Source organism: uncultured Oceanicoccus sp., from assembly GCF_963968385.1.
Classification (GTDB): domain Bacteria; phylum Pseudomonadota; class Gammaproteobacteria; order Pseudomonadales; family Dasaniaceae; genus Oceanicoccus.
In genome coordinates this window covers 1-56,687 of the sequence record NZ_CAXAHB010000002.1, presented here as the reverse complement: position 1 = coordinate 56,687, position 56,687 = coordinate 1, and the positions used below count along the sequence as shown (strand labels likewise).

The 56,687-nt window shown below is 47.8% G+C and carries 60 protein-coding genes; 35 read left to right on the top strand and 25 right to left on the bottom strand.

The features are described 5' to 3' along the window. Positions 1 to 1,131, top strand: a 1,131-nt coding sequence (locus AACP44_RS00590) for a penicillin-binding transpeptidase domain-containing protein (RefSeq protein WP_339337952.1), incomplete at its 5' end; no start/stop codon positions are given. Between the two features lie 38 nt (positions 1,132 to 1,169). Here AACP44_RS00590 and radA read toward each other — a convergent pair. Then, on the bottom strand, positions 1,170 to 2,540 hold the full coding sequence (gene radA / locus AACP44_RS00585; protein ID WP_339337950.1) for a DNA repair protein RadA: 1,371 nt from the start codon (positions 2,538 to 2,540) through the stop codon (positions 1,170 to 1,172). Positions 2,541 to 2,742: 202 nt separating this feature from the next. On the opposite strand from radA, the gene AACP44_RS00580 reads away from it, so the two are divergent. From AACP44_RS00580 to tatC, 10 genes are all read left to right on the top strand, one after another. Next, positions 2,743 to 3,885 (top strand): DnaT-like ssDNA-binding domain-containing protein, encoded by a 1,143-nt coding sequence (locus AACP44_RS00580; RefSeq protein WP_339337948.1) that lies wholly within the window; start codon positions 2,743 to 2,745, stop codon positions 3,883 to 3,885. 1 nt (position 3,886) lies between these two features. Continuing rightward, complete coding sequence (locus AACP44_RS00575) at positions 3,887 to 4,483, top strand: replication protein P (protein ID WP_339337946.1); 597 nt, start codon at positions 3,887 to 3,889, stop codon at positions 4,481 to 4,483. A 180-nt stretch (positions 4,484 to 4,663) separates the two neighbouring features. Continuing rightward, the gene (gene ubiE, locus AACP44_RS00570; RefSeq protein ID WP_339337944.1) at positions 4,664 to 5,419 is read left to right on the top strand and encodes a bifunctional demethylmenaquinone methyltransferase/2-methoxy-6-polyprenyl-1,4-benzoquinol methylase UbiE; all 756 of its coding nucleotides are present in this window, start codon (positions 4,664 to 4,666) and stop codon (positions 5,417 to 5,419) included. After that, a complete protein-coding gene (locus tag AACP44_RS00565; protein ID WP_339337943.1) occupies positions 5,416 to 6,057 on the top strand; it encodes an SCP2 sterol-binding domain-containing protein in 642 nt (213 codons plus the stop codon). The genes ubiE and AACP44_RS00565 overlap by 4 nt, the downstream gene beginning before the upstream one ends. Beyond that, entirely contained in the window at positions 6,057 to 7,697 is a 1,641-nt protein-coding gene (gene ubiB, locus AACP44_RS00560; RefSeq protein ID WP_339337942.1) for a ubiquinone biosynthesis regulatory protein kinase UbiB, read from the top strand. Before AACP44_RS00565 ends, ubiB begins: the two co-directional genes overlap by 1 nt. A gap of 52 nt (positions 7,698 to 7,749) precedes the next feature. Continuing rightward, positions 7,750 to 8,163: a phosphoribosyl-AMP cyclohydrolase gene (gene hisI / locus AACP44_RS00555; protein ID WP_339337940.1), complete on the top strand. Its 414-nt coding sequence runs from the start codon at positions 7,750 to 7,752 to the stop codon at positions 8,161 to 8,163. A 30-nt stretch (positions 8,164 to 8,193) separates the two neighbouring features. Next, positions 8,194 to 8,526: a phosphoribosyl-ATP diphosphatase gene (locus AACP44_RS00550; protein ID WP_339337938.1), complete on the top strand. Its 333-nt coding sequence runs from the start codon at positions 8,194 to 8,196 to the stop codon at positions 8,524 to 8,526. Between the two features lie 30 nt (positions 8,527 to 8,556). After that, positions 8,557 to 8,796 carry a twin-arginine translocase TatA/TatE family subunit gene (gene tatA, locus AACP44_RS00545; protein WP_339337936.1) on the top strand — a complete coding sequence of 80 codons (240 nt, stop codon included), beginning with the start codon at positions 8,557 to 8,559 and terminating at the stop codon, positions 8,794 to 8,796. 30 nt (positions 8,797 to 8,826) lie between these two features. Further along, positions 8,827 to 9,189 (top strand): Sec-independent protein translocase protein TatB, encoded by a 363-nt coding sequence (gene tatB / locus AACP44_RS00540; protein WP_339337934.1) that lies wholly within the window; start codon positions 8,827 to 8,829, stop codon positions 9,187 to 9,189. After that, positions 9,186 to 9,947, top strand: a complete 762-nt coding sequence (tatC, locus tag AACP44_RS00535; RefSeq protein WP_339337932.1) for a twin-arginine translocase subunit TatC — start codon at positions 9,186 to 9,188, stop codon at positions 9,945 to 9,947. Before tatB ends, tatC begins: the two co-directional genes overlap by 4 nt. A gap of 48 nt (positions 9,948 to 9,995) precedes the next feature. On the opposite strand, the gene AACP44_RS00530 is transcribed toward tatC, so the two are convergent. Continuing rightward, positions 9,996 to 11,381: a PhoH family protein gene (locus AACP44_RS00530; RefSeq protein WP_339337930.1), complete on the bottom strand. Its 1,386-nt coding sequence runs from the start codon at positions 11,379 to 11,381 to the stop codon at positions 9,996 to 9,998. A gap of 437 nt (positions 11,382 to 11,818) precedes the next feature. Here AACP44_RS00530 and AACP44_RS00525 point away from each other — a divergent pair, with 437 nt between their 5' ends. Further along, a complete protein-coding gene (locus AACP44_RS00525) occupies positions 11,819 to 13,792 on the top strand; it encodes a VacB/RNase II family 3'-5' exoribonuclease (protein ID WP_339337928.1) in 1,974 nt (657 codons plus the stop codon). A gap of 78 nt (positions 13,793 to 13,870) precedes the next feature. Here AACP44_RS00525 and AACP44_RS00520 read toward each other — a convergent pair whose 3' ends face one another. The 9 genes from AACP44_RS00520 to ftsY all read right to left on the bottom strand — a co-directional run bounded on the left by AACP44_RS00520 (position 13,871) and on the right by ftsY (position 22,062). Then, on the bottom strand, positions 13,871 to 14,200 hold the full coding sequence (locus tag AACP44_RS00520; RefSeq protein WP_339337926.1) for a hypothetical protein: 330 nt from the start codon (positions 14,198 to 14,200) through the stop codon (positions 13,871 to 13,873). Positions 14,201 to 14,355: 155 nt separating this feature from the next. Continuing rightward, positions 14,356 to 15,585, bottom strand: coding sequence for a nucleoside recognition domain-containing protein (locus AACP44_RS00515; protein WP_339337924.1), 1,230 nt, complete (start codon positions 15,583 to 15,585; stop codon positions 14,356 to 14,358). Between the two features lie 40 nt (positions 15,586 to 15,625). Further along, on the bottom strand, positions 15,626 to 17,023 hold the full coding sequence (gene asnS, locus AACP44_RS00510; RefSeq protein WP_339337922.1) for an asparagine--tRNA ligase: 1,398 nt from the start codon (positions 17,021 to 17,023) through the stop codon (positions 15,626 to 15,628). A 44-nt stretch (positions 17,024 to 17,067) separates the two neighbouring features. Beyond that, positions 17,068 to 17,787, bottom strand: a complete 720-nt coding sequence (gene trmB / locus AACP44_RS00505) for a tRNA (guanosine(46)-N7)-methyltransferase TrmB (RefSeq protein ID WP_339337920.1) — start codon at positions 17,785 to 17,787, stop codon at positions 17,068 to 17,070. A gap of 23 nt (positions 17,788 to 17,810) precedes the next feature. Next, entirely contained in the window at positions 17,811 to 18,191 is a 381-nt protein-coding gene (locus AACP44_RS00500; protein WP_339337918.1) for a DUF423 domain-containing protein, read from the bottom strand. 101 nt (positions 18,192 to 18,292) lie between these two features. Beyond that, a complete protein-coding gene (gene rpoH, locus AACP44_RS00495; RefSeq protein WP_339337917.1) occupies positions 18,293 to 19,141 on the bottom strand; it encodes an RNA polymerase sigma factor RpoH in 849 nt (282 codons plus the stop codon). A 155-nt stretch (positions 19,142 to 19,296) separates the two neighbouring features. Beyond that, positions 19,297 to 20,289: a permease-like cell division protein FtsX gene (ftsX, locus tag AACP44_RS00490; RefSeq protein ID WP_339337915.1), complete on the bottom strand. Its 993-nt coding sequence runs from the start codon at positions 20,287 to 20,289 to the stop codon at positions 19,297 to 19,299. Further along, positions 20,286 to 20,957: a cell division ATP-binding protein FtsE gene (gene ftsE / locus AACP44_RS00485; protein ID WP_339337913.1), complete on the bottom strand. Its 672-nt coding sequence runs from the start codon at positions 20,955 to 20,957 to the stop codon at positions 20,286 to 20,288. The genes ftsX and ftsE overlap by 4 nt, the downstream gene beginning before the upstream one ends. A gap of 34 nt (positions 20,958 to 20,991) precedes the next feature. Further along, a complete protein-coding gene (gene ftsY / locus AACP44_RS00480) occupies positions 20,992 to 22,062 on the bottom strand; it encodes a signal recognition particle-docking protein FtsY (RefSeq protein ID WP_339337911.1) in 1,071 nt (356 codons plus the stop codon). Positions 22,063 to 22,174: 112 nt separating this feature from the next. Here ftsY and rsmD point away from each other — a divergent pair, with 112 nt between their 5' ends. The 3 genes from rsmD to AACP44_RS00465 are packed head-to-tail and all read left to right on the top strand — an operon-like array spanning position 22,175 to position 23,550. Next, on the top strand, positions 22,175 to 22,774 hold the full coding sequence (gene rsmD / locus AACP44_RS00475) for a 16S rRNA (guanine(966)-N(2))-methyltransferase RsmD (protein ID WP_339337909.1): 600 nt from the start codon (positions 22,175 to 22,177) through the stop codon (positions 22,772 to 22,774). A 35-nt stretch (positions 22,775 to 22,809) separates the two neighbouring features. Continuing rightward, positions 22,810 to 23,289: a pantetheine-phosphate adenylyltransferase gene (gene coaD, locus AACP44_RS00470; protein ID WP_339337907.1), complete on the top strand. Its 480-nt coding sequence runs from the start codon at positions 22,810 to 22,812 to the stop codon at positions 23,287 to 23,289. A 9-nt stretch (positions 23,290 to 23,298) separates the two neighbouring features. Further along, positions 23,299 to 23,550: a YfhL family 4Fe-4S dicluster ferredoxin gene (locus tag AACP44_RS00465; protein ID WP_339337905.1), complete on the top strand. Its 252-nt coding sequence runs from the start codon at positions 23,299 to 23,301 to the stop codon at positions 23,548 to 23,550. Here the strand turns inward: AACP44_RS00465 and mutM are convergent. From mutM to radC, 4 genes are all read right to left on the bottom strand, one after another. Continuing rightward, the gene (mutM, locus tag AACP44_RS00460) at positions 23,547 to 24,362 is read right to left on the bottom strand and encodes a bifunctional DNA-formamidopyrimidine glycosylase/DNA-(apurinic or apyrimidinic site) lyase (RefSeq protein WP_339337903.1); all 816 of its coding nucleotides are present in this window, start codon (positions 24,360 to 24,362) and stop codon (positions 23,547 to 23,549) included. The genes AACP44_RS00465 and mutM overlap by 4 nt on opposite strands. 82 nt (positions 24,363 to 24,444) lie before the next feature. Then, positions 24,445 to 24,612: a 50S ribosomal protein L33 gene (gene rpmG, locus AACP44_RS00455; protein WP_339337901.1), complete on the bottom strand. Its 168-nt coding sequence runs from the start codon at positions 24,610 to 24,612 to the stop codon at positions 24,445 to 24,447. Between the two features lie 10 nt (positions 24,613 to 24,622). Next, positions 24,623 to 24,859, bottom strand: a complete 237-nt coding sequence (gene rpmB / locus AACP44_RS00450; protein ID WP_339337899.1) for a 50S ribosomal protein L28 — start codon at positions 24,857 to 24,859, stop codon at positions 24,623 to 24,625. A 192-nt stretch (positions 24,860 to 25,051) separates the two neighbouring features. Beyond that, entirely contained in the window at positions 25,052 to 25,726 is a 675-nt protein-coding gene (gene radC / locus AACP44_RS00445) for a DNA repair protein RadC (RefSeq protein ID WP_339337897.1), read from the bottom strand. 105 nt (positions 25,727 to 25,831) lie between these two features. Between radC and coaBC the strand changes: the two genes are divergently transcribed. The 4 genes from coaBC to slmA all read left to right on the top strand — a co-directional run bounded on the left by coaBC (position 25,832) and on the right by slmA (position 30,376). Further along, positions 25,832 to 27,040 (top strand): bifunctional phosphopantothenoylcysteine decarboxylase/phosphopantothenate--cysteine ligase CoaBC, encoded by a 1,209-nt coding sequence (gene coaBC / locus AACP44_RS00440; protein WP_339337895.1) that lies wholly within the window; start codon positions 25,832 to 25,834, stop codon positions 27,038 to 27,040. A 67-nt stretch (positions 27,041 to 27,107) separates the two neighbouring features. Beyond that, positions 27,108 to 28,523: a phosphomannomutase/phosphoglucomutase gene (locus AACP44_RS00435; RefSeq protein WP_339337893.1), complete on the top strand. Its 1,416-nt coding sequence runs from the start codon at positions 27,108 to 27,110 to the stop codon at positions 28,521 to 28,523. A 31-nt stretch (positions 28,524 to 28,554) separates the two neighbouring features. Next, positions 28,555 to 29,457, top strand: a complete 903-nt coding sequence (gene argB / locus AACP44_RS00430; protein WP_339337891.1) for an acetylglutamate kinase — start codon at positions 28,555 to 28,557, stop codon at positions 29,455 to 29,457. A gap of 280 nt (positions 29,458 to 29,737) precedes the next feature. Continuing rightward, positions 29,738 to 30,376 carry a nucleoid occlusion factor SlmA gene (slmA, locus tag AACP44_RS00425; protein WP_339337889.1) on the top strand — a complete coding sequence of 213 codons (639 nt, stop codon included), beginning with the start codon at positions 29,738 to 29,740 and terminating at the stop codon, positions 30,374 to 30,376. Positions 30,377 to 30,420: 44 nt separating this feature from the next. On the opposite strand, the gene pyrE is transcribed toward slmA, so the two are convergent. Further along, positions 30,421 to 31,062 (bottom strand): orotate phosphoribosyltransferase, encoded by a 642-nt coding sequence (gene pyrE, locus AACP44_RS00420; protein WP_339337887.1) that lies wholly within the window; start codon positions 31,060 to 31,062, stop codon positions 30,421 to 30,423. Positions 31,063 to 31,355: 293 nt separating this feature from the next. On the opposite strand from pyrE, the gene AACP44_RS00415 reads away from it, so the two are divergent. Next, a complete protein-coding gene (locus AACP44_RS00415) occupies positions 31,356 to 32,129 on the top strand; it encodes an exodeoxyribonuclease III (protein WP_339337885.1) in 774 nt (257 codons plus the stop codon). Between the two features lie 46 nt (positions 32,130 to 32,175). On the opposite strand, the gene rph is transcribed toward AACP44_RS00415, so the two are convergent. Then, positions 32,176 to 32,895: a ribonuclease PH gene (gene rph / locus AACP44_RS00410; protein WP_339337883.1), complete on the bottom strand. Its 720-nt coding sequence runs from the start codon at positions 32,893 to 32,895 to the stop codon at positions 32,176 to 32,178. 144 nt (positions 32,896 to 33,039) lie between these two features. Between rph and AACP44_RS00405 the strand changes: the two genes are divergently transcribed. From AACP44_RS00405 to AACP44_RS00385, 5 genes are all read left to right on the top strand, one after another. After that, entirely contained in the window at positions 33,040 to 33,909 is an 870-nt protein-coding gene (locus AACP44_RS00405; RefSeq protein ID WP_339337956.1) for a YicC/YloC family endoribonuclease, read from the top strand. Between the two features lie 44 nt (positions 33,910 to 33,953). Then, positions 33,954 to 34,589 carry a guanylate kinase gene (gene gmk, locus AACP44_RS00400; RefSeq protein WP_339337881.1) on the top strand — a complete coding sequence of 212 codons (636 nt, stop codon included), beginning with the start codon at positions 33,954 to 33,956 and terminating at the stop codon, positions 34,587 to 34,589. 138 nt (positions 34,590 to 34,727) lie between these two features. Continuing rightward, positions 34,728 to 35,015 (top strand): DNA-directed RNA polymerase subunit omega, encoded by a 288-nt coding sequence (rpoZ, locus tag AACP44_RS00395; RefSeq protein ID WP_339337880.1) that lies wholly within the window; start codon positions 34,728 to 34,730, stop codon positions 35,013 to 35,015. A gap of 183 nt (positions 35,016 to 35,198) precedes the next feature. Then, complete coding sequence (gene spoT, locus AACP44_RS00390; RefSeq protein WP_339337878.1) at positions 35,199 to 37,370, top strand: bifunctional GTP diphosphokinase/guanosine-3',5'-bis pyrophosphate 3'-pyrophosphohydrolase; 2,172 nt, start codon at positions 35,199 to 35,201, stop codon at positions 37,368 to 37,370. A gap of 23 nt (positions 37,371 to 37,393) precedes the next feature. Next, positions 37,394 to 37,777 carry a RidA family protein gene (locus AACP44_RS00385; protein WP_339337876.1) on the top strand — a complete coding sequence of 128 codons (384 nt, stop codon included), beginning with the start codon at positions 37,394 to 37,396 and terminating at the stop codon, positions 37,775 to 37,777. Positions 37,778 to 37,893: 116 nt separating this feature from the next. Here AACP44_RS00385 and AACP44_RS00380 read toward each other — a convergent pair whose 3' ends face one another. Then, positions 37,894 to 38,748: an SDR family oxidoreductase gene (locus tag AACP44_RS00380; protein ID WP_339337874.1), complete on the bottom strand. Its 855-nt coding sequence runs from the start codon at positions 38,746 to 38,748 to the stop codon at positions 37,894 to 37,896. A gap of 137 nt (positions 38,749 to 38,885) precedes the next feature. Between AACP44_RS00380 and AACP44_RS00375 the strand changes: the two genes are divergently transcribed. The 3 genes from AACP44_RS00375 (at position 38,886) to AACP44_RS00365 (ending at position 43,414) form a co-directional block, all read left to right on the top strand. Then, positions 38,886 to 39,812: a hydrogen peroxide-inducible genes activator gene (locus AACP44_RS00375; protein WP_339337872.1), complete on the top strand. Its 927-nt coding sequence runs from the start codon at positions 38,886 to 38,888 to the stop codon at positions 39,810 to 39,812. Positions 39,813 to 39,834: 22 nt separating this feature from the next. After that, complete coding sequence (gene recG, locus AACP44_RS00370) at positions 39,835 to 41,904, top strand: ATP-dependent DNA helicase RecG (protein WP_339337954.1); 2,070 nt, start codon at positions 39,835 to 39,837, stop codon at positions 41,902 to 41,904. Positions 41,905 to 42,046: 142 nt separating this feature from the next. Beyond that, the gene (locus tag AACP44_RS00365) at positions 42,047 to 43,414 is read left to right on the top strand and encodes an HDOD domain-containing protein (protein WP_339337870.1); all 1,368 of its coding nucleotides are present in this window, start codon (positions 42,047 to 42,049) and stop codon (positions 43,412 to 43,414) included. A gap of 25 nt (positions 43,415 to 43,439) precedes the next feature. Here the strand turns inward: AACP44_RS00365 and AACP44_RS00360 are convergent, their stop codons facing one another. Genes AACP44_RS00360 through hemC form a run of 4 tightly spaced genes read right to left on the bottom strand, consistent with a single transcriptional unit; the run spans position 43,440 to position 47,591 of the window. After that, positions 43,440 to 44,672 carry a heme biosynthesis protein HemY gene (locus AACP44_RS00360; RefSeq protein WP_339337868.1) on the bottom strand — a complete coding sequence of 411 codons (1,233 nt, stop codon included), beginning with the start codon at positions 44,670 to 44,672 and terminating at the stop codon, positions 43,440 to 43,442. After that, positions 44,669 to 45,847 (bottom strand): uroporphyrinogen-III C-methyltransferase, encoded by a 1,179-nt coding sequence (locus AACP44_RS00355; protein ID WP_339337866.1) that lies wholly within the window; start codon positions 45,845 to 45,847, stop codon positions 44,669 to 44,671. The genes AACP44_RS00360 and AACP44_RS00355 overlap by 4 nt, the downstream gene beginning before the upstream one ends. Before the next feature lie 41 nt (positions 45,848 to 45,888). After that, positions 45,889 to 46,650 (bottom strand): uroporphyrinogen-III synthase, encoded by a 762-nt coding sequence (locus tag AACP44_RS00350; protein WP_339337864.1) that lies wholly within the window; start codon positions 46,648 to 46,650, stop codon positions 45,889 to 45,891. Between the two features lie 2 nt (positions 46,651 to 46,652). Next, on the bottom strand, positions 46,653 to 47,591 hold the full coding sequence (gene hemC / locus AACP44_RS00345) for a hydroxymethylbilane synthase (protein ID WP_339337862.1): 939 nt from the start codon (positions 47,589 to 47,591) through the stop codon (positions 46,653 to 46,655). A gap of 228 nt (positions 47,592 to 47,819) precedes the next feature. Here hemC and argH point away from each other — a divergent pair, with 228 nt between their 5' ends. The 7 genes from argH (at position 47,820) to AACP44_RS00310 (ending at position 54,285) form a co-directional block, all read left to right on the top strand. After that, entirely contained in the window at positions 47,820 to 49,217 is a 1,398-nt protein-coding gene (argH, locus tag AACP44_RS00340; RefSeq protein WP_339337860.1) for an argininosuccinate lyase, read from the top strand. 235 nt (positions 49,218 to 49,452) lie between these two features. Next, positions 49,453 to 49,662, top strand: a complete 210-nt coding sequence (locus AACP44_RS00335; RefSeq protein ID WP_339337858.1) for a lipoprotein — start codon at positions 49,453 to 49,455, stop codon at positions 49,660 to 49,662. 35 nt (positions 49,663 to 49,697) lie between these two features. Continuing rightward, positions 49,698 to 50,951 (top strand): diaminopimelate decarboxylase, encoded by a 1,254-nt coding sequence (gene lysA / locus AACP44_RS00330; protein ID WP_339337856.1) that lies wholly within the window; start codon positions 49,698 to 49,700, stop codon positions 50,949 to 50,951. Positions 50,952 to 50,979: 28 nt separating this feature from the next. Beyond that, positions 50,980 to 51,813 (top strand): diaminopimelate epimerase, encoded by an 834-nt coding sequence (gene dapF / locus AACP44_RS00325; protein ID WP_339337854.1) that lies wholly within the window; start codon positions 50,980 to 50,982, stop codon positions 51,811 to 51,813. Positions 51,814 to 51,858: 45 nt separating this feature from the next. Then, a complete protein-coding gene (locus AACP44_RS00320) occupies positions 51,859 to 52,557 on the top strand; it encodes a DUF484 family protein (RefSeq protein ID WP_339337852.1) in 699 nt (232 codons plus the stop codon). A 35-nt stretch (positions 52,558 to 52,592) separates the two neighbouring features. Beyond that, entirely contained in the window at positions 52,593 to 53,510 is a 918-nt protein-coding gene (gene xerC, locus AACP44_RS00315) for a tyrosine recombinase XerC (RefSeq protein WP_339337850.1), read from the top strand. A gap of 91 nt (positions 53,511 to 53,601) precedes the next feature. Continuing rightward, entirely contained in the window at positions 53,602 to 54,285 is a 684-nt protein-coding gene (locus tag AACP44_RS00310; protein WP_339337848.1) for a DUF523 domain-containing protein, read from the top strand. Between the two features lie 18 nt (positions 54,286 to 54,303). Here the strand turns inward: AACP44_RS00310 and glnK (AACP44_RS00305) are convergent, their stop codons facing one another. The 3 genes from glnK (AACP44_RS00305) to glnK (AACP44_RS00295) all read right to left on the bottom strand — a co-directional run bounded on the left by glnK (AACP44_RS00305) (position 54,304) and on the right by glnK (AACP44_RS00295) (position 56,467). Beyond that, a complete protein-coding gene (gene glnK / locus AACP44_RS00305; protein WP_339337846.1) occupies positions 54,304 to 54,642 on the bottom strand; it encodes a P-II family nitrogen regulator in 339 nt (112 codons plus the stop codon). A gap of 217 nt (positions 54,643 to 54,859) precedes the next feature. Beyond that, complete coding sequence (locus AACP44_RS00300) at positions 54,860 to 56,092, bottom strand: ammonium transporter (RefSeq protein ID WP_339337844.1); 1,233 nt, start codon at positions 56,090 to 56,092, stop codon at positions 54,860 to 54,862. Positions 56,093 to 56,128: 36 nt separating this feature from the next. Next, positions 56,129 to 56,467, bottom strand: coding sequence for a P-II family nitrogen regulator (gene glnK / locus AACP44_RS00295; RefSeq protein WP_339337842.1), 339 nt, complete (start codon positions 56,465 to 56,467; stop codon positions 56,129 to 56,131). Between the last annotated feature and the right edge of the window lie 220 nt (positions 56,468 to 56,687).

Below are 56,687 nucleotides of genomic sequence, written 5' to 3'. Positions count from 1 at the left end.
ATCCTCAGTCTGGTCGGCGGCTTTGACTATGGTCAAAGCAAATTTAATCGCATCACTCAGGCCACCCGGCAGCCCGGCTCGAACTTTAAACCCTTTGTCTATACCGCTGCCCTTGCCAATGGCTACACCCCCGCCAGCACCATCAATGATGCGCCGATTGTGTTTGAAGATGCCGGTCTAGAAAGCACTTGGCGACCCACCAATGATGGCGGTAAATTTTATGGCCCCACACGACTGCGCCATGCGCTATTCAAGTCTCGTAATTTGGTGTCAATTCGCCTATTAAGAAGCCTGGGAATTGCCAAAGCGATCAATTATGTCGAGAAGTTTGGCTTTGATGCCAGCCAGCTACCTAGAGATCTTTCTCTAGCCTTAGGTAGTCATTCTTTAACCCCTCTGGAGATAGTAAGTGGTTACTCTGTGCTGGCGAATGGCGGCTATAAAGTCGAGCCTTTTCTGATTCAGCGCATTGATGATATCCATGGCGAGCCAGTCTATAAGGCAACACCGGCAACGGTTTGTCGCGACTGCGAGGACGCCCCAGCGCCACCCACTGAAACCACTGAAGAACTAGCCACACTAGAGGATATTTTGGAACAGGCAGATTTGGCCGAGCAGGCAAAACTGCCAACAGCGGAACGCGTTATTGAACCCAGAGTGGCCTATATTATCGATAGCATGTTGCGCGATGTGGTAACAAAAGGCACTGGCCGCAAGGCCCGCAGGCTAGGCCGCAATGATCTGGCGGGCAAAACCGGCACCACCAACGGCCCTACCGATGCCTGGTTTTCCGGTTATGGTGGCGGTATTGTCACCACGGCATGGTTTGGCTTTGATAAGAACGGTGTACTTGGCAATAGAGAATACGGCGGCTCGGCGGCTCTGCCCATTTGGATCGACTATATGCGAGTCGCTCTTAAAGGACGACCAGAAGTGACTCCCAAGCAGCCGGAGGGTATTGTTACGGTTAAAATTGACCCAGCTACCGGCATGCTCGCCAAGCCCGGCCAGACCAATGCTATGTTTGAAATCTTTCGGCAAGAATTAGCGCCGACCAAGCAAGCTGACAGTGATGATACCTCCGGAGCAAACAGCAATATTGAAGAAGTGATGACAGAAGATATTTTTTAAGCTAATTCACTATGTCGTAACAACAGAAATAGTGACTATCAAAGCGCCTCAAGCGCATCAATTAATTGACTAACAGCAATCACTTCCATACCCGGCACATCGTTTTTAGGACAATTGGCCTGTGGCACAATCGCCCGCTTAAACCCGTGTTTGGCCGCCTCGTAAATACGCTCCTGACCACTGGGCACGGGGCGAATTTCCCCAGCCAAACCCACCTCACCAAACACCACTAAATCCTGCGGCAATGGCCGGTTGCGAAAACTGGAGACAATGGCCAATAACAGGGCTAAATCCGCACTGGTTTCCAGCACCTTAACGCCGCCGACCACATTGACAAAAACATCCTGATCGCCGACCTGCAAGCCACCATGACGATGCAGTACCGCCAATAACATTGCCAGCCGGTTTTGTTCCAAACCGACGGCGACCCGCTTGGGATTGCCCAAGGGCGAATCATCTACCAAGGCTTGAATCTCAACCAACAAAGGCCGGGTGCCTTCCCAGACCACCATCACCACACTACCTGAAGCCGGCTGTTCGGTACGAGAAAGAAAAATAGCCGATGGGTTTTTGACTTCTTTTAAGCCCTGCTCCGTCATGGCAAAAACACCCAATTCATTAACCGCGCCAAAACGGTTTTTTTGACCACGCAGGGTTCTAAAGCGGCTATCCTCTGAGCCCTCCAGCAATATCGAGCAATCAATCATATGCTCCAGCACTTTTGGCCCTGCCAAACTGCCGTCTTTGGTGACATGCCCCACCAAAAATAACACTGTGCCGGTCTGCTTGGCATAACGCGTTAGGTAAGCGGCGCACTCTCTCACCTGAGATACACTGCCTGGCGCGGAAGTGACATCCTCGCTATGCACTACCTGAATGGAGTCGACCACCAAAACTTTGGGTTTTAACACCTCTGCCTGGGCGCAAATCGTCTCGACATTGGTTTCAGATAACATATTTAATTTATCGGTTGGCAGACCTAAACGCTGGGCTCGCATCGCTACCTGCTGCAGTGACTCCTCACCGGTAACATATAAAGCAGCCATGCTATTGGCCAGATGACACATGGTTTGCAATAGCAAGGTACTCTTGCCCGCCCCAGGGTGACCACCTACCAAAACTGCCGAGCCATGAACCAAACCACCGCCAAGCACACGGTCAAACTCACCGGCACCACTACTAAAACGCGGCAAGTGCTCTAAATTGATTTGATCCAGCGTTTGCACTTGCTGACCATTGGCGGCACCGGCATAACCCTGAAAACGGGCTTCTTTAGCGGCTGTAGGCGTAGCCGCCAGCTTGATTTCAGTGAGCGTATTCCAAGCACCGCAGTCCTTGCACTGCCCCTGCCAATGGGCATACTCAGAGCCACAATCGTTGCAGACATAAGCGGTTTTGCGTTTAGCCATGGGGGCTTTCTCTGTCGATAAAAATCCAATCTTAACCAATAACTGTATATATTAACAGTATCTATTTGAGTCGCTTAACTGGTGCACGGCTATTGCGAGACGTACAATAGACGCAACATTATTTTTACATCACTCCGCCTAGAGCTTGGAGTTAATAAGAAAAACCTAGCCACTACTCATTGAACACTTTACTGTAAACCTTATGTCATCCCTGATCCCTGAACGACCGCTAACCATCTCACCTTCTCTGGCCACCACTATTGGCCTAGAAGAAGCGGTGTTGTTACAGGTGCTGAATGATTGTATGGAATATGGCGAAGCCAAGCAGCAAGGCGGCTATCAATGGTTTAGCCTGTGCCGCGATAAGCTACAAAAGCAGTTGCCATTTTGGGACGCTGGCGAATTACAGCGAATCAGCCAAAGCCTAAAAGATAAGGGCATTATTCTGATTGAGTCTGCCCCGCTTACTCAGAGTGAACAGTTTTGCTTTGCGATGAATGAGCAGCTACAAACAGCTGTGCCGGCAGCGGAAAAAATCACCGCAAGCCATACTGCCAACACAGCGAAAAAAAGCGCCTGCCTGTTAGCCCCTAATTGGCAACCCGATGAAGACTTGCTGCAACTGATCACGTTAAACCACAATATTCCCCGCGACTTTGCCTTACAACAGCGCGAAGACTTTGTACTGTACTGGCGCGACCGCCAACAGGTATCACATTCATGGGCCAGCAAATTTCGCCAGCATGTTTTAAAGCAGTGGCGCTTTCATCAAAGTCGTCAGGCGGCGGTTAGTCAGCAGCAAGCATCATCTAATGATATTGATCAGCAGTGGCAACCCAGCCCTGATGCGCTAGATATTTTATATCGCAGCGAAGTTACCGCAGAATTTATCGAAGACGCTATTCCAGAGTTTGTTTTATACTGGCGTGAGCGCGGTGAGGCTCACAGCACTTGGAATTCAAAATTTATTGCGCATATTCGTCGGCAGTGGGCGCAATTTACCAAAGCGATGGAGCTGGATTACGAACCACGGGAAATTGCCGCCAACTGGCAGCCCAGTGAAGACGTCTACGATATTTTAAAACTGGCTAATATTGATATGACATTTGCCAGACAGTTAGTACCGGAATTTGTTTTATTCTGGCGCGATACCAAACAAATTCAGCGCTCGTGGAATACTAAATTTTTACAGCATGCCAAATACCAATGGGCGACGCGTCATCAAATGGGGCAACATTATGCAGGACAGCAACTCACTGATCGATCAGGTCAATCAACACGTCAGAGCAGCTTCGACCTCCTCACCGACCGCAGCTGGGCAAAAGACCTCGTTGAAGGGGAATAAGATGAACGCATCCACCACCAGCACCGCAACACCTACTGAAGATCATATTACCGCCATCAACCAGATGTTTACCGAATTTCAATTGGCGTACCACAATCAATTTCATAAGGCGTTTTCCGATGACCAGAAAATTGCCATGGCAAAACAACTATGGGTCAAAACACTATGCGACTTAAGCCCTGAACGCATTGTCTACGGTACACGCAAAGCGATTAAAGCATCAGAGTACTTACCCACGCTTCATACCATCAGAAAATTTTGTGTTCCCGATCCTGCAGAGTTTGGCCTGCCCGACGCCTATAATGCCTATCTTGAGGCCTGCCGAGCGCCCACACCTAAAATTGAACAAACCTGGTCACATCCTATTGTGTATTTAGCCGGCAATGCGTCGGACTGGTTCTTTCTTAGTGGCAATAGTGAAGCCAAAGCCTTCCCCGTATTTAATCGCAATTATGATATTTTACTCAGCCGAGTCATCAACGGGGAACAGCTGGACATGCCCATTCATAAAGCCATCCCTGAAACCATTAGCCAACCATTAAGTAATGAAGAGAGAAAAGAACGCCTACAAGTGATGCGCGAAAAGCTGGATATTTAAACCCGCCCTGCCGCTGTTACTGCCTTTTTTCAGAATTATTCTCAACGCCTTATAACTGACCCCTTCAATAACGGTTATCGCTATTTATCCAAGTCATTAGCTTCCTAGATGGCTTTTATGCTGATAATCGATACAATGAGCGGCCTATTCCTAGTTAAAGACAGATATAAAGAAACCAGTATGTCCGATTCTGAATCCAGCGATACACATTTTGGCTATAAAACCGTTCAACGCGAGCAAAAGGCGAGCATGGTGGCCGGCGTTTTCCACTCTGTTGCGGCTAAATATGACCTAATGAACGATCTGATGTCAGCGGGTATCCACCGTATCTGGAAGCGCTTTACCATTGAAATCTCTGGGGTTCGCTCTGGCCATCAGGTTTTAGATATTGCCGGAGGAACCGGAGATTTAGCGGCAAAGTTTAGCAAGATTGTCGGCCCTGAAGGCCGTGTTGTGTTGGCTGATATCAATGACTCTATGCTTAAAATGGGGCGCGACAAGCTTATCGACCTCGGCATTACCGGTAATATTGAATACACTCAGGCCAATGCTGAAGCTTTACCGTTTCCCGACAACAGCTTCGATTGTATTACCATCGCCTTTGGCTTGCGTAATGTCACCGATAAAGACAAGGCTCTGCGCTCAATGCTAAGGGTACTGAAACCGGGCGGCCGACTATTAGTACTGGAGTTTTCAAAACCAGAGAATGCACTGCTAAGCAAGGTTTACGATGGCTACTCGTTTAACCTGCTACCCAAAATCGGCAAGCTGATCGCCAATGATGAAGAGAGCTATCGCTATCTGGCAGAAAGTATTCGCATGCACCCCGATCAGGAAAGCCTCAAGTTTATGATGGAAGATGCCGGCTTTGCCCGCTGTGAATATCATAATATGACGGGGGGTATTGTCGCTGTTCATAAAGGTTTAAAACCATGAGTGATCAGCCGACCTCGATCAGCAATACACTACACACGGCTGCCATTGGCGCACTAGAAGCTGCCATTAATGCTGCACTTAAATTAGATCCCTCCACACTCAATAGATTGGCCGAGCTGCAAAATCATAGCTTTTTGCTTCACTGCAGCTCGCCGGAATTAAAACTGTATCTTATCCCCGGTGATGGCGAGATTCGCCTGTGCGGTTTTTATCAGGGTAAAGCCGACACCACCTTAACTGGCAGCCTGATTGAATTTACCAAACTTGCCACCGCCGCAGACCCAGCTAGCGTATTAATTAATGGGCAACTGGAATTGCACGGTGATAGCCAGGCTTTAATCAACCTGCAAAAAATATTGAAGCAACTTGATCTTGATTGGGAAATACCGTTAGCCAATATTTTTGGTGATGTCGTTGGCCATCAACTTGGCCGCAATATCCGCCAGGGTTTCCGGTTTGGCCTGCAGGCCCTGCAAGAAATTAAACGACAAGTCGATGAATATATTGTGGAAGAAAGTGACTGGGTGCCACCGCGCTGGCAGGTCGATCATTTTTTAACAGATGTCGATCAACTTTCCATTCGCACAGATCGCCTTGACGCGCAAATTCAAAAACTAAAACAGCGTATAAACTCCTGATGTCTCGTATTCAACGGCTCAGCAAAATCACCCGCGTTGCCATCCGTTACCGGCTGGATGACTTTGTCGATAGCACTCAGTTGCCCACCGGGCTAAGCACTTTATTGGCCATTGCTCCGTGGCGTTTATTACCTGCTTCTAAGCAAACGCGCGGCGAACGTCTGCGTTTGTCGTTAGAAGCACTGGGACCAGTGTTTGTTAAACTTGGACAAATGCTCTCTACCCGTCGCGATTTATTGGCAGACGATATTATTGATGAGCTGGCAAAATTACAGGATCAAGTGCCGCCCTTTCCATCGCAGGATGCTATCAATATTATAGAAACCGCACTGCGAAAGCCGGTTGGCGAATTGTTTGCCGAATTTGATTCAGAGCCCTTGGCATCAGCATCCGTTGCTCAAGTCCATGCCGCCACCTTACATAGTGGCAAACAAGTCGTTGTTAAAGTGATTCGTCCGGGCATTGATAAAACCATCCGTCAGGATATCAAGCTGATGTTTAGCATCGCCAAATTGGTTGAAAAATACCTGCCCGATGGTCGTCGCCTGCGCCCTGTCGAAGTGGTTGAAGATTATCAGCATACCATTCTCAACGAATTGGATTTGCAACACGAAGGGGCTAATACCGCGCAACTGCGTCGTAATTTTGAAAATTCGGATAAGTTATATGTGCCGGAGATCTACTGGGATTACAGCAATCATAAAGTACTGACCATGGAAAGAATTGACGGCATACCCGTTACCGATGTCAGCGCATTGCATGCACACAATATCAACCTGAAATTATTGGCAGAACGCGGTGTCGAGATTTTTTTCACCCAAGTGCTGCGCGACAGTTTCTTTCATGCCGATATGCATCCGGGCAATATTTTTGTATCCAAAAAAAATCCAGAAACACCGCAATATATTGGCATCGACTGCGCCATTATTGGCTCACTCAGTGATTCAGACCAGTACTATATCGCCAGAAATCTTTTGGCCATGTTCCAGCGTGATTACCGTCTAGTCGCTGAACTGCATATTGAATGCGGCTGGGTACCTCCTGATACCAAAGTCAACCAATTTGAATCCGCCATCCGCAGTGCCTGTGAACCAATCTTTGAAAAACCGATCGCAGAAATCTCTTTTGGCCAATTATTGATTTACTTGTTTCAAACCGCTCGCCGTTTTGACATGGAAGTGCAGCCCTCACTGGTTCTGCTACAAAAAACCATGCTCAATATTGAAGGGCTGGGCCGAGAGCTATACCCACAGCTTAACCTGTGGGATACCGCACAACCTTTACTGGAACAGTGGCTTAAAGACCGCTATGTGCCCAGCGGTATGGTTAAACGACTTAGCAAACATGCCCCCGGCTGGCTGGAGCAATTACCCCAGCTACCTCAGGCGGTGATGGATAGCTTGCAGCAATCCAAACAATTGCAAGCCGCCAATGAAAAACAACAGCTACAAATCCGCCAATTAGCGCAACAACTGCAAGGTGTTAGTCGCCGCAGTAATCGCCTTGATCTGATTTTATTGGTTGTCGCATTGGCTGCCGCCAGCCTCTTTATCGGCGATGGCTCGGTTGATTTGAAAAACGTTTCAGCTATCGGCTGGGTATTGGTGATTGCAGCGGGGCTACTGTGGCTACGACGCTAAACCTTCTATGGTACAATCCCAACACCGTAATAAAGCCAGACGAAGCCCGATAATGAGCCAAAGCACCGAACAAGATATTGCGCAAGACTTCCTTGAGCAAGTACGCTGGACCAGCGACGGCTTGGTGCCCGCGATTGCTCAAGACACCAAGACTAATGACATTTTGATGTTTGCGTGGATGAATAAGCAATCACTGGCCTTAACCGTCGAAGAACAACGCGCTGTCTATTGGTCGCGGTCACGACAAAAGTTATGGCGTAAAGGTGAAGAGTCCGGCCATGTGCAGTTGATCAAGGAAATTCGTATCGATTGTGATGAGGATGTGATTATTCTAAAAGTGGAACAATTGGGCGGCATCGCCTGCCATACCGGAAGACACAGCTGCTTTTACCGACGACTGGAAAATAATGTCTGGCAAACCGTTGAAAAAGTTATTAAAGATCCAAGCGATATTTACTCAAAGTAAATATCGCAAACTAAATCGCAAGAAGCCATTATGAGTGATGTATTAAAAACACTGACTACCCTACTGGAACAACGCAAACAAAATGCTGATCCGGAATCATCCTATGTGGCCAGTCTGCACCATAAAGGCTTAAACAAGATCTTAGAAAAAGTCAGCGAAGAAGCTAGTGAAGCTATTATCGCTGCCAAGGATGCCGAGCATAGCGGTAACAACAAAGATGTTATTTATGAAACCGCCGATCTTTGGTTTCACTCACTGGTTATGTTGTCACACCTTGGTGAAAACAGTGATGCGGTTTTAGACGAACTGGCTCGCCGTTTTGGCATGTCCGGCATCGAAGAAAAAGCCTCAAGAAACAAATAACCTTATAGAAAAACCAGTTGGAGAACCATTATGGGTTTAGGTGGAATCAGCATTTGGCAGTTATTGATTATTCTGGCCATTGTCGTGATGCTCTTTGGCACCAAACGACTTCGTAATATAGGCGGTGATCTGGGCGAAGCGATTAAAGGCTTTAAAAACAGCGTGAGCGATAACAATAAAGATAACGGCAATGATATTAACAAAGACGCTACCGATCAAAGTCTCGATAATACCGATGCCAACGCTGAAAAGCCCGACCAGGAAAAGTAATACGTCACCTCGCAAAATAGTTATTAATCTATGTTTGATATTGGTTTTCTAGAACTATTACTTATCGCTGTTCTTTCCCTATTTATTATGGGGCCGGAACGTCTGCCGGGCGCGGTGCGCACTATCACCTTGTTTTTTTCGCGTATGCGCCGCAGCTTTGATCAAATAAAATCAGATATCGAGCGAGAAGTTGGCATTGATGAAATCAAGCAGCAAGTTCATAACGAAGCCATTATGAACAACCTCGCCAAAACCAAAAACCAGCAGCAAGACAACTGCCAGAACCAAGCTGATAAATTAAAACCGGCCGCTGATAAACTGCAATATGACATAGAAGACATTATCAATTCAGCCGCTGATAAAAAACCATCCGACAGCAGTCATCAGTCATGAGTGAACCCCGACAACAGCAAGCCGACGATCAGGCGCAGCCGCTTGTCAGTCATCTTATGGAGTTACGCAACAGACTACTGCGCTGTGTGCTTGCCATTGTTGTGGTGTTCTTGGGATTATTCTACTTCGCCAACGATATTTATTATTTTGTCTCAGAGCCTCTGCGCACTCTGTTGCCAGAAGGCACCAGTATGATTGCCACCGAAGTGGCGTCGCCCTTTTTAACACCGTTTAAATTAACGCTGGTAACGTCTATCGTTGTCGCCATGCCGATAATTCTTTATCAACTGTGGGGTTTTATTGCACCGGGCTTGTATCAATCAGAACGACAGTTTGCCATTCCCCTGCTGCTTTCAACTATTGTGCTGTTCTATGCCGGCCTAGCCTTTGCCTATTATGTGGTATTCCCACTGGTGTTTGGTTTTTTTAGCGGTGTAGGCCCAGAAGGGATTAGCTATACGCCGGATATTGCTCGCTTTCTTGATATTACATTAAAACTTTTTTTTGCTTTTGGTATCGCCTTTGAAATTCCTATTGCCACGCTGTTATTAATTTGGGCAGGCATTACCACCCCGCAAGCACTGGCAGAAAAACGGCCATATATTGTGGTAGGGTGTTTTATTGTCGGCATGTTGTTAACGCCACCGGATATTATTTCTCAGGCGTTGCTCGCCATTCCAATGTGGGCTTTATTCGAGATTGGCGTATTCTTTGGACGTTTTATTGGCAGTAAACAGTTTGCTGCAAGCAAAAGTTAGCGATCGACAATAGCCCTTCAGAATTCGCTTGGCCAGAGTGACAAAGCTCTATAAATTATCCTCAGCAAACGCTGCCAGTCGTGATCGCTCAATACCACTGATATGCATAATCCCTGCATGCTCAAAACCTTTACTCTTCTCCACTAAATATGTCAGCCCCGATGTCACCGGCGTAATATATTTATTATCGATCTGCGCCAAATTGCCCAGCACGACAATCTTTGAGTTCACACCCACCCGCGTAATAATCGACTTCAACTGAAATTGCGTTAAACCCTGACACTCATCAATAATAATATAGGCATTATTAAACGAGCGGCCGCGCATAAAATTGAGCGATTTAAACTGAATATTCGCGCGTTCCTTAATATACTCAATACTGCCATAGGGCGATTCATCATTGCCGTGCAATACCTCAAGATTATCTTCAAAGGCCGCCAACCAGGGCGCCATTTTTTCTTCTTCGGTACCGGGTAAAAAACCGATATCTTCAGCAATGGGCGGTGTATTTCTAGCGACAATTAATTTGTCATATCGCTGCTGTTCCATAATGGCATGAAGACCATAGGCCAGAGCAATCAAGGTTTTACCCGAGCCGGCTGGACCTGTTAATGCCGTCATATCAATGTCTTCACATTGCACCAGAAAAAACGCCATCGCCTGTTCGATATTGCGCGGCGTCAAACCCCATAATTGCTGCGCCATCAAATGATCACGACTTAACTGTTGAATATGAATAGATTGACTATTCACCTCCCTCACCAAACCGACAAAATTGCCTTCATCACAAACAAACATCTGCGGATAGGCGTCCGGCAAAATCGAACGCTCAATCATATGTATGGTCGCCTTGCCCTTCTGTACCGACTTTACCTTTTCCACTCGATCCCAAAAATCGCCTGTCACAGTTTCGTAACCTTTGGACATCAATTCAATATCATCAATCACTTGGTCTTTGCGATAGTCTTCCACATGCACCAAGCCGGAGCCCTTGGCCTTCAATCGCATATTGATATCTTTGGTCACCAGACAAATATATTGATCGGCATGGCGCGTTTGCAGATGCAGAGCAACATTGATAATACGATTATCATTGGCTTGGCGCAGCGAGCCATCTAAGTAGGGGGCCTCATTATCATGACTGATTAACTGATCAGGGAAAATGGCCAAACAGCCGGTTGAACTGCCATCTTTGGCATCCACGATATCCACGCCCTCTTGAATCGCCTTAGGAGTGGCATCGCTTAATACCGCATCAATCGCATTAATCGCTATCCTAGCCTCGCGGCTGACATCCTTATCTTTTCTGTCTTTGATGGTGTCCAGCTCCTCCAATACCGTCATCGGTATCACTATCTTATGCTCCTTAAAGGCATATAGCGCCATGGGATCATGCAATAGCACATTGGTATCAAGGACAAATATTTTTTCCATCAACAAAGCTCCAGGTTTTGTTATTTAAAAGAGCGGCATAGCAGGCGAAAACCCATCGATATGAGGGTCGAACGGTAAGCCGATAAACAAGCTGCGAGAAGTCGTGACCCGAATGAGTCAAAAGAGTGCATCGTGTTGTGAATTGCCGGTGGCAGCGCCTCACAAGCACCATGCTAAATTGCGGTAATCGCAAAGAAAGCAATAGCAGAATCCATAGCTCGGTGCATAAAAGTTGATTATCAAAAGATGGCCAAACATTGTCAAGCCTGTTGATAGTAAAGCCTGCATGAACACTTCATTTATTTGTCAGACCGAATATCCATTTCAACTGACATTTGCTCTAATTTCAGCTAGTCTATGCCTCCCAACCAAGAGGCGATGTTATTAGCGCAGTCATCGTTCTTACTATTTTAGACAGAGTCGTGGTACACATTAGCATGTTAGACAATGACGCCCTTTCTCAGCTTAAACAGCTGAAAAAAAATATTGAAGACAGCAAAGAATACGCTGTTGGCATTGTAAAGGGGACACAAAGAAAATTTGGCTTTGTGGTTTTAGATGATGGCCGGGAAATTTTTATCAATCCGGATCAAATGCAAAAGGTATTCCCAGGTGATAAAGTCAAAATCCTGATTACTACCCAACAAGACAACCAAGCCAGCAAAGCAAAAATCTACGGCTCTCTAATAAAACTGATTGACTCTCCACTCAAAGCATTTACCGGCCGTTATATTGTCAAAGGCAAAGGGCATTTTGTTGAGCCTGACCTGCCTAATCTAAGTCGCTGGATTTTTATTCCACCGCAATCGCGCAAAGATGCCAAGCCTAATGATTTTATTCGCTGCGAAATTAAACGTCACCCCTACTCCGATGCCAAGCCACAGGCAAAGATTACTGAGGTGATTGGTGCTGCAGATCATGCCGGCATTGAAAGTGACTATGTTATTAGTAAATTTCAACTTGAACCTGCTTGGCCTAAAAACTGGGAAACATCTTTGCTAGAAATCAATACCGATGCTCGCGAAGATTTAACCGCACTGCCCTTTATTACCATTGATGCCGCCAGCACCATGGATATGGATGATGCTGTATTTGTGCAAACGACCGAACAGGGTTGGCAGTTACAGGTGGCTATTGCTGATCCGAGCGCCTTAATTGCGGTAGATTCTGAACTCGACAGACTGGCACGACAACGTGCGACGTCTACTTATATGCCGGGCCGAGCTGTATCCATGTTACCGGAACAGCTGGCTAACAAACTGTGCTCATTAACGCCGAACACCACCAGACCCGCTCTGGTGTGCCAACTAGAGGTCGATAAGCAAGGCGAGATCACTAGCTATCATATGATCGAGGCAATGGTTAGTTCAAAAGCCAAGTTAAGTTATCATGATGTTGCCGCTCTTTTAGATCAAAATGGCAGCGAAGAAGATCTTATCGACGGTAATAAACACAAGACGACTTTACTAACGCTACAAGCTTTATCTGATACATTATTAAATCATCGAAAACAGCACAATCTGGTCATTCCTAACCGACAGGAATACCGATTAGTACTTAATTCACAGCGTAAAATCGACCATATAGAACCGACCCAAAAAACTAGCGCCCATCAAGTGATTGAGGAGTGTATGGTGGCTGCTAATCGTTGTGCTGCGGATATGCTTGGTGATCAGGGTCTTTTTATTAGCCACCCCGGATTTCGCAGTGAACGTTTGGCAGATGTTAAAAAATTGGCTGAAGAACAACTATCATTATCTGATATTGATTTTTCTACGCCGCAAGGCTACCAGCAATTAATAAAAAGTATTGATGATGAGCAACTGCAATTTCCATTGCGTGCTGTCTTGAGCCGATTACTGGAACGTAGCCGCTTAAGCGACCAAGCTTTACCGCATCATGGTATGGGCCTGGAAAAATATACGACGTTTACATCACCTATCAGAAAATATAGCGATCTAACCGTACACCGTTTACTAAAAAGTAAAATCAGATCATCAAAAACAACTATAGTAAAAGCAGAAGACTTGGCGATTATTCAACAGGGGCAAGATAACTCCCGTCAGGCTCGCTATCAAATGGAGCAATGGCTGAAATGCCAATTTATGCAGCCCTTAATTGGTAAAACCTTTATCGGTACGGTTTCGCAAATTAACAGTAATGGCTTTGCGGTTAGGCTGAACGAACATTTAATTGAAGGCTTTGTTGAAACGCGTTTATTAGCTGACAAGTACAGCTTTGATCCTATGCGTTTACGATTAACCAGCAAGTCACAAACGATTGAGCTCAGTCAGACGATTGAAGTAATGGTTAAAGCCGTGGATGACAACGCACGTAGTATTCGCTATACACTACCCGCCGTCATTGAAGATAAAGGTGAAAAGCAAACTGAGACTGAAGTTGCCAGCTAATCGTTCTGTTTGTCAGCCGTAGCTAGCATTGAAAGTGGCTTTGATAGATGAGCCTTTGGCAGATCGCTAATAAAAAACTTAGCCTTGAAGTGGGTAGCCGTTGCCTGAACGGTTAGCGGCGATAACCCCCTGCTGTTGATCAAAACTGCGTTTGACCTGACCGACGGTAGAGATCATCTCATCAACACCCATAGCACGCAGAAATTCACTAATCTCACGCCGCGATGCCTCATAGAGCGAAGCCTCAACCTGCCCTAATATCTCAACAACCTGAGACTCGGTCTCGTACAATACTGAGTCAGCATCAAAAATCAGCTTGGTAAAAACGTCCACAATGGACATTTCATCAATCACTCCGACTTCTTTTTTGGCCAACGCCATAGCAACCACCTCTATTCGGCAAGTCATTTCATAAGTTCTGACCCTACCTTGCCACAGCTTGAGTATGGATCACTATTGGAAAAATGCACAAAAATTGGTCTTAATAGGTCACATATAAGGTGATTTAGCCCCTTTTTTGATCAAAAAAGCCATAAACAGGGCCAAATTGGTCGGTTTTGGCGTTAAACATAAAACCAATAGGCGATAAAAATAGCGGAGACAATACCGGCAAGGTCGGCCGTTAAACCGCAGGCCAGTGCATGGCGTCCATGGCGAATACCGACACTGCCGAAATAGACTGCCAAGACATAGAAGGTGGTTTCGGTGGAGCCTTGAATAGTGGCTGACAACAAACCCTGGAAGGAATCTACGCCATGCGTGTTCATGGTTTCAACCATCATCGCTCTGGCACCAGAGCCACTGAGCGGCTTCATCATAGCGGTTGGTAAGGCATCGACAAAGCGCGTATCCCAACCAGCCATCGTCACAATATCCCTGACTGCATCAATAGCAATATCCAATGCGCCGCTGGCTCGAAAAATACCAATGGCTACCAACATCGCCAATAAAAAAGGAATAATATCAATCGCAACCTGAAAGCCGTTTTTGGCGCCATCAATAAACGTGTCATAGACATTAACTTTTTTATAATGCGCCACTAACAAGAACAACATAATGATACTAAAAATCATTAGGTTGCTCACTACGCTGGAGCTGTGCTGAAGTTGCTCGGCACTCAATGTGGCAAAATATGCCACTAGTGCAAATAACGACCCCATCATTAACGCCAGATAACCCAACACGACTGTGTCCCATAATTTTATTTTTTGCACCCACGCCGTAACTAATAAACCGGCCAAGGTTGAACAACTGGTAGCCAGCAAGATAGGAATAAAAACAGATGCCGGATCAGCCGCACCCAGCTGTGCCCGATAAAGTAATACTGTTATAGGAAATAAAGTCACCGACGAGGTATTTAATACCAGAAACAAAATTTGTGCATTACTAGCGGTATCCGGCTTTGGGTTAAGTGATTGCAAATCCTGCATGGCCTTTAAACCCAAAGGTGTTGCCGCATTATCAAGCCCCAGCGCATTGGCCGAAAGATTTAACGTCATCGAACCAATAGCGGGATGCCCCTTTGGCACTTCAGGCATTAGCCTAGTAAACAGCGGAGACAATACCCGTGCTAACTTTGTCATTAATCCGCTAGCCTCACCCAGAGCGGCAATACCCAACCATAAACTCAGCACGCCAATTAGGCCGATAGATAACTCAACCGACAGTGACGCCATATCGAAGGTAGATTTTATAATGCGTTGAAAAACGTCAGCATCGCCAATACCCAGCCACTGATAAAACGCGGAAATAAATCCTATGATAAAAAAACTTAGCCAAATTCTATGCAGCATAATGATTATCTTTCACTGATAGCGCTAATTCCGCTGGTTTTTAAAAAGGCGCACTGCCCGGCGTTCTTGGGAATGGAATGGCATCACGAATATTGTCCATACCAGTAACATAGCTAATTAAACGCTCAAAACCCAAACCAAAACCGGCATGGGGCACGGTGCCGTAACGACGAAGGTCCTTATACCACCATAATTCATCGCCCACGCCCTGCTCTGCCATCCGATCCGTTAAAATATCCAAGCGTTCTTCGCGCTGACTGCCGCCAATAATTTCACCAATACCCGGCGCCAGCACGTCCATAGCGGCAACGGTTTTTTCATCATCGTTCATTCGCATATAGAAGGCTTTAATATCTTTGGGATAGTTCATCACAATCACTGGCGCGCCGACATGCTCTTCACATAAGAACCGCTCGTGTTCTGACTGCAAATCCACCCCCCAATTGACTGGATATTCAAATGCCTTTTTAGTTTTTTCCAGAATTTTAATCGCTTCGCTATAGTCCATGCGGACAAAGTTTTTACTGGCGACGGTTTGCAGTCTCTCCAAACAGGTTTTATCGACAAATTGGTTAAAGAATGCCAAATCATCTTCGCATTGATCTAAAACCGTTTTAAATAAATAGCTTAAAAAATCTTCGGCCAAATCGGCATCATCCTGCAAATCGGCAAAGGCAATTTCCGGTTCCACCATCCAAAACTCAGCCAAATGGCGACTGGTATTGGAATTTTCTGCCCGAAACGTGGGGCCAAAGGTATAGACCTTGGATAACGCCAAGCAATAGGACTCAACATTTAATTGCCCAGAAACCGTTAGAAACGATTCTTCGCCAAAAAAATCCTGAGAGAAATCAATCGCCTGATTTTCAGTACGGGGAAGGTTGCTTAGGTCCAGCGTGCTAACGCGAAATAATTCACCAGCACCCTCGCAATCACTGGCGGTAATAAGCGGTGTATTAATCCACTGAAACTGTCGATCGAAAAAATAATTATGGATAGCATTGGCCAATACGGTACGTACACGACTAATGGCGCCAAAGGTATTGGTTCTTGGACGCAAATGAGCAACGGTTCGTAGATATTCAAAGCTATGACGCTTTTTGGCGACAGGATAAGATTCTGGGTCATCGACCCAGCCGATCACGTCAACTGATTGCGCTTGAATTTCAAAAGCCTGACCTTTGCCCTGCGAAGCGACTAATTCACCCGTGACTTTTACCGAGCAACCAGCACCCGCCTGTAAAATATCGGTTTGATAATTATCTAATTCTGCGGGGATAACGGCTTGAATAGCATCAAAGCAGCTGCCGTCATGGACGGCCATAAAAGAAATACCAGCTTTAGAGTCCCTGCGACTGCGCACCCAGCCTTGCACACTAACGATATTACCGGTAGCTATTGAACCGGAAAGTAACTGTTTGATGGTCGATACTGCCATTAATAAAATCCTTGCACGGGTAATTAACAGGAAATATCGACAGTTTACGCAGTTTTTTCAAACAGTAAATCCCAAACACCATGGCCTAAACGCTGACCGCGCTGTTCAAATTTTGTAATGGGTCGATAGGCAGGACGATCGGCAAAGTCAGACCCTTGTGCCTGATTACTAAAGCCGTCGGCTGCGACCATCACCTCCATCATATGCTCCGCATAAGGCTGCCAATCCGTTGCCAGGTGAAGTACGCCCCCCGCCTTTAATTTACTACGTAAAGCCTGCACAAAAGGCGGCTGAATAAGGCGACGCTTATGATGTTTTTTCTTATGCCAAGGATCGGGGAAAAAGATTTGAATACGATCCAGACTATTATCGGCAATACATTGATTGAGCACTTCAACGGCGTCATCACAATAAACCCTGATATTGTCAACGCCATGCTCTTCCATGCCGTGCAATAATTTACCGACACCCGGCAGATGAACTTCTATACCAATAAAATCTTGCTCCGGTGCAGCTTTGGCCATTTCAACTAATGATGCGCCCATACCAAAACCGATTTCCAAAACCACTGGGGACTGACGGCCAAACACTTCAGCATAATCAATCATGCCATCGGCCATTAACAAGCCCTTGCTAGACCAATGCGAATCATAGGCTTTTTGCTGCCCTGGGGTCATACGGCCAGTGCGCAATACAAAGCTACGAATACTGCGACGTTTTTTTTCGTTGTCTGGGGCGCGTTCTACCGTGTCTTGATCTGACATATTTGCTTACTTACCTACTAAGGCTATTCGCCAATATGGTTATAAATTGCTATGGCCATAGTAAGCCAACCACCGATAAACGCCATACCGCCTATTGGCGTTATAGCACCCAACCATTTAATACCAGTTAATGCCATCACATATAAGCTGCCGGAAAAAATCACCATACCGGCAACCAATAACCAACCGCTAAATTTTAATAGTGTCAGTTGAGGAAATTGCAGCATTAAAATACCGACTAACAATAAAGCTAGGGCATGATAAAAATGATACTGAACGCCGGTTTGAAAAATAGCCATTAGATCTGTCGTGATGCGACCTTTTAAACCATGAGCGCCAAAAGCTCCGATCATAACAGCCAATAAACCACTGATTGCTGCAATGATTAATAATGTTTTTGCCATTAATGTTCTCTACTGTCGATGGTGGATTGGAATTGACTTTACCCGTACTTATAAAAAAACCGCCTGCAGGCGGTTTTTTGGGGCGACGCTAGCTTAAACGTTTAAGCTTCCATAGTGGCCCTGACTTTTTTCATGGCATTTTTTTCCAGCTGACGAATGCGTTCAGCCGAAACACCGTATTTACTCGCCATTTCATGCAGGGTGGGTTTGCTCTCGCTTAACCAACGCGCTTGCAGAATATCACGACTGCGATCATCCAGTTGTTCCAAGGCGATTTGTAGGTGTTGGTTGCTGTTACTTTCCCAATCGGCATCTTCTAATAAGATCGCGGGGTTGGCGGAATTGTCTTCCAAATAATGTGCAGGAGCGACTACACCATCATCTTCATCGTCGGCACCGGCATCAAACCCCAAGTCCGAAGCGGTTAGACGGCTCTCCATACGTCTGACTTCTTTAACATCAACGCCCAAATCATCGGCTACCGCATGGGCTTCAGTATTGTTTAACCAAGCCAGTTTCTTTTTGGCACCGCGCAGGTTAAAAAATAATTTACGCTGAGCTTTGGTCGTAGCCACTTTAACAATGCGCCAGTTGCGCAGAATATATTCATGCATTTCGGCTTTCACCCAATGCACAGCGAAGGACACCAAGCGCACACCTTTTTCCGGATTAAAGCGCTTAACGGCTTTCATTAAACCGACATTACCTTCCTGAATTAAATCCGCTAGCGGCAAGCCGTAACCTTTGTAAGATTTGGCGATATGCACCACAAAACGCAGATGAGACATAACCAGCTCACGGGCGGCTTCAAGGTTTTCGTGGTAATACAATTCTTCCCCTAACTCACGCTCGCGTTCAGCGGTCAGGATCGGGAAGTTATTGACAGTCTGCATATAGGCGCCGAGATTACTCCCAGGTACTAGATTCACAGTCTGTAGCGCGGTACTCATAGTGTCCTCCAAAAGATGGGCGGCAATTTTAACACTCTTTTATTACGAGCGCTATTAGCTAAAGGGTTCACAATTAACCACCCTATGCGTGTTTATAACGCCCTTAAACACCCCAATAGGGCAATAATTTGAGCTAATTCAGGCAGAAGGGATGATTATCGCGGCTCTATCGAGCTCAAATGCCTGCTCACAGCCAACCAAGCGCCGGCCAGACCTAGCAGCCCGGAAGATAGCCACAGCAGCAGGGTTTGGCCAAGATTTAGCCCCTGAAGCGCGAATTGACTCTGATAGAGGCCCGAAAGTTCGGCAACAGGCCCGCTCAGCCAGAATAAGCTGATTGTGACCAATAACCACGACACAATGCCGCCCCCAAGACCATACCAAAGGCCGGTATACAAGAAGGGGCGCCTGACAAAGGGATTGGTAGCTCCGACCAGTTTGACAATCACAATCTCATCGCGGCGGCTCTCAATGGCCAGTCTAATGGTATTGCCAATCACCAATAGCACCCCCAAGGCCAGTAAGGCTGCAAGCGCCAACGTCATACGCTTACCCAGTTCCATCATATGGTAGAGCCGCTGCACCCACTCCAAATCGATAATGGCCTGTTCGATCTGGGGCAGCGCCTTCAGCTCGTTATAGAGCGTTTCGGTGGCTGCCGCAGAAACCCCCTGCTCAAGCGGTCTAACCACGATAACCGCGGGTAATGGATTCTGATCAAGGTGCGCCAATACATCACCATAGCCCGACAAGACTTGAAATTCTTCCAGCGCCTGGCTGCGCGAAATGTAGCTAACTTCGGCGATATCATGTCTAAGTTTCAGCTTTTTGGCTAATTTTCGGCCATCCTTTTCAGGGACAACTTTATTGACATACAGTGAAATCTGCGCCGCACCGTCCCAGCCGCGACTAACGGACTCGACATTGTCCAACGCGACAAATAAGCCCGAAGGAAGAGCCAGTGCAATACCGATAACCAACCAAGTCATCATGCTGGCAATCGGGGTACTTATAAGGCGCATAAAACTATCACGGGCCACTTGTCGATGATGAGCCAAATAGCTAGTTATTTTATCGCCGATACTGGTTCGGCTTTGGCTGGCACCTTGGCTGTCGCGACGGCCGATGTTTTTGCTCCGAGAATTCACGACATACCGCCTTGCACTGCCACCAATTCACCTTGGCGCAAGGTCATCATTCGGTGAGGCAAGCGTGCTATCAGATTTAAATCGTGACTGGCAATCAGCACCGTCACGCCCACCTGATTGAACTGTTCAAATAAATGCATGATCTCGGCGGACAATTCCGGATCAAGATTACCGGTTGGCTCATCCGCCAGTAGAATCTTGGGTTTATTCACCACGGCCCGGGCGATACCGACACGCTGCTGCTCACCACCGGACAAGCTGACCGGCATTTGTTTTTCTTTGCTGAGCAAACCCACTTTATCCAGCGCGGCGCGAACTCTGCGCCCGATTTCTCTGGGTTGGTAGCCAGCAATCACTAAAGGCAGCGCGATATTATCGAAGACGGTGCGATCAAATAATAATTGGTGATTTTGAAACACCACGCCAATATTGCGACGCAGTGCAGGAATTTTTCTTGCCGGTAGGCCGCGCAGGTTTTGCCCATCAATCAACACCTGACCCTGTGTTGGTCGCTCCATCACCATCATTAACTTGAGCAAGGTACTTTTGCCGGCGCCACTATGGCCGGTTAAAAAAACCATTTCATTGGGCTCAATATGAAAGCTCACTGATTTCAGCGCTTCATGGCCATCGGGGTAACGCTTGCTGACTTGGTCGAACTGTATCATTCAGGGTTCGCAACAATTAATAAATTAGGATTTTTTATTGCTCGTGGCCAAATAAAGCTTGAACAAATTCTTCAGCAGTAAAAGGTCTAAGATCATCAACCTGTTCACCAACGCCGATAAAGCGTATCGGCAGACCGAGCTGTTTACTGATGGCAAAAATAATGCCGCCTTTGGCGGTGCCATCGAGTTTAGTCAGGGTTAAACCGCTAACACCTACCGCGTCCTGAAAATGCTTAGCCTGAGACAAGGCATTTTGTCCTGTACCAGCATCCAATACCAGCATCACTTCATGCGGCGCGGTATCATCCAGTTTACGCATTACCCGCAGGACTTTTTTTAGCTCTTCCATCAGGTTGTCTTTATTGTGAAGACGACCAGCGGTATCAGCAATCAACACATCGACATGACGCGATTGCGCCGCCTGCACTGCATCGAAAATAACCGAGGCACTATCCGCGCCAGTATGCTGGGCAATAACAGGGACATCGTTACGCTCACCCCAAATCTGCAATTGTTCAACCGCCGCGGCACGGAAAGTATCGCCGGCGGCCAACATAACGCTTTTCCCCTCTGCCTGAAAACGTTTGCTTAATTTGCCGATGGTGGTGGTTTTACCCACGCCGTTTACACCCACCATTAAAATCACATAAGGTTTTTTTGCACTGTCGATGGTTAAAGGTTTAGCCGCAGGCTTTAATAAACTTACCAGTTCTTTTTGTAATGATTGATAAAGTGCATCCGAATCAGATAGCTCTTTACGGGAAACTTGCCGAGCAAGATTTTCCGTAATAGCGGTAGTGGCTTCGATGCCGACATCCGCCACCAGCAGCTGGGTTTCCAGCTCTTCCAGCAACTCATCATCAATGGTCTTTTTACCCAGAAATAAGGAACCCATACCACTGGAAAAACTACTACCGGTTCGCTTAAGCCCTTTTTTAAGACGTGAAAAATATCCGCTTGACGCATCGGCCTCTTGCTCGGCGGGAGCTTCAGGTGCCGGAAAATCAGTTGGAATTGTTTCGGGCTTATCGCTGCCTGCATCTGTGCCCGCATTGATATCAGCATCGGCATCGCTACCGGATTTAAAACGATCAAAAAACTTCATGGACTTTATAATTACTCATCACTCTTTTAATAACAGTGCTATCCTACCACCCTTGCTGCCTGAAATAGAGCCTCAATTTATTAAACTCCACCGCTAAACCGACAGGAAAGGAATGAGCAAAGCCAAGCCTAAACGATCAAGCCATTTTGCCTCTAATCAATTACGGATTATAGGCGGCCAGTGGCGCGGCCGAAAACTTAGCTTCCCTTCTGTTGATGGCCTGCGTCCAACCACTGACCGTGTGCGTGAAACGCTATTTAACTGGCTGATGGCGGACATCCATGGCGCCCAATGTCTCGACCTTTTTGCCGGTAGCGGTGCACTGGGGCTTGAAGCGTTATCACGCGGTGCCGGCCTTGTTGATCTGATTGATAATGCCCGCCCTGCTGTCAGTCAGTTACAGCAAAACCTGCAACAGCTTGACGCCAATCATGGGCAGGTTTTTCATGCCAATGCCGCCGAGTGGTTGCAGCACAATACCGATAAGCGCTATGACATTATTTTCCTTGACCCTCCGTTTGGCCAGCATTTAGCCCAAACCTGCGTTCAGTTGATTAATCAACAAGCCATGCTAAAGCCCGGCGGTTGGCTTTATTTGGAAATGGGTAAGCAAGAACCCTTGCCGGCGCTGCCCCCCAACTGGCAATTGCATCGGGAAAAATTCGCCGGTCAGGTCTGCTACCGCTTATATAAATTGCCCAGACAGGTATAATCGCATCACCTTTGGCCATTAATTGAGAGTGCTCCATGACGACCGTGATTTATCCTGGCACCTTTAACCCGGTTACCAACGGCCATGTCGATTTGGTGGAAAGAGCCGCCAAGCTGTTTGACAAGGTGATACTGGGGATTGCTTATAGCGAGAAAAAACAACCACTGTTTACGCTGGAGCAACGGATTGAGCTGTGCCAGCAAGCCCTCGCGCACCTGAATAATATTGAGATCTGTGGCTTTAGTGAGCTATTAGTTGATTTCGCCGCTAGTAAAGGCAGCACTACAGTGCTTCGCGGTGTACGCTCGATGAAAGACTTTGAATATGAAATGCAAATGGCCGATATGAACCGCGCTATGCAAGCTGGCTTTGAGACAATCTTTCTATCACCTTCCCCAGGTCTGGCCTGTATCTCCTCGTCACTGGTGCGCGAAATAGCGGCTATGAACGGCGACGTCTCCGAGTTTGTCCCTGCGGTGGTTAACACTGCCCTTAACGATCGCTTTAAAACCTAAGATACCGCAATGGCCCTGCTGATCACCGACGAATGTATTAATTGCGATGTCTGCGAACCGGTGTGTCCTAATGAAGCGATTTTCCAAGGCAACGAAATCTACGAAATTGAACCGGCACGCTGCACCGAGTGCGTTGGTCATTTTGATGAGCCGCAGTGCGTATCGGTCTGCCCGGTGGATTGTATCCCTCTAGACCCAGATAATTTGGAAACACGGGATGAGTTACAGATTAAGTATAAAAACTTGATCGCAACCGGCTAGCGCTGACAGCGGCGACAATAAACTGTACTGCGTTGCCCCAAGCGAATTTCAGTTAGCTCACCCTTGCAAACCACACAGAATTCGTCACCCCGACCATAGACTTTAAGTTGCTGCTTAAAATAGCCTGGCTTGCCATCACCTCCAACAAAATCGCGCAAAGTGGTACCGCCCTGCTTTATGGCATTGGCTAAAACCGCTTTGATTTCATCTGCCAATACCAGATAGCGCTGCCGAGAAATGTTACCAGCGGCACGATCAGGCCGAATTCCGGCGGCAAATAAGGCTTCATTGGCATAGATATTTCCCACTCCGACGACATTTTTATTATCCATAATAAATGTCTTCACCGCCGATTTTCGGCCACGGGATAGCTGGTACAATCGCTCGCCATCAAATTGGTCTGATAAGGGCTCAGGCCCCAGAGCTGCCAACAATTTATGTGTCTCTTGTTTTGCACCCTGCCACAACCAGCAACCAAAGCGACGGGGATCGGTAAATCGAAGCGCCCGACCACTATCCAGCACCATATCAATATGATCATGAGCCATAGGTGGCTCATCAGCCTCGATAATACGCAAACTGCCTGACATGCCCAGATGCAAAATGGCACTGCCATTGGAAAAATTAAGCAAAATATATTTTGCTCGCCGTTCAACGGATTCAATCATCCGGCCCTTGATTAAGCGGGGCAGATTATCGGGCACCGGCCAGCGCAAACTGGGCTGACGCACCACCAGCTGTTTGACAGTACGCCCCTGAATATGTGGCTCTATACCGCGACAGGTGGTTTCTACTTCGGGTAATTCAGGCATGCGGTTTTCTCTCTTCGTTGCCGCCAAACGGCGGACACAAAAAAGCCCGAGCGAAGTCGGGCTTTTTACAATCAACCATCAATTATTTGATTTTTGATTCTTTGTATTCAACATGCTTACGAACGACAGGATCATATTTCTTAAATACCATCTTGTCTGGCGTGTTACGTTTGTTCTTATCGGTGGTGTAATAGTGACCGGTACCGGCAGAAGAAACTAATTTGATTTTATCGCGTGCGCTTTTAGCCATGATCTACTCCTTATACCTTCTCGCCACGAGAACGACAGTCAGCCAAAACCGCGTCGATACCCTTTTTATCAATGATACGCATACCTTTGGTCGATACACGCAGAGAAACAAAACGATTCTCGCTTTCTACCCAAAAACGATGACGATGTAAGTTAGGCAAAAAACGACGACGTGTGCGGTTTTTTGCGTGGGATACATTATTTCCCGTTACTGGACGCTTGCCGGTAACCTGACATACTCTGGACATGATTTGTCCCTTCCAAGACTAATTAATAAAAAACGGTTTCGGGGGCTAAATTCCATCATCGCATCTAAACAGCATGACGGCGGTATTCAGTTAAAATCTCTAGCTGAAACACCTGCCCGAACGGAGCGCGACTTTATACCAGAACCCCTATATGATCGCAACTTAAACTTGTAAAAAGCCGAAAAAGTGGCGTCAAAGAAGCCCCCTTTCAGCAAAAGACACCAGTTCACCATCCCCGATCACAAAATGATCCAAAACCCGAATATCAACCAAATTCAAAGCAGCCACCAAAGTGTTGGTGATGCGCCTATCTGCCTGACTGGGCTCAGCCACACCACTAGGGTGATTGTGTGCCAATATCACTGCGGCCGCATGATGATGCAAACAACGTCTGACCACCTCTCTGGGATAAACGCTGGCAGCATCAATCGTGCCGTAAAACAGCGTTTCAAAAACAATAGGCCGGTGCTGGCTGTCCATAAACAGGCAGCAAAACTGCTCTTGCGGCTTGTCTCTCAGGCAACTGGACAAATACTGGCGCGTTAAGCAGGGGCTAGTTAACGCATCATCCCGCACTAATTGCTCATGCATATGTCGCCGAGACATTTCCAGCACCGCCTGCAACTGGGTATATTTGGCTTCACCCAAGCCACAACCGGTACAAAATTCAGCCAAGCTCGCATTTAGCAAGCCCCTGAGGCCGCCGTACTGCTTGATTAATAGCCGAGCTAAATCTACTGCGGTGAGCCCCGGTGTTCCGGTGCGGAGGAAAATAGCCAATAACTCAGCGTCGGATAAAGCGCCGGGGCCTTGTTTAATCAGTTTTTCGCGCGGGCGTTCGGCAGCCGGCCAATCGGTAATTGCCATAATATCGTCCTTGATGATCCATGTTAGCGGTAAACTCCCTATCCTAGAGAGAGCACATATCTTACAATCTCCCTCCTAATTTGCCGAGAGCGCACTAATAAAAGTATGCAGCAACTTAATAACAAACAGATTTTGCTAGGCGTCACCGGAGGGATTGCCGCCTATAAAGCGGCCGAACTCGTCCGTCGTCTACAGGACTACGGCGCCACTGTCAGAGTGGTGATGACCAGAGCAGCTCAGGAATTTATTACCCCGCTGACCCTGCAAGCACTCTCTGGCAATCCGGTTCACTGTGATTTACTGGATACTGAGGCCGAGGCGGCGATGGGCCATATTGAATTAGCTCGCTGGGCTGATCTGGTGTTAGTAGCGCCGGCCAGTGCTGATTTTATGGCCAGATTGGCCAATGGCCGGGCCGATGATTTGTTAACTACGGTCTGCCTAGCCACTGATGCAACGATTGCTATCGCTCCAGCGATGAACCAAGCCATGTGGCGTGATGCGGCCACACAGGCCAACCTCAAAACACTGATCAGCAAATCTGTCGCTATCTTTGGTCCCGGCGATGGCTCGCAAGCCTGTGGCGACATTGGCCCCGGGCGTATGCTGGAAGCTGCAATATTGGCCGAAATGACAGCCGATCAGTTTCAGTCCAATAAGCTGGATGGTGTTAAGGTCGTGATCACTGCTGGCCCTACCCGCGAAGCCATCGACCCGGTGCGCTATATCAGCAATCATAGCTCTGGCAAGATGGGCTTTGCCTTGGCTCAAGCCGCGGTTGAAGCCGGAGCATCGGTCACACTGATCGCTGGACCTGTCTGCCTGACTAGCCCAGACAGAGTGAAACGCATTGATGTCGATAGCGCCGAACAAATGTATCAGGCAACGATGGATAATCTGGCCAATTGCGATATTTTTATCGGTGCTGCTGCAGTGGCGGATTATCGCCCCGCCGAAAGCGCTGACCAAAAAATTAAAAAATCTGCCGAGACTCTCTCGATTGAATTAATTCGCAACCCCGATATTATCGCCGCAGTAGCCAGCCACCAGCAGCGGCCCTTTACCGTTGGTTTTGCCGCCGAAACCCAGAACCTGATTGGTTACGCCCAGAGCAAGCTGGAAAAGAAAAAGCTGGATTTGATGATTGCCAATGACGTCGCCAATACCGAGATTGGTTTTAACAGCGACAACAATGCCGTGACGGTGATCTGGAACGGCGGGGAAAAAACTTTGCCAATGACGTCCAAGCAACAATTAAGTCGTTGTTTGCTATCAGAAATTGCCCAGCGATACCGAGAAAACGAGGCAACTTAAGCCGCCCGATCGAAGCTTGGGACGCTAGGGTTAAAATTAAAAAAATAAAAACCGTTTAGCGAACATCATGCCGCAAAATAAACTGCCCGGTGATCATGTGAAAATCCCAAAAACCCTGCCAGAAAATATCTTCCGCGCCTATGATATCAGGGGTCTGGCGGATACTGAGCTTAACGATAACGTGGTTTATGCCATTGGCTTAGCCATTGGTAGCGCCGCGCTTGACCAGGGCCAGCACCGTATCGTGGTCGCCGCCGATGGCCGCCTCAGCTCGCCCAGAATACGAGAGACTCTAGTCAAAGGTCTAACCGCCAGTGGCTGTGATGTGATGGATATTGGCACCCAACCCACCCCGCTAATGTACTTTGCGACTCACCAGCTCGACACTCAAAGCGGCGTTATGATTACCGGTAGCCACAATCCTCGGGAATATAATGGCATCAAAATTGTTATTGCCGGCAAGGCTTTATCTGGCGCTGAGATTGTATCGCTCAAAGACCGGATTTTGAGCCAAACGTTGGCCAGTGGTAATGGCCAGTATCAGACGCTCGATATTGAACGCCGATATATTAATTATATTGTCAATGACATCTCGATTGCTCAGCCATTAAAAATTGTGCTGGATGCTGGCAACGGTGTTGCCGGTGCGATTGCGCCCCGCCTGTTTACAGAGCTTGGCTGCGAGGTTGTTGCGCTTTATTGTGAAGTTGACGGCAATTTCCCCAATCATCATCCGGACCCAACGATTGAAGCTAACCTGACCGATTTAAAACATGGTGTGCAACAGCATCAGGCCGATCTGGGCATTGCTTTTGACGGCGATGGCGACCGCTTGGGTGTCGTCACCGCCTCGGGCAAATCAATAGCCGCTGACCAGTTACTGATGCTATTGGCAAAGGATATTGTTTCACGTCATCCCGATGCTGGTGTTTTATTCGATGTGAAATGCACCCGCCATCTCAGCACCCTGATTAGTCACTACGGCGGCCGTCCCATTATGTGGAAAACCGGTCACTCCTTGATGAAACAAAAAATGGCCGAAACCGGCGCCCTGCTTGGCGGCGAGTTCAGCGGTCATATTTTCTTTAAAGAGCGTTGGTTTGGTTTTGATGATGGCCTCTATGCCGCGGCACGGTTGATTGAATTACTGGACGCTAGCAACAAAGATCTCGATCAACAATTGGCCGCTTTACCGCAAAGTCTTGCCTCACCAGAATTGAAAGTAGCAACCACCGAGTCGAAAAAATTTGCGATTATTGAGCAATTGATTAACCGTTGCCCATTCGATGAGAGTAAAATCTCGACTCTAGATGGCCTGCGGGTAGATTTTGCAGATGGCTGGGGTCTGGTCAGGGCCTCTAATACCACCCCCATGCTGATTCTGCGTTTTGAAGCTGACACCGAAGCCGCTATGATACGAATTCAGTCACAATTTAAACAACAGCTAGCAGGCATTGATAACAGCCTGCAATTTGGTTTTTAATACCATTTCACGATCACATTAAGGAATCCACATGTCCCTAAGCCGCGATGCTGCTGGCAATGTCGCTAATGTACTTACTGAAGCGCTGCCTTATATACAACGTTTCACCAATAAAACCATTGTGGTGAAATTTGGCGGCAATGCCATGACTGACGACAAACTGAAAGAAATGTTTGCCCGCGACATTGTGCTGATGAAACTGGTCGGCATGAACCCCATTGTGGTGCATGGCGGCGGCCCTCAAATCGGCAGTTTACTCGAACAACTTAATATCGAATCACGCTTTGTCGATGGCATGCGTGTCACCGATAGCCAGACCATGGATGTAGTAGAAATGGTGCTAGGCGGCAGCGTCAATAAAGAAATTGTTAATTTGCTCAATCAAAACGGTGGCAAAGCCGTGGGCATTACCGGCAAGGACGGTGATTTAATTCGCGCCAGAAAAATGAATACCGCCCAATTAACGCCGGATATGACCGCCTCTGAAATTATTGATATTGGCCATGTTGGTGAAGTTGAGGCTATTGATACCAGCGTATTGAATATGCTGATCAATAGTCATTTTATTCCGGTTATTGCCCCGATTGGCGTAGGTAGTGATGGCAGCTCCTACAACATCAATGCGGATCTGGTCGCCGGCAAAATTGCCGAGGTTATGCAGGCAGAAAAACTGATACTGCTCACCAATGTGGCAGGCCTTTTGAACAAACAGGGCGAAGTGTTAACTGGCATGAGTACACAACAAGTAGATGATTTAATCGCCGACGGCACTATCCATGGTGGCATGCTGCCAAAAATACGCTGTGCTCAAGATGCCGTTAAAGAGGGAGTGACTAGCTCACACATTATTGACGGTCGTGTTCCCCATGCCGTTTTATTAGAAATATTCACCGATGAAGGGGTGGGTACACTCATCACTAATTGCAGTTTGTAAAGGCAAGTAGCCGTTGAAAAAGCGTCTAAAAAAATCTCAGAATATCCGCTTCTTTTGTTGATTCTTATTGCAGCCTTTGCCGGTAATCGATAGGATTAACCATCATTATAAAAAAACACTGGGATTTGAGTAGTTAATGGTACAGCCATCACCCAGTACTTGATCAGTCAGTAGTTGATCAGCAGTTGATGCCCGACCCTTAACGGCAGCCAAGTATAATTATTACCAACAGTCATAACTGGTATCGTTAGAGCGACTAGCTTGCAAACTAAAAATTATCATGACTAAAAAGATGTCTCGCCGACAACAAATTCTTCAAGCCCTGGCCCATATGTTGGAAGTCAGTCCGGGCGAGCGCATAACAACCGCTCGTCTGGCTAAAGAAGTTGGCGTTTCAGAAGCAGCGCTTTATCGACATTTTCCCAGCAAGTCGAAAATGTTTGAAGGTCTGATCCAATTTATTGAAGAAACCCTATTCACCCGAGTGAGTATGATTCTCAAAGAAGAAGATCAAGCCACCGCTCGCTGTGAAAAGATTCTGACTCTGCTGTTGACCTTTACCGAGCGCAACCCCGGCATTACCCGTATTCTTACCGGCGATGCATTGGCAGGAGAAACCGAGCGCCTAAGGGCCAGAGTGGCACAGCTTTTTGACCGCTACGAAACTCAGCTCAAGCAAACCCTGCGTGAAGCGGAACTTCAGGAAGGTATTCGCCCCACGATGCCAGTAGCGATTGCAGCCAATTTACTGCTAGCCACCGTAGAGGGGCGTATTTGCCAGTTTGTTCGCAGCGAGTTTAAACGCAAACCTACCGAGAATTGGCAGGATCAATGGCCGGTGATTATGAATGGATTCTTTAAGCAGACCGCCGGCAGTCAGTCCGCGCCTTTAGCCCAGACCGGCACCAAGAACGTCTAAATTCGCCTGTCTCGCAACAACTCTAGCTAAATAATTTAAAAACGTTATACCCCATACCGCTCGCGATAAGCCTCAATTTTGGCAACATTGTTGGCTTGGTCAGGCTGATGACGTAAATAATCGATGATCAGACCCAGATCAACAATATTGATCACAGGAATATCATAATCTTTTTCAACCTCTTGAATCGCCGAGAATTCTCCCTGACCTCGCTCTTGACGGTTTAGGCCAATCACCACACCGGCAGGCTCAGCACCGTTGTCGGCGATCACTGACATCACTTCACGCACGGCCGTACCGGCGGTAATAACATCATCAATGATCAAAACTTTACCCTGCAGGGGATCACCAACGATGGTGCCGCCCTCGCCATGCGTTTTGGCTTCTTTACGGTTATAAGCAAAGGGAACATCGCGATCAAAATGTTCCGACAAAGCAGTAGCCGTAGCCGCCGCCAATGGTATGCCCTTGTAGGCCGGCCCAAACAGCACATCGAATTCAACATTTGATTCAATAATCGCATTGGCATAGCAACGCGCTAGCAGCGCCAGTGCAGCGCCGTTAGAAAATAATCCCGCATTAAAGAAATAAGGACTAATACGACCCGACTTTAAAGTAAACTCGCCAAATTTTAAGGCATTTTTAGCTATTGCCAATTCAATAAATTGTTGCTGATAAGAATGCATGCAGGATCTCTAAATGGGTTCATCAATGGTTATTTTTCATTATAAGTAATGTTTAAAAACAAAAATTTGCTAGCTTTACGGGCAAGGAGTTTTTAAACTTATATCTTAGCAGTCATGCTGCTTATAGGAATGATAGCAAAACCGTTGCTTGGCATCATACCCCCCAACGGTTAAGGGATAACACCTACTCTGCATTAAAAAATCAGAGAACCGTTCTGGCTTCAACAGAACTGATTTTACTATCATTTTTCCTAGGCCCAGCATCATACGCTGTCCACTGTAATGAGGCGACCATGAGAATCATTAATTTTTGCGCAGACGGTATTCGGGAAGCCGCCAAAGACGGCTTCTTCGAATGGGTACTGGAGCAGGATGCAGACTTTATTTGTATCCAAAACCTAAAAGCACAGGAATATGATCTACAAGCCGAGATCTACTGGCCAAAGGGCTACAACCCCTACTTCTTCGATGCGGTAGAAAAAGACACTAATGGTGTCGCCATTTATTGCAAGCAAATGCCCAAAGCCATTATGACCGGCTTGGGCTTTATCGACTTCGATATGGAAGGCCGTTATATACAGGCTGATTTTCAGGAAATCAGTATTGGCTGTTTATTGGCCCCCAGCGCTTATAAGGCGGACGATACCGCTAGAGCTCACAAAAAACACTTCTTTGAGCTGTTCCAGCACCACTTAACCAAAGTGCGCAATAAGCGCCGCGAGTTTGTGATTTGTGGTAACTGGAATATGACTCACTCCCAGTCCGATATTCAAGATATTCAAGCCAATCGAGATATCTCTGGAGCCTTGCCCGCAGAGCAACAACAGATGGATCAATTATTTCAGGAGTTAGGCTATGCCGACGCCTTCCGTGAGATTAACACCGACGATGATGAGTTTACTTGGTGGCCGGATGGCGATCGCAGCAAAGATGGCTGGCGCATTGATCACCAGATTGTCTCTGAGGGACTGAAACCGGTGATTGAATACGGCGCCATTTATAAAAACCAGATCTTCTCAAGCCATGCGCCGTTAATTATGGATTACGACTACGAAATACAAACCTGAGCAAAATAGGGAAAATAGGGGATGGCGAATAACCACCCCCTGCCAATTAACCGGCTAAAGCCGCCTTCTGCATATCAATTAACTCAGCAATTCCCTTCTCTGCCAAAGCCAGCATACTATCGAGTTCGGCGCGGCTATAAGGCTCACCTTCTGCCGTACCTTGCACCTCAATAAAACCACCCGCTTCAGTCATAATCACATTCATATCGGTTTCTGCATTGGAATCTTCAGGGTAATCCAAATCCAGCACCGCTTCGCCTTCATAAATACCGACAGAAATTGCAGCGGTCATTTGTTTTAGCGGGTTGTCTTCAATCATCCCCTCGGCCTTCATATAACGAAGAGCATCGGCCAGAGCAACGCAGGCACCAGTAATCGAGGCGGTGCGAGTACCACCATCAGCCTGAATTACATCGCAATCAATGGTAATCGAATTTTCACCCAGCGCGGTTAAATCAACGGCAGCTCTTAATGAGCGACCGATCAAGCGTTGAATCTCGACAGTGCGCCCGCCCTGCTTGCCTCTGGCCGCTTCACGCCCCATCCGACTACCGGTAGAGCGCGGCAACATACCGTACTCGGCTGTGATCCAACCCTGCCCTTGTCCCCTTAGAAACCTCGGCACACCGGCATCCACCGACGCAGTACAAATCACCTTGGTATTACCAAAGGTCACCAATACCGAGCCCTCGGCGTGGCAGGTAAAATTACGGGTAATGGTTACTTCGCGAAGCTGATCATGACGACGGCCACTAGGTCTATTCATAGGGAATAACTCAAAGATTAAATGGAAAAGAGCGGGCATTATACACATGAACGCTATGACGAGGGGCTGCAATCGGGCTAAAATGGCGGTCTTTATTTGTCTGTTTTATTTGACTACTTTATTCGACTGAAGGTATTCACCGCTATGATTCGCAGTATGACCTCTTTTGCCCGTCAGGCCACGCAACACGATGGTGGTTCTCTGGTCTGGGAAATTCGCTCAGTCAATCACCGCTATTTGGAACCCAGCTTTAAACTGCCGGAATCCATGCGCCGTCTAGAAAACGACCTGCGAGAAAAAATACGTAAAACACTGAGCCGAGGCAAAGTTGAATGCAGCTTACGTATGCAGTCTCAGTCTGGCGACAATTCAAGCCAACTCACCGTCAATGCCGAATTGCTAACTCAATTGATTGTTACTGCGGAGTCGATTCAAAAACAACTCAACGAACCCTCCGCATTAAACCCACTGCAACTATTACAATGGCCGGGCATGATGTCTGAGCCAGAAATCGACAGCGATTTACTCTGCGAACAGGCATTGGCTGCATTTCAGGTGACACTGGAACAGTTGCTTGAAAGTCGCGAACGAGAGGGCGCCGCTCTAAAACAATCGATCGAACAGCGACTCGATACCATCGGCGATATTACAGCTGCAGTAAAACAACAACTGCCAGACATTCTCCAAGCCCAGCGACAGAAGCTGCAACAACGATTGCAAGAATTAAAGGCCGAGCTCAATGAAGATCGCCTGGAACAGGAAATGGTTATTCTGGCCCAGAAAGCCGATGTCGATGAAGAGCTAGACCGCCTTGACGCCCACCTTGCCGAAGTCAGACGGGTACTCAACAAAGGGGGTGCCTGTGGCCGGCGCCTAGATTTCTTGATGCAGGAGTTAAACCGCGAAGCGAATACACTATCATCAAAATCCATCGTCACCGACACCACCCAGGCCGCCGTTGAACTAAAAGTATTGATTGAGCAAATGCGCGAACAGATCCAGAATATAGAATAAGCAATAACAACCACTGCACCGTATTCGTCCGAGGAAAGCCCTGAATGTCATTAACTTCTGAACAGACTACCAGAGGAAAACTTTATACTATCTCTGCCCCTTCCGGCGCCGGTAAAACCAGTCTTGTCAGCGCATTAATCGATTCGATTCAACAGGTTAGAGTATCAGTATCTCACACCACCCGAGCCATGCGTCCCGGTGAGCAGGACGGCGTTAACTACCATTTTGTCAGTCATGAAGACTTTCAATCGATGTTGGTAGAACAGTCTTTTTTGGAGTATGCAGAGGTCTTTGGCAACTATTACGGCACATCCCGGGCGTGGGTAGAGCAGACACTTAACGAGGGCGATGACGTAATACTAGAAATTGACTGGCAGGGCGCCGCGCAAATCAAAAAGCTTATGCCGGACACACTGGCTATCTTTATTATGCCGCCCTCGCAAAGCACCCTGAGAGAGCGCCTTACCCATCGCGGTCAGGATGATGAAGTGGTCATTAATAAACGGATGGCTGAGGCCGTTAACGAAATGTCCCACTATGAGCAAGGCGATTTTGTGGTCATTAATGATGACTTTAATACCGCTCTGGCTGACTTACAGGCCATTGTGCGTAGCTCAAGATTAACCTTGGCGCCGCAGAAAAACCGCCATCAAGCCCTATTAGACGAACTACTGGGCTAATCAACTCAGCCCAGCAACCGGCTGATTGTTTTTAGTACACCATCTTTGCTACAATGCTCGGCCGTTTTGACCGGCCCGGCATTAAACCGCTTGAGCCGAACTAAAACTACTAAACGCTAACTGCAAACGAGAAACACCATGGCCCGTATTACCGTTGAAGATTGTCTGGATAAAGTTGATAACCGCTTTGAACTAGTGATGGTCGCTAGCAAGCGTGCTCGTGCACTGGCCACCGGCGGCGAAGAACCACTGGTCGCTGAAGAATCTGATAAGCCCACTGTTATCGCACTGCGTGAAATTGCTGACGATGTAATCACGCCAGAAGACATCATGAATCCGAAGCAAGAAGAGCCCGAAGAGATCATGCTGGATATGGATATCGACCTAAATACTGAAATTCCGCCATCGTTCCAAGCTAACGACTGAGCTAGGGCTTTATCTTAAACAGGCCGAGTCGATTAAATCACTCGGCCTTTTTCATGCCTGCGATTTAGCGCAAAGCTTTCCGCTGAATAAAAGTCATGGTATAAGTTGCCTATAGCTTAGCATCACCTAATTTAGCACCACTTAACTTAGCATCATCGACAGCCAACGAGAGCAGACCGCTATATGCAACAATACAGCTTCTTTCAGCAACGCAGCAACCGCGAAGAAGTCGACTCCATCGATGCATTAGGCAGCACCCTGCAGAGTTATCTTTCCCCAGTACAAGTCAATCAAATCAAGCGCGCCTATTACTACGCCGAGCAAGCCCACGAAGGCCAGCGCCGTCGCAGTGGTGAGCCCTACGTTACCCATCCACTAGCCGTAGCTGGCATATTGGCCGATATGCATATGGACCACCAAAGTTTGATGGCCGCCATGCTGCATGATGTGATTGAAGATACCGGCATCAGCAAAGAAGCACTGGGTGAACAATTTGGCGACTCCGTTGCTGATTTAGTCGACGGAGTTAGCAAACTGACCCGTATGGAAGATCAAACACTGGCCGAGGCACAAGCCGAAAACTTTCAAAAAATGGCCTTGGCCATGGCTAAAGACATTCGCGTTATTTTGGTAAAACTGGCTGATCGTCTCCACAATATGCGCACCCTCGGCGTATTAAAACCGGAGAAACGCCGCCGCATCGCCAAAGAAACACTCGATATGTATGCTCCCATCGCCCAGCGCTTGGGCATGCATAAAATTCGCGTTGAATTTGAAGATTTAGGTTTTGCCACTCTAAACCCGATGCGCTCTACTCGCATTCAAGCCGCTGTCAAAGCGGCCCGCGGTAACCGTAAAGAAATCATTCAACAGATTGAAGAATCTATCGAAGCTTGCTTAGAACAGGAAGGCCATGAAGCCTCTGTTGTTGGCAGAGAAAAACACCTCTATAGCATTTATCAGAAAATGCGCGGCAAGAAAAAATCCTTTTCTGAAATTATGGATATCTACGCCTTCCGGATTGTGGTGGACAGCGTTGATATGTGCTACCGGGTTTTAGGCTGTATTCACAGCTTATATAAACCGGTGCCTGGTCAGTTTAAAGATTATATTGCCATACCAAAATCCAATGGCTATCAGTCTTTGCATACCGTTTTATTTGGTATGCACGGTGTGCCAATCGAAATCCAGATTCGCACACAGGAAATGGAAGAAATGGCCAACCACGGTATTGCCGCTCACTGGCTATATAAGACCAACGAAGGGCAGCCGCTAAATACTAGCCATACCCGCGCCAGACAGTGGTTGCAGGGTTTACTTGAAATGCAGCAGCGCGCCGGCGACTCTCTGGAATTTATTGAAAACGTAAAAATTGATCTGTTCCCTGACGAAGTTTATGTTTTTTCTCCGAAAGGAAAAATCATGGAACTGCCGCAGGGCTCTACCGCGGTCGACTTTGCCTATGCCGTGCATACTGATGTTGGCAATAATTGTGTGGCCAGTCGCATAAATCGCCGCTTAGCGCCCTTGTCAGAGACATTACAAAGCGGCCAGACCGTCGAAATTATTACCTCTTCCGGTGCGCAACCCAATCCTGCCTGGCTTAACTTTGTGGTCACCGCAAAAGCCCGCACCAATATTCGTCACTTTTTGAAAAACCAGCTAACCAATGAATCGGTTGCTTTAGGTCGGAGACTACTGGACAAAGCCTTAATAGAATTAGGCTCCGGTATCGATCAGCTTAGCGAAGATCAAAAAGAACTATTGTTAAGTGATACCGGCATGCAAACCTTTAATGAAGTGTTAGAAGAAATTGGACTGGGCAATCGCGTTTCTATTTTAACCGCACACCAGTTATTGGCCGAGACCGATAAAGACGGAAAAAGCATTCATCCGGAAAACTCCACCCACTCGCCATTGGCTATTCGTGGCAGTGAGGGTTTCCGAATTAACTTTGGCCATTGCTGCTATCCGGTGCCGGGCGATTCTATTGTTGGCTTTATCAGTTCAGAGCGGGGCATTGTCGTTCATACTGACAACTGCCATAACAGTTTGGATTTTCGCAATAACCCAGAGCGCTGCATAACCTTGCGCTGGGATGATGAAGTAGAAGGTGAGTTCTCCTCTGAATTAAAAGTGGAGCTGGAAAAAAGCCGTGGCATCATCGCCGTATTAGCTACCAAAATAAATAGTCTGGATGCCAATATTGAAAAAATCAGCGTGGAAGAAGAAGGCCCCAGACTCAATACGATGAGTATTGTTGTAGGCGTTCGCTCCCGTATTCATCTAGCCCGCATTATGAAACATATTCGCCGCATTAAGGCCGTGGTTAAAGTAACCCGCGCCAGACACTAATAATTTTTCATAAGGATTTCACCATGAGTCAAAAAGAAATCATCGCCACCAGCAAGGCGCCGCAAGCTATTGGTCCCTACTCACAAGCGGTCAAGGTGGGTGATACCGTTTATTTATCTGGGCAAATTCCACTGATACCTGAAACCATGGAACTGGTAACCGGTGATATAAAAATGCAAGCTCAGCAAGTGTTTAACAATTTAGCGGCGGTTGCCGCAGCCGCAGGCGGCAGTTTGGACGATGCCGTTAAAGTTAATATCTCACTGACAGATCTCGGTGATTTTGTAGCCGTCAATGAAGTGATGGCAGAGGTTTTTCAACAGCCGTTTCCGGCAAGAGCCTGTGTTCAAGTGGCCGCTTTGCCAAAAGGAGCGGCGATAGAAGTGGAAGTGATTTTATCCTTGTAATTCAGCCTGTCGTTCTTGCAGATGCTCGCCAATTCGGGCATCAACACGCTGATAACGCTGCCACTTATTCCTTGGGATATTAAAAAATTAGCATAAGCGCAAACAATAGCCGCGCTTTAGTTTTCTTCAGCTAACAATTCGCTATAGCCTTGCCGGTAATCACTGTAACGAAGCATATAACCCGTTGCTAACAAACGGGCATTGCTGCAACGTTTACTATTGCGCCGGGTTTTATCACCGTTAGTGAGCGTGCTGGGGTCAATACCTAATTGTTCCGCTATCCAAGATTTTACCTCCCACAATGTCGCCGGCTCGCTATCAACACCAATATAGCAACTGGCCAATGCGTGCTGTTCACAATCCATTCTAATCAGATGAGCCAGAAAACCAATGCAATCATCACGATGAATACGGTTGGTAAATAATGGTGGCGATAAGGGGCAACCCTGCCCAGCTGCTACTTGTTCAATTAAGCGCCGTCTTCCAGGACCGTAGATACCGGCAAAGCGAATAACACAATGCGCAATAGCTTGTGTTGTAGCAACCTGCTCGGCCTCTAACAAACGTTGACCGGAAAACGTCTTTGGTTCGGCAGCACTGTTTTCATCCACCCACTGACCGTCGTTCTGATGGTAAACACTGGTACTGGAGACAAAAAATAATCGTTTAACCGCCTCGCGATTATTTAGCGCAGCGATTACATTAGTCAGACCTTGGACATACACCGCTTGATAACGCTGATCGCTAAATTCGCCCGGCGTTAAAGTCACCACAATATAGTCAAAGCGCAATGACCCCAGACTGACTAATGATTCCCTATCAGTCACATCGGCATTTAGCGTATTGATCGGCTCAGGCAATGTTCCGCTTCGGCGCAAGCCCCATACAGTATGCCCCTCACTCGCCAGCTTTAAGCCCAGCGGGGTGCCAATATCACCACATCCGACAATTAAGATACTACTAGTCGACAAAACACTCTCCCTTCACATTAATAGCAGGCACTTTAGCAATAAATTCTATGATTGTAATAGCACCTTTTGATAGAAAATATTAATCTATACCTTCAACCTACAGCCTACACTTATTCAGCTAGCCACAGGTAAGCCCGATGACATTAACTGAACTGCGCTATATTGTCGCCCTGCATCAAACCGCCCATTTTGGTAAAGCCGCGGAAAAATGCTTTGTCAGCCAACCCACTCTGAGTGTCGCCATTAAAAAGCTAGAAGAAGAACTGGACGTGTCACTATTTGAGCGCAGCCGCAACCAAGTTCGTGCCACACCGTTAGGCGAACAAATTATTGCTCAGGCTCAAACGGTATTGGAGCAAAGCAATGTTATCAATGAAATAGCCAATCTGGGTAAAGATCCGCTGGGCAGCACCCTCTCGATTGGCGCTATTTTTACCATTGGCCCTTATTTGTTTCCGCATTTTGTTCCGCAGCTACAAAAATCTGCCGCCAAAATGCCTTTATATATCGAAGAAAACTACACTGCCGTGCTGCGAGAAAAACTGCGTCAGGGTGAGCTGGATGCCATTATTATTGCCCTGCCCTTTAATGAGCCTGATGTGGTAACGCAAAGCCTGTATGAAGAAAGCTTTGTAGTACTACTGGCCAAAGATCATCCACTGGCTGAACGCAAAACCATTACCGCCAAACAACTGGAACAAGAACAAGTACTTCTGTTAGGTGAAGGCCACTGCTTTCGCGATCAGGTGCTGGAAGCTTGCCCGGGCCTACGTAAAAACTTTGCCCGCGGTAATGACCCGCTGCAATCTGTGGTGGAAGGCAGCTCGCTTGAAACCCTAAAATATATGGTCGCTTCCGGGCTGGGTATTACCATTTTGCCAGCCTCCGCTGCGCAACTGCATCAATATGGTAATGCTGCCTTAGTCACCCGACCGTTTATCAACTCAAACTCGAAACGCACCGTGGCGCTGGCATGGCGGGCCAGCTTCCCTCGTCATCAAGCCATCGATGCTCTTAGCCAAGCCATTAAACAATGCCAGCTTGGCAAGACCATCAACGAGTAACCTTATTTTGACCAGCAACAAAATGCTAGATCAAATACCGGCACAACAGCTCAAAGGCGTTGGCCCCAAAATGGCCGCCAAACTGGCAGAGCTAGGTATTCACAGCGTTCAAGATTTGCTATTCCATCTTCCTCTGCGCTATCAGGATCGAACCCGCATTACCCCTATCGGCGCATTGCAGGTTGGAACTGATGCCGTTATTGAAGGCGAGGTTAAAGCCGCCGATATTGTTTTTGGTCGCCGCCGCAGTCTGGTCTGCCGCTTGCAAGATGGCACCGGCACCGTGACGCTACGTTTTTTCCATTTTTCTGCTGCGCAAAAAAATAATCTGAGCCTTGGCACAAGATTGCGCTGCTTTGGCGAAGCGCGCCGTGGTAGCAGCGGCCTTGAACTCTACCATCCCGAGTATCAGTTAGTGACCGACCAACCGGCGCCGATGGCACAATCGTTAACCCCGATTTATCCTAGCAGCGAAGGACTTAGCCAACAGGCTTGGCGCAAACTCAGTCAACAGGCACTTAATCTGGTTAAACCAAACACCTTGGTGGAATGGTTACCGCAATCGCTGTCATTTAACGGCAGCGCGGTAAGTCTGGAACAAGCCCTAATCTATTTGCATCGGCCGCCCACAGATGCGTCCCTGGATTTACTAAAACAAGGGGAACACCCTTACCAACAACGTTTGGCGTTTGAGGAACTGCTAGCTCATAACCTAAGCCTGCTTAAATTGCGCAGCCAAACCCGCGCTCAGGGCGCACCTCCATTACTCGGCGACGAACAACTTAGCCAGTCGTTTTTGCAAACACTAGGCTTTGAGCTAACCAGCGCACAACAACGCGTCGTCACTGAAATTAATAACGACTTAACACAAAGCAAACCCATGCTGCGCTTGGTGCAAGGTGATGTTGGCTCAGGCAAAACGGTGGTCGCTGCGCTGGCGGCACTAAAAGCGGTCAGCTGTGGTTATCAAGTCGCGATTATGGCTCCCACCGAAATATTGGCCGAACAACACTTCACAAACTTTGGTCATTGGATGCAGCCTCTGGGTTTATCGGTTGGCTGGCTTACCGGCAAAGTCAAAGGCAAACAGAGAAAGCAGCAATTGGAAGCCATGATGCAGCATCAGGTCGATATTGTGATTGGCACTCACGCATTATTTCAGGATGAAGTGCAATTTGCCAAACTGGGTTTGGCAATTATTGATGAGCAGCATCGCTTTGGTGTGCATCAGCGATTGGCATTAAAAGAAAAAGCCTCAGCCGCTGTCGGCCACCCCCATCAACTGATTATGACCGCTACTCCGATCCCTAGAACACTGGCGATGAGCGCCTATGCCGATCTGGATACCTCGGTTATTGATGAGCTACCGCCGGGTCGAACTCCGGTCACCACAGTAGTGATAGACAATGTCCGGCGCGCACAAATCGTCGAAAGAGTTCGCAACGCCTGCCGTGAGGGTCGCCAAACCTATTGGGTTTGCACGCTGATTGAAGAATCCGAAACGCTGGCAGCCCAGGCCGCCGAAGATACTTGCACCAACCTGCAAGCCTTGCTGCCGGAACTGAATATCGCCCTTATTCATGGCCGTATGAAAGCCGATGAAAAGGCCTCGGTGATGCAAGCGTTTAAGGAAAACGCGCTGGATCTTTTGGTTGCTACCACCGTTATTGAAGTCGGGGTGGATGTGCCCAATGCCAGCCTGATGATTATTGAAAACGCCGAGCGACTAGGACTGGCTCAGCTTCATCAACTGCGCGGCAGGGTTGGCCGCGGCAGCACCGCCAGTCACTGTGTCTTAATGTATCAATCACCGCTGGGACAGCAGGGCAAGCAGCGACTGCAAACCATGCGACAAAGTAGCGATGGCTTTGTTATCGCAGAAAAAGACTTGCAGCTACGAGGCCCGGGAGAATTGTTAGGCACTCGTCAAACAGGTTTATTGCAATTGCGTATAGCCGATTTGGAACGGGACAGCCACTTACTGGATCAAGTCAAGGTGGCGGCCGGGCAATTACTGCAGCAATATCCACAGGCGGTAGACCCGCTTATTCAGCGCTGGTTAGCAGATGGCGAGCAATATGCACAGGTTTGATTGTATGACTTCATCATAAGCCGCCTTGATTAACGGCAAAAACTACAACTTGAACTACACTCTCAATGCCAACAAGTAAATCGTTAGACTCAACCGCCTGAACGATCAATAACACTAACCATGCGGGACCAAGGAGCAAGCCATGCCAGTGCCGGCTGTCATTGAAAAAATATTAAACCAACATAATATTGAAGTTGCTGTGGTTGACGCGCCCGCCACCGTCGACTTTATCGGCCAGGCGAAGACGACGCTATTGCAAGACCGCAACGGAAAAATTCAGGCGATTTACAGTAGTGATAGTATTTTGGATATCGACGCACTATGTCGTTTAACGCAACGCAAATTAACCGTCTGCAAATCGCAAGATATACAAGCCATTTGCAACAAGGCTAAAGTAGATCGTTTGCCCACTATTCCGCTGGCCTTGGGTTTCGACGTTATTATTGACCAGCAGCTGTTATCCCATCGCGAATTAAAACTCGATAGCGGTAGCGAAGCTTGTTTGGTGACAATCACGATTGAGCAATTTAACCAGCTAATTGATGGCGTTCAAACCGGCTCGATCGCTGTCAACGAGACCGAACTGCAAAGCGCATCACTTGATATGATTCACGATATTGACGACATCACCTACGCCGTTGCCAATTTCACCCAATTAAGAATCAAACAGCGCCTGGAAGAGACACTGGAATGTCCGCCTTTACCGGAAACTGCGCAGCGTATTATTCAACTGCGAGCCAACCCCGATGCAGATATTAAAGACCTGAGCGATATCATAGAAACCGACCCTTCGCTGGCCGCGCAAATTATCAGCTGGGCAGCATCACCCTACTATGCCGCGCCGGGGAAAATACAATCCGTCCATGACGCCATTGTTCGTGTGTTAGGTTTTGATATGGTTTTAAACTTATCACTCGGTCTAGCCTTGGGCAGAACACTCAAGCTACCCAAAGATACAGCCAGCGGCTTTACCCCTTATTGGCAACAAGCTATTTATGCCGCCACCGCTGTAGCGGCTTTGGTTCAGCTAATGCCGACCAAGGCGCGACCTGCGAAAGGCATGATGTATTTATCGGGCCTGCTACATAACTTTGGTTACTTAATTTTGGCCGATGTGTTTCCAGTTTATTTTTCCACGATTTGTCGCTATCAAGAAGCCAACCCTGTTACTAACCACTGCTATATTGAGCGCCACTTACTCGGCGTAACACGGGAACAGCTAGGGGCTTGGTTAATGCGGACATGGAGTATGCCCGATGAAATCAATACCGCTATTCGTTTTCAAAACGAGGTGGAATTTGAAGGGGAAAACAGCGACTACGCCAACCTGATGCTTATTACTTTGCGCCTGTTACGCAAACACGGTATTGGCGATGCATCATCAGCAACTATTCCAGATCATCTATTTGAACATTTGCAGTTAGACCGTGAAGAAGCCGAACAAGCGATTATGACGCTGATGGAATCATCTGCCGAGCTAAATGCTATGGCAGCAACCATGGCCGCTTAATGGGCGGGCGGTATCGCTCAGCTTGTTACGAAGTTGAGCGCGACGACGGCATCGGGAAATCGACCAAATCGTCGGTTGCCAATAACAGCCCACGATAAAAATACTCACTGCTTGCCTCATGCTCACCAAGATGCGCTAACAATCGACCCATTTCAGCACAGACTTCACCGCTATCTTCAAACTGCAAACTTCTCTCAAAATATTCTCTGGCCTTACCCCAAAAAGCATTGCGCAGAGACAGACGACCGAGACATAAAAATAAGGCGGCATCATTATTGCGCTGCTTAAGCCAATCTTCCGCAAATAGTAATTGTCTGGCCGGATCATCGCTGGCAACTTTTCCGTAAAGAGACACCAAAGTACTATTCCAATCTTTTTTCAGGCGGTTGCGAATTAATTTTTCCGCCCCCTGCATATCGCCCAAGGCAATAATGCTTTCTGCATAGCAAGCTATCACCTCACTATTGGCTTTTACCGCAGTGGAAAAGCTTTGCCACAATTGGCGCAAGTTGCCCAAGGCATCACTGCGAGATTTGGCCGCCTCTAAAATACTTGCCTTGCTAGCCGTTATTTCCAACTCGGTTATTTCGTCCGGCGCTAAGACTTTATATTTTTTTAGCTCCGGTAGCAGCGCAAGAACTTGCTGCCAATCATTAAGCCCTTGATAGGTTTGCGCCAACAAATAAAGGACATGCGGATGTTTTCCCGCATTGCGACGCACCCGAGTTAAGGTCGCTAAACTTTGTTCAAACCGACCACTGCGTAACTGCAACTCCGCCTGCGTTAAACCCACCGCAATACCTGCACCACTCGTACTCTGTTCGGCTTTTTTTAGAAACGCTTTCATTTGTTTGCTGTCATCCAGCGCATGACTGGCGCGAGCGGCAATCAAATAATTGAGTAATGGTGTTTCAGATTTTGCGGCCGCCTTGGCCAGCGTTTTGCGCGAGCTTTGCCAATTGCCTTCAATAAATGCGATCAGGCCATGGGTAGTTTGCTGCTGACTGCGGCGATAGTCCCTGCCGGACAGCCAATCACTCAAAGCACCCGTGCCGCTAATCAAGCGTCTTAGCAAACTAAAAAAACCATACACTATGGAAAATAACAGCACGAATAAACCAACACCTATCCAGACACTGGTTTCAAGGGTATAGGTGTTATAGCTAATTAAAATATAACCGGGGTCCAATTCTATCGCCGCCACCAAAGCAACCGATAGCACCAGCACAACTAAGCTGGCAATAAAGAAGCGCTTCATTTAACTGGCTCCTCAGCGGGCTCTTCAGTTAACTCTTTGCTGAGTTCTTTATCCGGCGCTTTATTCAGTTCTTTATTGAGTTCTTTTTGTGTCGCCGGCTTAAGCTGATGAATATTCTCAACATAGGCTTTAAGCGCGCGTAGAGAACCGGAAATATCTGGCAAGCTAATAGCGACCTGCTGCTGCTTTAAATATTGCAACTGCGCGACCACGGCATCTGTCGACACTTTATCCAGCGTGAAATACGTTGCCAGCCAGTGATCTACTTTTGACAAACTATCCTCATAGAGTTTTTGCTTGCCTGCCAAACTAGCCATTTGTGCCTGCTCAAACATCAAGCGCACATTTTGCCGCACGGCCGCTTCATATTCTGGCGCCAGTAATGGTTTATAAATATCATCGCGGCGGTTAATTTGAATATACCCGCTAAGCTTATCTAACGCCGCCTGAAAACCCACCGCCAAACGTTGCTGCCAGCTTTGCGCAACGGGCACTTCAGGCCTAGGCAAACTCAGTTGCAGCGATTGAATTAATGGCAATTGCTCTGCCTGTTGGGCCAGCGCGGCCAGCGCTAAATAATGCCCCTCTAGATCAAGAGTTACCGCAGCACGTAAATTGGCCATATCATTTGCCAAAGCTTCGCGCACAGAATAAAGCGCATGGTCATCCAAATCTTTAATAATGGCATCAGCGGCTGTTAGTAATTGCATCGCGCTATCGCGTTGTTTACCCATTAACAAACGCTGGTGTGCCAGACGCATTAAATATTCCGCCTCGGCTAGCAACCAATCATCGCGATCGGTGGTGGATAATGACTGTAGACGTTTTTGCTGACTGCTTAGCTGTTGTTGCAAGTTATCAATACGCTGCAATAATTGTTGTTGCTGCAACTGGTTATTGGCTTGCCATTGATCGAACTGGCCCTGCAGTTTTTTATTGTTTTCAGCCTGACCATCGACCCGCTGAATTGCGCCGGCAATAGCTGCTCGGCTTTGTTGCAGCGACTGCTGTTGGGCAATACCCTCCTGCCATAAAAAAATACTGAGACAGACGCCGGCAATAGCTATTAGCAATGTCAGCAACCACAGGCCTGTACCCGGCCCAGATTTTTTTGGCGACACCTTGGTAACCGTTGGAGAAGCTTGTTGTTTATTTTCTGGCGGTTGATTTTCCACACGCTATTCCATTGTTTATAGTGTTAAAACGGTTAGTAAAACTAAAGACGCTTTAATGCCTCTAGCATTGACTGATCACTGGCGCTTTCCGCAGTGACGATATGTTCAAAACCCAGCTCTTCGGCTATGGCGGCGACTCTATCACCAGGAACGACAATGGTTATTTTATTCAGCCCCTTCGCACCGACCAACTGACAAAAATTAGTTACGCTTTCGCCACTGTTCAAACAAACGGTATTGATCGCCTGTCGCTCAATTATCTCCGGCAAGGCACCCTCGGCCAAGCTAGGTAAAACGCGCTGATAACATTCAGCATAGCTGACTTGTGCACCGCGCTGGGTTAATTGCTGCGCCAAATAATCTCGACCACCCACACCGCGCACAATTAATACTTTTTGTTGTGCCAAGTGTTGCAGGCTTTGATGCTGTAACAGCGCCTCGCTATTCATAGCGCCCTGCAACTGATAAGGCTCACAAGGCACGTCCTGTGCTATTAACTGCGCTACGGTTTTTTTACCAATACCGTGCCAGTGGATATCGATCGGCAACTGCGGCCAGTATTGCTGCACCCACTCCATACCAAACTTAACAGCATTGCCGCTAATAAAAATCACATGCTGAAATGTATCCAGCGCCATGATTGTTTGCTTGCATTGCTCTAGTTGCGCATTATCGCTCAGTCCAATGATATCGATTACCGCGCAATGGCTGGCTCTACCACCCGCTTTATTTATTGCCGCCATCAACGTCTCTGCCTGACCTTGCGGCCGGGTGACTAACACTGATAAGTCCGCTAATGACATCACTATTGGCGGTAAACCGCTTGCAAAATATCAGCGGCGCCCTGAGCTAATAAATCTTCAGCCACCGCAACACCCAAGGTCTCGGCGGTACTGCGATCCGCACAGCGATCACTGCGCAATATCGTGCTGCCATCGGGACTGCCTACCAAGCCGCGCAACCATAGCTCGTTATCATTGTCGGGGTTTGCTATGGCAAAACAAGCAATCGGTACTTGGCAGCCGCCTTGCAAAGTTAAGTTTAACGCGCGTTCGGCGTTAACACATTCGGCCGTGGCTTGATGATGCAAAGGCGCTAATAACTGCTTGATACGCTGATCATCGATCCGCGCCTCGACACCAACAGCCCCTTGACCACCGGCTGGCAGACTCTGTTCCGGACTCAGGTGTTGCGCGATTCGATCAGCCATTCCCAAACGCAGCAGACCGGCACTGGCAAGGATAATGGCATCGTATTGCCCTTCATCTAATTTGCGTAGACGGGTATTCACATTGCCGCGCAAATCAACAATCGTTAAATCGGGTCGCTGGGCCCTGATCTGACACTGGCGACGCAAGCTGGAAGTTCCTACACGAGCCCCTGCTGGCAACTCATCAAGACTTTTATAGTGATTGGAGACAAAAGCATCGCGGGGATCTTCGCGTTGACAAATAATCGACAGGCCCAGACCGGCAGGAAATGCCATCGGCACATCTTTCATCGAATGCACCGCAATATCGGCGCGGCCATCTAACAAGGCAGTTTCCAATTCTTTAACAAACAAGCCCTTGCCGCCGATTTTTGCCAACGGGGAATCCAGTATTTGATCACCACGGGTGGTCATCCCCAACAACTCTACCTGCAAGCCAGGGTGCGCAGCTTCCAGTTCGGCTTTAATAAACGTTGCCTGCCAAAGGGCTAAAGGGCTTTCTCGGGTGGCGATGCGAACCAGTTGCTCGGACATATAACGGCTGTTACTCAATAATAAAGATTATAGTGACGCTATGATAAGTGACTGAGGCTGTAGGACAAAGTTTTAGCGCAAGGTTTTTACTGTGTTGCTAATAACTTAGCCACCAAAGTGATCAATCAACCCCCCATAGACTTAACCCGGACTACCATCGCTAACCGGATACGCCCTCTTCTGCTATAATTCGGCGCCATAGCCCATCACTCAATAGCGACTTATTTCATGACTGACAAAGAACCTGCCATCAAGCCCTGGGGCGGACGCTTTACCGAGCCAACTGACGCCTTTGTAGAGCGTTTTACTGCCTCCGTTGAATTCGATCAGCGCTTGTATCATCACGATATCAACGGCTCACTGGCTCACGCCAAGATGCTCGCCAGTGTTGGCGTACTGACCGATGCCGAATACCAGCAAATTGAAACCGGGCTGGAGGCTATTCGCAGTGAAGTCGAGGCCGGTGAATTTCAGTGGTCGGTGACGCTGGAAGATGTGCATATGAATATAGAGGCGCGGTTAACCGATAAAATCGGCATTACCGGTAAAAAGCTGCATACCGGACGCTCGCGCAATGATCAGGTGGCCACCGATATTCGCCTGTATTTGCGTGATGAAATTGACCATATTGCCAGCGAGCTAAGCCGTTTACAGCAGGGTTTATTAACGCTGGCCAGCCGTGAGGCCGATACCATTATGCCCGGCTTTACCCACCTGCAAACAGCCCAGCCGGTCACCTTTGGCCACCACCTACTGGCTTGGAACGAAATGTTAGAGCGGGATTACAGTCGCTTGATGGATTGCCGTGCCAGAATGAACCAATGCCCATTGGGCGCAGCCGCGCTAGCGGGTACCAGCTACCCCATTGATAGAGCGATGACTGCTGAATTATTGGGCTTTGACGCCCCGACCGAAAATTCACTGGACTCGGTTAGCGATCGTGACTTTGCCATCGAATTTACCAGTTTTGCCAGTCTGGTAATGACCCACTTGTCGCGCTTTAGTGAGGAGTTGGTGCTGTGGACCTCGGCCCAGTTTAACTTTATCGAACTACCTGATCGCTTCTGTACCGGCTCCTCGATTATGCCGCAGAAGAAAAATCCGGACGTCCCCGAGCTAGTAAGAGGCAAGGTGGGCCGCGTTAATGGCCATCTGATTTCCCTGCTAACCTTGATGAAATCCCAGCCTTTGGCCTACAACAAGGATAATCAGGAAGATAAAGAGCCATTATTCGATACCATCGATACGGTGAAGGACTGTCTTAAGGCCTACGCCGATATGATACCGGCGATTAGGCCGAATAAGGCCGCGATGGAACAAGCCGCCCGGCGTGGTTTTTCCACTGCGACAGATTTGGCAGACTATCTGGTCGGCAAAGGCGTGGCCTTTCGCGATGCCCACGAAATTGTAGGCCAGTCGGTGGCCTATGGGCTTGAGCAAGAAAAAGACCTGTCCGAGATGACGCTGGAAGAATTACAGCAATTTAGTGACGTGATTAGCGCCGATGTATTTGAGGTATTGACGCTGGCCGGCTCTGTGGCGGCACGTGATCATATTGGCGGCACGGCACCTAAGCAGGTGATTGCAGCGACAAAAAGAGCGGCCGATAAGATAAGTAAGCGTTAACTCACAAAAAGGTTTTTTGCTAATCTGAATCTCGCCGGGTGCTCGTTATGACGAGCGGACCAAGAGGCGGGCGCCGATTAGCTGAATCGTTAAACCGACAAAACCAAGCCCCATTCCCACGCCAAATCGCGTTTTATTCAGTATCGCTTAAACACCACTGGGTACAGCAAATTAACATTGGGGTTCAGTCTTTCTGCCGGTATAATCGCCGACATTAACGATTGAGACATAAGTCATGCAAACGCCCAAAAATGCCATCCTGATCAAAGCCGCATTGTTAACCAGCCTATTGATGCTGACCGCTTGCGGCCAGAAGGGCCCGCTGTATTTGCCACAGGACCCCAATGTCGTCAGCGAAGACACCACTAGCACCGCTGTCTCAGCAGAAACTGCCAGCAAAAAAGACAACAATTTGGCCCCGGCACCCTCTGACAGCCAAGACTAAACCTCAAACCACAGGCCCTAAGACAGGTAAAAACCATGGATGCTTTTGAGTATCGCAACGGCGAGTTATATGCCGAAAATGTACCTTTGGCGCAAATTGCCGAACGCTTTGGCACGCCGACCTATGTTTACTCAAGAGCCTATCTTGAGCAGCAATTTCTGTCATACCAGAATGCACTAAAAAATCATCAACACCTGATCTGCTATGCCGTTAAAGCCAATTCCAATATTGCGGTATTAAACGTACTGGCCAGACTGGGCGCCGGCTTTGATATTGTTTCTCAGGGTGAGTTGGAGCGAGTTCTGGCCGCTGGCGGCGATCCAGCCAAGATTGTGTTTTCGGGCGTGGCGAAAACACCGGCTGAAATGCGTCGAGCGCTGGAAGTCGGCATTCACTGCTTTAATCTTGAGTCAGAGGCCGAATTAGAGGTCTTACAAACGGTAGCCGCGGAGATGGGCGTGACTGCCCGCATTTCCCTGCGCGTTAACCCCGACGTGGATGCCAATACCCATCCCTATATTTCCACCGGTTTAAAAGAAAACAAATTTGGCATAGATATCAAACTGGCACCGGCGGTTTACCAGCGGGCTGCTAGCTTAAGTAATATCGAGATTATCGGTGTGGACTGCCATATTGGCTCCCAGCTCACCGAAGTTACGCCGTTTCTAGATGCACTGGATCGCGTACTGGCCCTAATTGATCAACTGGCCGATAACGGCATCAGCATTAGCCATCTGGATTTGGGTGGTGGTTTGGGTGTGCGCTACAGCGATGAACAACCACCGACTCCGGCCGAATATATGGCAAAAGTACTGGCCCGTCTGGGCGATAGAAATATTGCTCTAGCCTTTGAGCCAGGCCGCTCTATTTGTGCCAATGCCGGCGTATTGCTAACCAAAGTCGAATACCTAAAACCCAATCCTCACAAAAATTTTGCCATTATCGATGCGGCGATGAACGATATGATTCGTCCTGCCCTGTATCAGGCTTGGCTGAATATTGAAGCCGTAACACCGCGCACCGAAGGCGAATGCAAACGCTGGGATTTAGTCGGACCAGTCTGTGAAACCGGTGACTTTTTGGGCAAAGATCGGGAATTAATTCTTCAAGCAGGCGATTTGTTATCGGTAGCGTCCTCGGGTGCCTATGGCTTTACCATGAGTTCCAACTACAATAGTCGTGGTCGTGCCGCAGAAATTATGGTGGATGGTGATCATGTCCACCTAATACGCGCACGGGAAAGTATCGCCGACCTGATGCAAGGTGAAGCGCTGCTACCCGATAGCTAAAACTGGATCACTATCTGGACCCATCACTATGTTGTTACGCTTTACCAAAATGCATGGCATCGGCAATGACTTTGTCGTACTCGACCTGCTCTCGCAGCGGTTTAACCTGCAAGAGCAGCATGTGCGTATGATCGCCGACCGGCGCTTTGGTATCGGTTGCGATCAGGTGCTAGTAGTAGAAGCCCCTCGCCAACCCGATGTCGACTTTCGCTATCGTATTTATAACGGCGATGGTAGTGAAGTAGAACAATGCGGCAACGGCGCCCGCTGCTTTGCTAAATTTGTGCGCGATAAAAAACTCACCGGCAAGCGAAGCATCCGAGTAGAAACGGCCAGCGGCATTATCGAGCTATCAATGATTGAAGGCCAACAAGTCGCCGTGAATATGGGCCAGCCTATACTTCGCCCTGCTGACATTCCCTTTACCACCGAACAATCACAGCGCGCTAGCTATGCTATTGAAGCCGCCGGCCAGCCGTGCGAAATCAGCGTAGTCTCTATGGGCAACCCCCATGCGGTAATGCTAGTCGACGATGTGGAAAGCGCTGATATCGCAACGCTAGGGCCGGCGATAGAATCGCATAGTCAGTTCCCGCAACAGGTTAACGCCGGCTTTATGCAAATCGTCAGTCGCCATGAAATCAACTTGCGTGTCTATGAGCGCGGTGCGGGCGAAACCTTGGCCTGCGGCACCGGCGCTTGCGCGGCCGTCGTTTCCGGTATTTTGCGCGGCTTGCTGGACCAGCGCGTTACCGCCAAACTGCGTGGCGGCAGCCTGACTATTGAGTGGCGCGGCGAAGGCCATGCCGTTATGATGACAGGGCCTGCCAGCCATGTGTTTGAAGGCCAAATTCAAATTTAATCCAGCTAAAACAGTAGCGGACTCAAAGCAAAAAGAGAGGACAATGTGGACAATGTGGAAGTAACTGACAACAATAACGGTGCAAGCGATATCACTGAAGAAGATGTTGCACAGTATTTACAAGACCATGCTGAATTTTTTCTAAACCGCGATGAGTTGCTGTTAGAACTCAAGTTGGCTCATCCCAGCGGTGAAGCTGTTTCATTACTAGAGCGCCAAGTCTCACTGTTGCGTGAGCGCAATATGGAGCTGAACCATCGTCTCGACGGCCTACTGGAACATGCCGAAGACAATGACCAACTCTATGATAAAACCCAACAATTGGTACTAGCACTGATTGAAGCGCAGGATCTAGATACTATTGTTAATACCTTTAACCGCAGTTTATTAACTGATTTTGGTATCGACTTTTCCAATCTCATATTATTTGGCAATCCGGAACAATATCGCGATGTGCTATCGGTTATGGTGCCGGTAGATGATGCCTTTGCAGCTATCCCTAGCCTATTAAAAAACAATAAAGCAACCTGCGGCGTATTAAGACCGGAAGATCTGCAGTTTTTATTTACCGATCAAGCGCAGCAGGTTGGCTCGGCTGCCGTTATGCCGCTTGGCGATAACAACCCCTTGGGGGTTATCGCTATTGGTAGCAAAGACCCAAATCGTTTTAGCTCGACCATGGGCACTTTGTTTTTATCCTATATCGCCGATGTATTAAGTCGTTTAATACCGCGTTATCAATAACAATAAGCCTGCAATTATCGCTAGCGGAGCGATTAATGAGTAAAGCTGAAGCTGATGACTGGCAACAACCGATTAATGAATTTCTTCATTATTTGGAAACTGCTCGCCAGTTATCACCGCATACCCTAAGCAACTACCGCCGCGATCTGGAAAAATTTGCTGCTTACTGCCGGCACAATAATATTGCCACGCCCTCATCGGTACATAGCGCTGATGTTAGGCAATGGGTGGCGCAACTTCACCGCGGCGGATTGGCCGGCCCCAGCTTACAAAGAGCGCTATCGGCGTTGCGCAGTTTTTATAAATACCGCAACCGTCAGGGCGAAAAAAATAATCCGGCGATAAGTATTCAAGCCCCCAAATCGGCAAAAAAATTACCCAAAGCGCTAGATGCTGACAATATGCAACAGCTGCTAGCCATTGCTGGCGATGACTGGCTAAGCACACGTGACCGGGCGATTCTGGAATTATTTTATTCTTCTGGTCTGCGCTTGTCAGAACTGGTGAATTTAAATCTTCCGGATATTGATTTGCCGCAAGCCTTAATGACCGTTACCGGCAAAGGCAAAAAAACCCGCACCCTGCCCGTTGGTAGTTTTGCGATTAAGGCTCTTAACAACTGGCTTGCTGTTCGCACCGACGTCGAAACCACAGAGACTGCTGTCTTCTTAACGAAGCAAGGACGCCGTCTTAGTCAACGCGCTATTCAACTGCGGTTAAAAAAATATAGCGTACAGCAAGGTGTTAACCAGAGCGTACATCCGCATATGTTGCGCCACTCCTTTGCCAGCCATATGCTGGAGTCCAGTGGCGATCTGCGCGCTGTGCAAGAATTACTCGGCCACGCCAATATTTCCACCACGCAGGTGTATACCCATTTGGATTTTCAGCATTTGGCCAAGGTCTATGATAAGGCGCATCCAAGGGCCAATAGAAAAACTGAAAAAACCTAACCTATCAACAAGAGAAAAGATATCTGCCCGTGTTTTTTGTCTATTAGCCATGATTAGTATGCCCAATAGTTCAGCGACATTTTCTTTTTTTATGATAGACAATGCTTCGGTAAAACCTCAGGTTGCCATCAGCGCCTGCCTTAATGGTCGGGCGGTACGTTACGATGGCAGCAGCAAAACACTGGCAACCACCACCACTTTTTTATCGAAGGCTTTAGATTTATTGCCGATATGTCCAGAAGTCGGTGCGGGCATGTCGACGCCAAGACCGCCTATTCAATTGGTTGATAATAATGGCCAGATAGCGGCCATAGGTAGAGACGACAAAACGCTCAACCCCACCGCAGCGCTATTGCGATTTCGGCAACAGAGTATCGATCCGTTAGGCTTATCACTATGTGGCTATATCTTTAAAAGCCGATCGCCCAGTTGCGGGGTTAATAGCACGCCGATTTTTGCCAGCACCGGCGAAGCCATCGGTTTTGGCAGTGGGTTACAAGCCGCTTATGTGCAGCAAACCCTACCATGGCTGCCGATCAGGGAGGAGCAACAACTGGCCAGTGAGGAACAATGCGAACAATTTATTTTTCAGTGTCGATTGCTACAGGATTTATATTTGGGTTGCCAGCAGCATGGGCTGGCCGCCGTTGACCGGCATTATTCCGAAGTGATTAATAGCTTGCCAACGCCATCGCAGACTGCGCTAAAACAATCGCTGCAAACTGGGCAAAAAGAAAAATATTGGCAGGAATTACTCAGGGCCCTAGCCAGCTAGAGCCCTTGAAAAACTGGGTTAAACCGCGTCCTGATTGGTTTCGCCAGTGCGGATACGGACAACATGCTCTAAAGATGTCACAAAGATTTTGCCATCACCGATCTTGCCGGTATTAGCCGCATTGCTAATGGCTTCAATCACCGCGTCTACCTGATCGTCATTAATAGCGATCTCCAGCTTTACTTTAGGCAGAAAATCCACCACATACTCGGCGCCGCGATACAGTTCGGTATGGCCCTTCTGGCGACCAAAACCCTTTACCTCTGTCGCCGTAATACCACTAACACCGACGCCTGACAGGGCCTCGCGAACATCATCTAATTTAAAAGGCTTAATAACCGCGGTAATCAATTTCATCACTTGCTCTCCTGACAGCTACCCGCCCATGCCGGTAGCGCTTTGAATTATTGTGTCGCCTAAGTTATCTAGCAACCGCTCGAAAAGCAAGAGTTTAACTTAAAAATGGCTAAGTGAAGGATCAATTGAAGCGGGAAGACAAAAATAAAGGCGCCCGAAGGCGCCTTTATTATAGTACTTAGTTTAGTACCTGGTGTCGTACTTAGTGTCGACCCTGTTACTTAGTCGTAAACTCAGGGTAGGCTTCCATACCACATTCTGAAAGATCCACACCTTCGTACTCTTCTTCTTCAGAGACTCTGATGCCAATAACTGCTTTGAGGATACCCCAAACAACCAAGCTAGCAATAAAGACCCAACCAAAGATCGTCGCAGCACCAATCAACTGACCAGAAAAGCTGGAACCGTCATTGGTTAGAGGGACTAATAGTAGACCTAGTAGACCGACCACACCGTGAACAGAGATCGCACCTACAGGGTCATCAATTTTCAGTTTATCCAACGTCAGGATAGAGAAGACAACCAGAGCACCACCAGCAGCACCAAACAAGGTTGCTTCTAATGCAGAAGGCGTAGAAGGCTCAGCCGTAATCGCTACCAGACCGGCCAAGGCACCATTGAGAGCCATGGTTAAATCCGCTTTGCCGAATAGCACTCGGGCCACGATTAGTGCAGCAACCAGACCACCAGCAGCGGCAGCGTTAGTATTCATAAATACCACCGCAACACTGTTGGCACTTTCAACGCTGGCCGTTGCCAACACCGAACCACCGTTAAAGCCAAACCAACCCATCCACAGGATAAAGGTACCCAGTGTAGCTAGAGGCAGATTAGCACCAGGGATTGCGTTCACTTCACCGTTAGGGCCGTACTTACCTTTACGGGCACCTAGTAACAATACACCAGCCAAAGCGGCGGCTGCACCGGCCATATGCACAATACCGGAACCAGCAAAGTCAGAGAAGCCAAGGTCACCTAAAGTGTATAGGCCAAATACCGCGTTGCCGCCCCAGGTCCAAGAACCTTCCATAGGGTAGATATAACCCGTCATTACCACCGCGAAAGCTAGGAAAGCCCAAAGCTTCATGCGCTCAGCAACCGCACCGGAAACAATCGACATGGCGGTAGCCACAAACACGACCTGGAAGAAAAAGTCAGCTGACGGTGCATATGTCGCCGCTTCTTCAGCGCCGGTGACACCATCGCCAGTAATCGTAGACAGTAATACATCACCGCCATACATAATGGCATAGCCGCAAACCATATACATAATGCAAGAGATGGCATATAGCGCCACGTTCTTGGTTAAAATTTCTGTGGTATTTTTGGAGCGAACCAAACCCGCTTCCAACATGGCAAAACCTGCTGCCATCCACATCACTAGCGCGCCACAAATTAAGAAATAAAATGTGTCAAGCGCATACTGTAATTGAAAAATATCGTTTTCCATTATTCAGCCCTCCACAAGGCTAAGGTCAATTAATTATTAAATAGCCTCTTCGCCTGTTTCGCCGGTGCGGATACGGACCACCTGCTCAAGGGTAGAAACAAAAATTTTGCCGTCACCAATTTTGCCGGTATTAGCCGCCGTGGTAATGGCCTCGATAACTTGGTCTAGCGATGCTGCTGCAATCGCTACTTCGATTTTTACCTTGGGTAAAAAATCGACCACATATTCAGCACCACGGTACAATTCGGTATGGCCTTTTTGTCGGCCAAAACCTTTCACTTCAGTTACCGTAATACCTTGTACACCGATGTCCGAAAGCGCCTCTCGGACATCATCCAATTTGAAAGGTTTGACTATAGCCGTCACCAGTTTCATTGGTTTTCTCCTCTTTTGGTTGCGTGTGCCGAGTAGCGACAACACTAAATTTTGGACAAAAAAAGCCCGCCGAACCGAAATTCGGCGGGCTGAAGTAGCGTGTAAACCTGGGAGACTTAGACGCTAAACTGTTTTTTACAACAGATCTAAGTCAGTGCTTATAGATCGAAAGATTTGCTAACGTCGAGGACTAGGTATCCATCATCGTTGGTGCCATCTC

What these genes read in the sequence shown, in the direction of transcription:
- radA (WP_339337950.1), bottom strand. Translation starts at nt 2,540, where the DNA reads ATGGCTAAACGCAAAACCGCTTATGTCTGCAACGATTGTGGCTCTGAG.
- AACP44_RS00580 (WP_339337948.1), top strand. Translation starts at nt 2,743, where the DNA reads ATGTCATCCCTGATCCCTGAACGACCGCTAACCATCTCACCTTCTCTG.
- AACP44_RS00575 (WP_339337946.1), top strand. Translation starts at nt 3,887, where the DNA reads ATGAACGCATCCACCACCAGCACCGCAACACCTACTGAAGATCATATT.
- ubiE (WP_339337944.1), top strand. Translation starts at nt 4,664, where the DNA reads ATGTCCGATTCTGAATCCAGCGATACACATTTTGGCTATAAAACCGTT.
- AACP44_RS00565 (WP_339337943.1), top strand. Translation starts at nt 5,416, where the DNA reads ATGAGTGATCAGCCGACCTCGATCAGCAATACACTACACACGGCTGCC.
- ubiB (WP_339337942.1), top strand. Translation starts at nt 6,057, where the DNA reads ATGTCTCGTATTCAACGGCTCAGCAAAATCACCCGCGTTGCCATCCGT.
- hisI (WP_339337940.1), top strand. Translation starts at nt 7,750, where the DNA reads ATGAGCCAAAGCACCGAACAAGATATTGCGCAAGACTTCCTTGAGCAA.
- AACP44_RS00550 (WP_339337938.1), top strand. Translation starts at nt 8,194, where the DNA reads ATGAGTGATGTATTAAAAACACTGACTACCCTACTGGAACAACGCAAA.
- tatA (WP_339337936.1), top strand. Translation starts at nt 8,557, where the DNA reads ATGGGTTTAGGTGGAATCAGCATTTGGCAGTTATTGATTATTCTGGCC.
- tatB (WP_339337934.1), top strand. Translation starts at nt 8,827, where the DNA reads ATGTTTGATATTGGTTTTCTAGAACTATTACTTATCGCTGTTCTTTCC.
- tatC (WP_339337932.1), top strand. Translation starts at nt 9,186, where the DNA reads ATGAGTGAACCCCGACAACAGCAAGCCGACGATCAGGCGCAGCCGCTT.
- AACP44_RS00530 (WP_339337930.1), bottom strand. Translation starts at nt 11,381, where the DNA reads ATGGAAAAAATATTTGTCCTTGATACCAATGTGCTATTGCATGATCCC.
- AACP44_RS00525 (WP_339337928.1), top strand. Translation starts at nt 11,819, where the DNA reads ATGTTAGACAATGACGCCCTTTCTCAGCTTAAACAGCTGAAAAAAAAT.
- AACP44_RS00520 (WP_339337926.1), bottom strand. Translation starts at nt 14,200, where the DNA reads ATGACTTGCCGAATAGAGGTGGTTGCTATGGCGTTGGCCAAAAAAGAA.
- AACP44_RS00515 (WP_339337924.1), bottom strand. Translation starts at nt 15,585, where the DNA reads ATGCTGCATAGAATTTGGCTAAGTTTTTTTATCATAGGATTTATTTCC.
- asnS (WP_339337922.1), bottom strand. Translation starts at nt 17,023, where the DNA reads ATGGCAGTATCGACCATCAAACAGTTACTTTCCGGTTCAATAGCTACC.
- trmB (WP_339337920.1), bottom strand. Translation starts at nt 17,787, where the DNA reads ATGTCAGATCAAGACACGGTAGAACGCGCCCCAGACAACGAAAAAAAA.
- AACP44_RS00500 (WP_339337918.1), bottom strand. Translation starts at nt 18,191, where the DNA reads ATGGCAAAAACATTATTAATCATTGCAGCAATCAGTGGTTTATTGGCT.
- rpoH (WP_339337917.1), bottom strand. Translation starts at nt 19,141, where the DNA reads ATGAGTACCGCGCTACAGACTGTGAATCTAGTACCTGGGAGTAATCTC.
- ftsE (WP_339337913.1), bottom strand. Translation starts at nt 20,957, where the DNA reads ATGATACAGTTCGACCAAGTCAGCAAGCGTTACCCCGATGGCCATGAA.
- ftsY (WP_339337911.1), bottom strand. Translation starts at nt 22,062, where the DNA reads ATGAAGTTTTTTGATCGTTTTAAATCCGGTAGCGATGCCGATGCTGAT.
- rsmD (WP_339337909.1), top strand. Translation starts at nt 22,175, where the DNA reads ATGAGCAAAGCCAAGCCTAAACGATCAAGCCATTTTGCCTCTAATCAA.
- coaD (WP_339337907.1), top strand. Translation starts at nt 22,810, where the DNA reads ATGACGACCGTGATTTATCCTGGCACCTTTAACCCGGTTACCAACGGC.
- AACP44_RS00465 (WP_339337905.1), top strand. Translation starts at nt 23,299, where the DNA reads ATGGCCCTGCTGATCACCGACGAATGTATTAATTGCGATGTCTGCGAA.
- mutM (WP_339337903.1), bottom strand. Translation starts at nt 24,362, where the DNA reads ATGCCTGAATTACCCGAAGTAGAAACCACCTGTCGCGGTATAGAGCCA.
- rpmG (WP_339337901.1), bottom strand. Translation starts at nt 24,612, where the DNA reads ATGGCTAAAAGCGCACGCGATAAAATCAAATTAGTTTCTTCTGCCGGT.
- rpmB (WP_339337899.1), bottom strand. Translation starts at nt 24,859, where the DNA reads ATGTCCAGAGTATGTCAGGTTACCGGCAAGCGTCCAGTAACGGGAAAT.
- radC (WP_339337897.1), bottom strand. Translation starts at nt 25,726, where the DNA reads ATGGCAATTACCGATTGGCCGGCTGCCGAACGCCCGCGCGAAAAACTG.
- coaBC (WP_339337895.1), top strand. Translation starts at nt 25,832, where the DNA reads ATGCAGCAACTTAATAACAAACAGATTTTGCTAGGCGTCACCGGAGGG.
- AACP44_RS00435 (WP_339337893.1), top strand. Translation starts at nt 27,108, where the DNA reads ATGCCGCAAAATAAACTGCCCGGTGATCATGTGAAAATCCCAAAAACC.
- argB (WP_339337891.1), top strand. Translation starts at nt 28,555, where the DNA reads ATGTCCCTAAGCCGCGATGCTGCTGGCAATGTCGCTAATGTACTTACT.
- slmA (WP_339337889.1), top strand. Translation starts at nt 29,738, where the DNA reads ATGACTAAAAAGATGTCTCGCCGACAACAAATTCTTCAAGCCCTGGCC.
- pyrE (WP_339337887.1), bottom strand. Translation starts at nt 31,062, where the DNA reads ATGCATTCTTATCAGCAACAATTTATTGAATTGGCAATAGCTAAAAAT.
- AACP44_RS00415 (WP_339337885.1), top strand. Translation starts at nt 31,356, where the DNA reads ATGAGAATCATTAATTTTTGCGCAGACGGTATTCGGGAAGCCGCCAAA.
- rph (WP_339337883.1), bottom strand. Translation starts at nt 32,895, where the DNA reads ATGAATAGACCTAGTGGCCGTCGTCATGATCAGCTTCGCGAAGTAACC.
- AACP44_RS00405 (WP_339337956.1), top strand. Translation starts at nt 33,040, where the DNA reads ATGATTCGCAGTATGACCTCTTTTGCCCGTCAGGCCACGCAACACGAT.
- gmk (WP_339337881.1), top strand. Translation starts at nt 33,954, where the DNA reads ATGTCATTAACTTCTGAACAGACTACCAGAGGAAAACTTTATACTATC.
- rpoZ (WP_339337880.1), top strand. Translation starts at nt 34,728, where the DNA reads ATGGCCCGTATTACCGTTGAAGATTGTCTGGATAAAGTTGATAACCGC.
- spoT (WP_339337878.1), top strand. Translation starts at nt 35,199, where the DNA reads ATGCAACAATACAGCTTCTTTCAGCAACGCAGCAACCGCGAAGAAGTC.
- AACP44_RS00385 (WP_339337876.1), top strand. Translation starts at nt 37,394, where the DNA reads ATGAGTCAAAAAGAAATCATCGCCACCAGCAAGGCGCCGCAAGCTATT.
- AACP44_RS00375 (WP_339337872.1), top strand. Translation starts at nt 38,886, where the DNA reads ATGACATTAACTGAACTGCGCTATATTGTCGCCCTGCATCAAACCGCC.
- recG (WP_339337954.1), top strand. Translation starts at nt 39,835, where the DNA reads ATGCTAGATCAAATACCGGCACAACAGCTCAAAGGCGTTGGCCCCAAA.
- AACP44_RS00365 (WP_339337870.1), top strand. Translation starts at nt 42,047, where the DNA reads ATGCCAGTGCCGGCTGTCATTGAAAAAATATTAAACCAACATAATATT.
- AACP44_RS00360 (WP_339337868.1), bottom strand. Translation starts at nt 44,672, where the DNA reads ATGAAGCGCTTCTTTATTGCCAGCTTAGTTGTGCTGGTGCTATCGGTT.
- AACP44_RS00350 (WP_339337864.1), bottom strand. Translation starts at nt 46,650, where the DNA reads ATGTCATTAGCGGACTTATCAGTGTTAGTCACCCGGCCGCAAGGTCAG.
- hemC (WP_339337862.1), bottom strand. Translation starts at nt 47,591, where the DNA reads ATGTCCGAGCAACTGGTTCGCATCGCCACCCGAGAAAGCCCTTTAGCC.
- argH (WP_339337860.1), top strand. Translation starts at nt 47,820, where the DNA reads ATGACTGACAAAGAACCTGCCATCAAGCCCTGGGGCGGACGCTTTACC.
- AACP44_RS00335 (WP_339337858.1), top strand. Translation starts at nt 49,453, where the DNA reads ATGCAAACGCCCAAAAATGCCATCCTGATCAAAGCCGCATTGTTAACC.
- lysA (WP_339337856.1), top strand. Translation starts at nt 49,698, where the DNA reads ATGGATGCTTTTGAGTATCGCAACGGCGAGTTATATGCCGAAAATGTA.
- dapF (WP_339337854.1), top strand. Translation starts at nt 50,980, where the DNA reads ATGTTGTTACGCTTTACCAAAATGCATGGCATCGGCAATGACTTTGTC.
- xerC (WP_339337850.1), top strand. Translation starts at nt 52,593, where the DNA reads ATGAGTAAAGCTGAAGCTGATGACTGGCAACAACCGATTAATGAATTT.
- AACP44_RS00310 (WP_339337848.1), top strand. Translation starts at nt 53,602, where the DNA reads ATGATAGACAATGCTTCGGTAAAACCTCAGGTTGCCATCAGCGCCTGC.
- glnK (WP_339337846.1), bottom strand. Translation starts at nt 54,642, where the DNA reads ATGAAATTGATTACCGCGGTTATTAAGCCTTTTAAATTAGATGATGTT.
- AACP44_RS00300 (WP_339337844.1), bottom strand. Translation starts at nt 56,092, where the DNA reads ATGGAAAACGATATTTTTCAATTACAGTATGCGCTTGACACATTTTAT.
- glnK (WP_339337842.1), bottom strand. Translation starts at nt 56,467, where the DNA reads ATGAAACTGGTGACGGCTATAGTCAAACCTTTCAAATTGGATGATGTC.